The 42,633-nt window shown below is 48.2% G+C and carries 35 protein-coding genes, 2 tRNA genes and 1 pseudogene; 17 read left to right on the top strand and 21 right to left on the bottom strand.

All coding sequences use genetic code 11. The features are described 5' to 3' along the window. Positions 1–101: 101 nt before the first annotated feature. From DW947_RS19440 to DW947_RS19430, 3 genes and pseudogenes are all read right to left on the bottom strand, one after another. Positions 102–224: pseudogene (locus DW947_RS19440) on the bottom strand (Arm DNA-binding domain-containing protein); the annotation flags it as partial. Positions 225–360: 136 nt separating this feature from the next. Beyond that, positions 361–434: transfer RNA gene (locus tag DW947_RS19435), tRNA-Pro, on the bottom strand. Positions 435–617: 183 nt separating this feature from the next. Further along, complete coding sequence (locus tag DW947_RS19430) at positions 618–1,367, bottom strand: NigD-like protein (protein WP_165859479.1); 750 nt, start codon at positions 1,365–1,367, stop codon at positions 618–620. Between the two features lie 373 nt (positions 1,368–1,740). On the opposite strand from DW947_RS19430, the gene DW947_RS19425 reads away from it, so the two are divergent. Then, positions 1,741–2,271, top strand: coding sequence for an HU family DNA-binding protein (locus tag DW947_RS19425; RefSeq protein WP_008665685.1), 531 nt, complete (start codon positions 1,741–1,743; stop codon positions 2,269–2,271). Between the two features lie 3 nt (positions 2,272–2,274). Next, positions 2,275–2,658 carry an MmcQ/YjbR family DNA-binding protein gene (locus tag DW947_RS19420; protein WP_005824086.1) on the top strand — a complete coding sequence of 128 codons (384 nt, stop codon included), beginning with the start codon at positions 2,275–2,277 and terminating at the stop codon, positions 2,656–2,658. Here DW947_RS19420 and aroB read toward each other — a convergent pair. Then, positions 2,634–3,695: a 3-dehydroquinate synthase gene (gene aroB, locus DW947_RS19415; protein WP_117963704.1), complete on the bottom strand. Its 1,062-nt coding sequence runs from the start codon at positions 3,693–3,695 to the stop codon at positions 2,634–2,636. The genes DW947_RS19420 and aroB overlap by 25 nt on opposite strands. Before the next feature lie 207 nt (positions 3,696–3,902). On the opposite strand from aroB, the gene DW947_RS19410 reads away from it, so the two are divergent. From DW947_RS19410 to cls, 3 genes are all read left to right on the top strand, one after another. Further along, positions 3,903–4,316, top strand: a complete 414-nt coding sequence (locus DW947_RS19410) for a hypothetical protein (RefSeq protein WP_005824079.1) — start codon at positions 3,903–3,905, stop codon at positions 4,314–4,316. A 100-nt stretch (positions 4,317–4,416) separates the two neighbouring features. Beyond that, positions 4,417–7,344, top strand: coding sequence for an outer membrane beta-barrel protein (locus tag DW947_RS19405; protein ID WP_117963705.1), 2,928 nt, complete (start codon positions 4,417–4,419; stop codon positions 7,342–7,344). A 270-nt stretch (positions 7,345–7,614) separates the two neighbouring features. Further along, entirely contained in the window at positions 7,615–9,054 is a 1,440-nt protein-coding gene (gene cls / locus DW947_RS19400; protein WP_005824073.1) for a cardiolipin synthase, read from the top strand. Between the two features lie 60 nt (positions 9,055–9,114). Here the strand turns inward: cls and rsmD are convergent, their stop codons facing one another. From rsmD to DW947_RS19385, 3 genes are read right to left on the bottom strand one after another with little or no spacing between them, the layout of a single operon-like run. Then, positions 9,115–9,648 carry a 16S rRNA (guanine(966)-N(2))-methyltransferase RsmD gene (gene rsmD, locus DW947_RS19395; protein WP_005824070.1) on the bottom strand — a complete coding sequence of 178 codons (534 nt, stop codon included), beginning with the start codon at positions 9,646–9,648 and terminating at the stop codon, positions 9,115–9,117. Further along, positions 9,639–10,418 (bottom strand): DUF3822 family protein, encoded by a 780-nt coding sequence (locus DW947_RS19390; protein WP_117963706.1) that lies wholly within the window; start codon positions 10,416–10,418, stop codon positions 9,639–9,641. Before DW947_RS19390 ends, rsmD begins: the two co-directional genes overlap by 10 nt. An 18-nt stretch (positions 10,419–10,436) precedes the next feature. Beyond that, the gene (locus DW947_RS19385) at positions 10,437–11,123 is read right to left on the bottom strand and encodes a hypothetical protein (protein ID WP_005824067.1); all 687 of its coding nucleotides are present in this window, start codon (positions 11,121–11,123) and stop codon (positions 10,437–10,439) included. A 95-nt stretch (positions 11,124–11,218) separates the two neighbouring features. Between DW947_RS19385 and DW947_RS19380 the strand changes: the two genes are divergently transcribed. From DW947_RS19380 to DW947_RS19375, 3 genes are all read left to right on the top strand, one after another. Then, positions 11,219–12,637 (top strand): ATP-dependent RecD-like DNA helicase, encoded by a 1,419-nt coding sequence (locus DW947_RS19380; RefSeq protein ID WP_117963707.1) that lies wholly within the window; start codon positions 11,219–11,221, stop codon positions 12,635–12,637. Positions 12,638–12,715: 78 nt separating this feature from the next. Further along, a complete protein-coding gene (locus DW947_RS21945; RefSeq protein ID WP_243635107.1) occupies positions 12,716–12,934 on the top strand; it encodes a hypothetical protein in 219 nt (72 codons plus the stop codon). Further along, positions 12,895–13,542 carry a hypothetical protein gene (locus tag DW947_RS19375; RefSeq protein WP_243635106.1) on the top strand — a complete coding sequence of 216 codons (648 nt, stop codon included), beginning with the start codon at positions 12,895–12,897 and terminating at the stop codon, positions 13,540–13,542. The genes DW947_RS21945 and DW947_RS19375 overlap by 40 nt, the downstream gene beginning before the upstream one ends. Before the next feature lie 456 nt (positions 13,543–13,998). On the opposite strand, the gene alaS is transcribed toward DW947_RS19375, so the two are convergent. Continuing rightward, positions 13,999–16,617: an alanine--tRNA ligase gene (gene alaS, locus DW947_RS19370; protein WP_117963708.1), complete on the bottom strand. Its 2,619-nt coding sequence runs from the start codon at positions 16,615–16,617 to the stop codon at positions 13,999–14,001. 171 nt (positions 16,618–16,788) lie between these two features. On the opposite strand from alaS, the gene DW947_RS19365 reads away from it, so the two are divergent. Together DW947_RS19365 and DW947_RS19360 are read left to right on the top strand one after the other, a co-directional pair. Beyond that, complete coding sequence (locus tag DW947_RS19365; RefSeq protein ID WP_005824061.1) at positions 16,789–17,757, top strand: M23 family metallopeptidase; 969 nt, start codon at positions 16,789–16,791, stop codon at positions 17,755–17,757. A 29-nt stretch (positions 17,758–17,786) separates the two neighbouring features. After that, the gene (locus tag DW947_RS19360; RefSeq protein ID WP_005824060.1) at positions 17,787–18,176 is read left to right on the top strand and encodes a MerR family transcriptional regulator; all 390 of its coding nucleotides are present in this window, start codon (positions 17,787–17,789) and stop codon (positions 18,174–18,176) included. Between the two features lie 17 nt (positions 18,177–18,193). On the opposite strand, the gene DW947_RS19355 is transcribed toward DW947_RS19360, so the two are convergent. The 7 genes from DW947_RS19355 to DW947_RS19325 all read right to left on the bottom strand — a co-directional run bounded on the left by DW947_RS19355 (position 18,194) and on the right by DW947_RS19325 (position 26,796). After that, positions 18,194–20,452, bottom strand: coding sequence for a RelA/SpoT family protein (locus DW947_RS19355; RefSeq protein WP_005824059.1), 2,259 nt, complete (start codon positions 20,450–20,452; stop codon positions 18,194–18,196). Between the two features lie 76 nt (positions 20,453–20,528). Beyond that, entirely contained in the window at positions 20,529–21,824 is a 1,296-nt protein-coding gene (locus tag DW947_RS19350; RefSeq protein WP_200998832.1) for a lytic transglycosylase domain-containing protein, read from the bottom strand. 52 nt (positions 21,825–21,876) lie between these two features. After that, a complete protein-coding gene (locus tag DW947_RS19345) occupies positions 21,877–22,656 on the bottom strand; it encodes a DUF5683 domain-containing protein (RefSeq protein WP_005824056.1) in 780 nt (259 codons plus the stop codon). Beyond that, positions 22,657–23,541 carry a ParB/RepB/Spo0J family partition protein gene (locus DW947_RS19340; RefSeq protein WP_005824054.1) on the bottom strand — a complete coding sequence of 295 codons (885 nt, stop codon included), beginning with the start codon at positions 23,539–23,541 and terminating at the stop codon, positions 22,657–22,659. Positions 23,542–23,648: 107 nt separating this feature from the next. Continuing rightward, positions 23,649–24,419, bottom strand: coding sequence for a ParA family protein (locus DW947_RS19335; protein ID WP_008665665.1), 771 nt, complete (start codon positions 24,417–24,419; stop codon positions 23,649–23,651). A gap of 421 nt (positions 24,420–24,840) precedes the next feature. After that, complete coding sequence (locus DW947_RS19330) at positions 24,841–25,314, bottom strand: DUF456 domain-containing protein (protein WP_035450190.1); 474 nt, start codon at positions 25,312–25,314, stop codon at positions 24,841–24,843. Positions 25,315–25,359: 45 nt separating this feature from the next. Further along, on the bottom strand, positions 25,360–26,796 hold the full coding sequence (locus tag DW947_RS19325) for a DUF1080 domain-containing protein (protein ID WP_044467423.1): 1,437 nt from the start codon (positions 26,794–26,796) through the stop codon (positions 25,360–25,362). A 157-nt stretch (positions 26,797–26,953) separates the two neighbouring features. Here DW947_RS19325 and surE point away from each other — a divergent pair, with 157 nt between their 5' ends. The 3 genes from surE (at position 26,954) to DW947_RS19310 (ending at position 29,739) form a co-directional block, all read left to right on the top strand. After that, positions 26,954–27,718, top strand: a complete 765-nt coding sequence (gene surE / locus DW947_RS19320; RefSeq protein WP_117963709.1) for a 5'/3'-nucleotidase SurE — start codon at positions 26,954–26,956, stop codon at positions 27,716–27,718. 24 nt (positions 27,719–27,742) lie between these two features. Beyond that, entirely contained in the window at positions 27,743–28,891 is a 1,149-nt protein-coding gene (gene lpxB / locus DW947_RS19315) for a lipid-A-disaccharide synthase (RefSeq protein WP_016274136.1), read from the top strand. Between the two features lie 98 nt (positions 28,892–28,989). Beyond that, on the top strand, positions 28,990–29,739 hold the full coding sequence (locus DW947_RS19310; RefSeq protein ID WP_034529009.1) for a NigD-like protein: 750 nt from the start codon (positions 28,990–28,992) through the stop codon (positions 29,737–29,739). Between the two features lie 117 nt (positions 29,740–29,856). On the opposite strand, the gene DW947_RS19305 is transcribed toward DW947_RS19310, so the two are convergent. Genes DW947_RS19305 through rsfS form a run of 3 tightly spaced genes read right to left on the bottom strand, consistent with a single transcriptional unit; the run spans position 29,857 to position 33,073 of the window. Next, positions 29,857–30,699, bottom strand: a complete 843-nt coding sequence (locus DW947_RS19305; protein WP_009037172.1) for a phosphatidate cytidylyltransferase — start codon at positions 30,697–30,699, stop codon at positions 29,857–29,859. Further along, positions 30,689–32,704: an ATP-dependent zinc metalloprotease FtsH gene (gene ftsH, locus DW947_RS19300; protein ID WP_016274133.1), complete on the bottom strand. Its 2,016-nt coding sequence runs from the start codon at positions 32,702–32,704 to the stop codon at positions 30,689–30,691. Before ftsH ends, DW947_RS19305 begins: the two co-directional genes overlap by 11 nt. Before the next feature lie 9 nt (positions 32,705–32,713). Next, the gene (gene rsfS / locus DW947_RS19295) at positions 32,714–33,073 is read right to left on the bottom strand and encodes a ribosome silencing factor (protein ID WP_005824036.1); all 360 of its coding nucleotides are present in this window, start codon (positions 33,071–33,073) and stop codon (positions 32,714–32,716) included. A gap of 217 nt (positions 33,074–33,290) precedes the next feature. On the opposite strand from rsfS, the gene DW947_RS19290 reads away from it, so the two are divergent. Both DW947_RS19290 and DW947_RS19285 read left to right on the top strand, forming a co-directional pair. Then, positions 33,291–33,361: transfer RNA gene (locus tag DW947_RS19290), tRNA-Gln, on the top strand. Between the two features lie 182 nt (positions 33,362–33,543). Then, the gene (locus DW947_RS19285) at positions 33,544–34,722 is read left to right on the top strand and encodes a phosphoribosylaminoimidazolecarboxamide formyltransferase (RefSeq protein ID WP_005824030.1); all 1,179 of its coding nucleotides are present in this window, start codon (positions 33,544–33,546) and stop codon (positions 34,720–34,722) included. An 84-nt stretch (positions 34,723–34,806) separates the two neighbouring features. On the opposite strand, the gene DW947_RS19280 is transcribed toward DW947_RS19285, so the two are convergent. From DW947_RS19280 to rsmA, 3 genes are all read right to left on the bottom strand, one after another. Then, a complete protein-coding gene (locus DW947_RS19280) occupies positions 34,807–36,660 on the bottom strand; it encodes a DUF349 domain-containing protein (RefSeq protein ID WP_005835188.1) in 1,854 nt (617 codons plus the stop codon). A 117-nt stretch (positions 36,661–36,777) separates the two neighbouring features. Next, positions 36,778–38,124: a magnesium transporter gene (gene mgtE / locus DW947_RS19275; RefSeq protein ID WP_005824027.1), complete on the bottom strand. Its 1,347-nt coding sequence runs from the start codon at positions 38,122–38,124 to the stop codon at positions 36,778–36,780. A gap of 26 nt (positions 38,125–38,150) precedes the next feature. Further along, complete coding sequence (rsmA, locus tag DW947_RS19270) at positions 38,151–38,945, bottom strand: 16S rRNA (adenine(1518)-N(6)/adenine(1519)-N(6))-dimethyltransferase RsmA (protein ID WP_005824025.1); 795 nt, start codon at positions 38,943–38,945, stop codon at positions 38,151–38,153. Positions 38,946–39,080: 135 nt separating this feature from the next. On the opposite strand from rsmA, the gene DW947_RS19265 reads away from it, so the two are divergent. Next, entirely contained in the window at positions 39,081–40,067 is a 987-nt protein-coding gene (locus DW947_RS19265; protein ID WP_005824021.1) for a lysylphosphatidylglycerol synthase transmembrane domain-containing protein, read from the top strand. A gap of 370 nt (positions 40,068–40,437) precedes the next feature. After that, complete coding sequence (locus DW947_RS19260; protein ID WP_005835191.1) at positions 40,438–41,895, top strand: aminoacyl-histidine dipeptidase; 1,458 nt, start codon at positions 40,438–40,440, stop codon at positions 41,893–41,895. Positions 41,896–42,633 lie beyond the last annotated feature (738 nt).

Raw genomic sequence — 42,633 nt, 5'->3', positions numbered from 1 at the left:
ATTGGTTTTTATGAATATACCAATTTTGTTCGGTTAAACATACCCATGGGTGGTACACGTTTCAAATGCTACCCGGGTCCCTTTTCAAGTGTTAGCTACATTACGGATATTCCCAAACTTTTCATTACTCTTTTTTTGCTCTCTGTAATACGTAACATGAGAGGGTGCTCTCCGTTTGATAACACTTTACTCTTAAAACAAATCACTGAAACCTTGATACTCATTGCTTTAAAGGTTGTGCAGCGGTTTACACTATGGTTTACACTAACCTTGATTTTGTCCCATTTCTACTGCTAAAATCAGGAAATGTATAAAAAGAAAAAGTGCCGATAATCATTGGATTACCAGCACTTTACTCAGTCGGGATGACAAGATTCGAACTTGCGACCACACGCCCCCCAGACGCGTACTCTACCGGGCTGAGCTACATCCCGAATTGCGGGTGCAAATGTACGGCTTTATTTTAAAATAGCAAATATTTATAGTGCTTTTTTTATTGAATGAACTTATAATTTGCAGTTTCAAGGCTTTCGGCCAACGTGCCCTGCTCTCTTTTTACTTGTATGCCTGCTTCGCAAGGCAATGGCTTTGAGCGGGCAGGCATACTTTGAATGAAGTTATTGCAGGTTTAGGCTGTTTCTTACGGAAGTGATAGCCGGACTTTCGGGCGTTACGGATTTCCGGGTACAATAATCGAATTCCGCAGATTTTTCGCCGCTAAATGATTTCCACTTCAGTTTCAATTTAACGGTCTTGCCTTCTGTATCAGGCAGGGCATCCAACTTGAAAGCAACCAGTCCGTCCGCATACCTGCCGTAAATGTCGCCCTTGGCATTGTGGCGGAATTCTACTTCATACGGGTTTTCCGGATTCTCGCTCAGCAGCAGATTGACAAAGTGCTTTGTTTGATAGTCTCCTTGCTGAGTTCTAAAGCGAAGGGTCAGATAACCGTCTTCTGCGATGGTTACCCAATCGTTCACTATTTCCACCGGGTCGGTGCCGTATACGGTATCGTTCTCTTCACCCAAATCCGGGGCGATGGGTTTGGTAAGGATACCGTCTATCCAGTTTATATGTACAGCTTGGGTGTAGATATCGCTGGGCTCGTCCACTTCCTTGTAGTTTACCAAAGCGCGGACTTCCTTCTCGCCGTAGGGAGATTTCGTCATGTTGGTAGGCAGCAGAGTGGTCTTGTCATCCAATTGCAGAAAGACTGTCTGGTCTGCATCGGTCTTTACCGTTACCAGGGCATTGGGGAATCTCATGGCATAATTATCATCGTCGTCCAGGCACGATTGGAGGCTTAAGGAGCTGATGGTTGCAATAGCGATTAAAATTTTCTTGTTAAAGATTGACTTCATTTTCATAGTGTACTCTTTTAAATTAAACATTTGGAATAGGTCTTGCTTTTATAGAAATAGCATATTTGCGAAAACCCTGCATGCAGCATTGTTAATTAATGATAAGAGCCGGAGTAAGCTGGTGCGGAATATTATTCCCCGATACATGAAAGATATTTGTATATCAGGTGGAATATGATTACCTTTGCTGTATGAGATGCACATCTCGCGTGTGTTGAGATGTATGTCTCGAACTGCATGAGATGTGCATCTCGTGCATGTTGGGGAATAGCTGTCCGGCCGTATGGAAACTGGCTTTCTGTTTAGGGGAAGTAAACTTCGGGCGGGTTGCAGACAGTCTGGTTGCAGTAAGAAACATTATGTTCATTGTGAAAAGAGTATGAGTATAGTCTATTTGGTTCGAAAGAAGGTTTTCCGCACGGCGGAAGGGGTGAAGCAACTCTATTATGCTGTGCAGCGTGTGTTACAGCGGCGTGGAGGTGTGACGGCAGAGTTGCTGGCGCAGCGTATGGCATCCAGAAAAGGGATGAGTTCGGGAGACGTGCAGAGTGTATTGATAGATTTGCCGAAGTTTATAGAGGAAGCGCTGATGGAGGGAGAGTCGGTGACCATTAAGGGGCTGGGTTCCTTCCATGTGGCGGTGACGAGTGACGGGTTTGAGCATCCCGACGATGTGATGCCGGGCAAGGTACGCTTATCCCGTGTCTATTTTCGTCCGGATAAGTCGCTGGTGGCGAGGCTGAACAGCGGGATGGATTTCTACCGTTATCCGCTTAGCCGATATTTCCCTCACGATATGTTGCGACCGGAAACGCTGCGAAAGGAGCGGGCCGAGGGAAAGACGGGAATTCCGGATGAAGACCCGGTTGGGATGGAAAATGATACGGAGGACTTTTCGGGGGAGGAGTGAGCGATGAATGTGGAAGAATTCAGAGAATACTGTCTCTCCTTGCCGGGAGTGAGCGAGAAGATGCCTTTTCCTAATGTGGCCGACAGATACAGCCGCGATGTGCTTTGCTTTTATGTGGGCGACAAGTGGTTCTGCTTTGTCAATATCGAAGTGTTCGACTTCTGCTGCATCAAGTGCCGCCCGGAGGAATCAACGGAGCTGCGGGCAAGGTACGAGGGGGTGAAGCCGGGGTGGCACATGAACAAGAAGTATTGGAACAGTGTGTATTTTAATCAGGATGTACCGGACAGCATTATCCGAGAACTGGTGGCACGCTCCTATCGGCTGGTTGTGGAGAGCCTGCCGAAGAGGGAGCGGGAGCGTTATACCCCCATGCACTCCCTATAAAAGTCGAACATTTCGAAGATAGTCTCCTTGTCTGCCGTCTGGTTGAGACAGATGTTACCCACTTCTTTCAATAGGGTGAAGTTGATGACTCCGGCGGTATTCTTCTTGTCATGCTTCATCAGTTCGTACAGCTGGTCGTACTGTTTGCAGTTGAAGGTGAAGCTGCCATAATTCTCTTTGACGAATTGGATGGTCTGGCGCATCTTGTCCTTCGGGAATCCGGTCTTTATATAAGAAAGGTAGAGTTCGCAGACCAGCCCCCATGCCACTGCATAGCCGTGCAGCACCGGACGCCTTTCGGCAAGGGCGAGGCTTTCGAAGGCGTGTCCCACGGTGTGCCCCAGGTTCAAGGCTTTGCGGATGCCATGTTCCAGTGGGTCCTCTTCTACGATGCGTTCCTTTACCTGCACGGAACGTCCTACCATGGACTTCAGCAAGGCATAATCTATCTTCTCCGTATCGAAGGCCAGCAGTTCCGCCAGATGTTCCGGGGTACTGATGAGGCCGTGCTTCAGCATCTCCGCATAGCCGGAGAAGAAGTTATGGGCATCGAGGCTGCGCAGGAACTCGGTTTCCAGCAGCACGCAGGCGGCAGGAGCAAAGACGCCGATTTCATTCTTCAGACCGTTGAAGTTGATGCCCGTCTTGCCTCCCACGGAAGCGTCGACCATGGCGAGCAGCGTAGTGGGAACGTTGATGTAGGCGATGCCCCGCTTGAAGGTGGAAGCGGCAAAACCGCCAAGGTCGGTCACCATGCCACCGCCCAGATTGATGAGCAGGGAGTGGCGGCTGGCCCCTTTCTCACTCAGGGCTTGCCATACGGCAGCCAGCGTTTCCATATTCTTGTGCACATCTTCTGCCCCGATAATAATCTCTTCCGCTTCTTCCAGGGCGGGGATACCGTCCAGATGCGGGCGGCAGAGGCGGTGGGTATGCTCGTCGGTAAGGATGAAAAGCTTGTCATGGGGACACTTCTCTATGGCATGCGTCAGGCTGTTTGCCAGTCCTTCGCAAAGGATTACTTCTTGTTTACTCATCTTGTTAATTACAAATTACGAATTACCAATTACTGATGTTACGGATTATGAAGGAAAGGGGGCCTTCTTCATTATATTGTGGCACAAAGATAGCTCTTTTGGCAATAAAACGTTATCTTTGTCCCGTGAAATTCTATGGGTGGCAAGGTGTTTCCGTCATCTGCCTCCCGCTATTTGTAATTAGTAATTTGTAATTGATTGATAGAAATGAGAGCATTACTTCCCGTTTATTGCCGTCCGCTGGGTTATTTCATCATAGCTTTGGCGTTGTTCCTCCCTTTCATATTCCTATTGTGGGGAAAAGTGACAGATGCCAACCTGCTGTTTTACAAGGAATGCTCCAAACTCCTGATGATGATGGGGGCACTGATGATAATCTTTGCCTTGACGAAGAACGAGAATAAGGAGATAGAGCAGGTGCGCAACAAGTCCACGCGCAATGCCATCTTTCTGACCGTTCTTTTTATCTTCGGCGGTATGCTCTACCGGGTGGCGCAGGGTGACCTCCTTTCGGTCGATTCTTCTTCTTTTCTCATATTTCTTATATTGAATGTGCTTTGCTTGGAATTTGGTATAAAGAAAGCGACCGTTGATAGATTATTTAAGCGGAATAGTCGATAAACGGAGCAAATCGTCATGTGGGGCATTAAACCTTTTGCCCGGAAGTCTGTCAAATGAAACAGTGAATAAAAAGGCATTGTTCATTTAAAAGAATAGACACATGAAGAAGATTATCACGGGGATGGCGTTGCTGTTGACAACAACGCTGTCTGCATTCTCACAGACCAAAAACATTACGGTATCGGGCCGTGTCGTGGAGGACACCAAGGAGCCTGCGATACAAGCCACCGTGCAGTTGCTCACCTTGCCCGACAGCGCGCAGGCGGCGGGCACGGCCACCACGGCACAAGGCTATTTCACCCTTCCCAAAGTCAGCGCGGGCAAGTACGTGCTGAAAGTTTCCTACATCGGATTCAAGAACCAATATCTGCCCATGCATCTCTATGCCACGACGGCTACCAAGAACGTGGGCACCCTGACGCTGGAGACAGACGCCGTGATGCTGGCCGAGGCTGTGGTCACGGCCGAAGCGCCGCAGGTGCAGGTGGTGGAAGACACGCTGGTCTATAACTCCTCTGCCTATCGCACCCCCGATGGAGCCATGCTCGAAGAGCTGGTGAAGAAACTACCGGGTGCTGAGATTGACGATGAAGGTAATGTGAAAATAAACGGCAAGGACTTGAAAAAGATTATGGTTGACGGCAAGGAGTTCTTTGGCGGAGACGTAAAGACCGGTTTAAAGAACCTGCCGGTGGACATGGTTGATAAACTAAAAACCTATGATAAGAAGTCCGACCTTGCCCGCATCACCGGTATTGACGACGGTGAGGAGGAAACCGTGCTCGACCTGACTGTAAAGAAGGGCATGAACCAAGGTTGGTTTGGTAATGCCGACGTGGCCGGAGGTACGGAAGACCGCTACATGGGCCGCTTCATGCTGAACCGCTTCGTGGACAAGACACAAGTCTCGCTTGTCGGCTCTGCCAATAACGTGAACGACCAGGGCTTCTCCGGCGGTGGCGGCGGTCCGCGCTGGCGCAGAAACAACGGACTTACAGCGACGAAGATGTTGGGTGTGAACTTCGCCACCCAGACGAACAAGCTGGAACTGGGCGGTAGTGCACGCTACAACTATCAGGATGGAGATATCGCAAGCATCGGTTCTACCGAGGACTTCCTGCCCAACGGCAATTCCTACTCCAACTCGAACAGCAGGCAACGTAACAAAGCCAAGAATTTCAATGCCGATTTCCGCCTGGAGTGGAAGCCGGACTCGATGACGAACATCATCTTCCGTCCTAACTTTTCATACGGTAAAACGGACAATCTTTCTGGTTCGGAGAGCGGTACGTTCGATTCCGACCCTTACAGTCTGGTGACCGACCCCAATAACTGGCTCAATCTGGAGAAGATTCTCAATCCTGATGATGACCCGTTGAGAAGTATCCGTATAAACGCCATCAACAGCGGTTCGCTGAGTGACAACAAGAGTGTGTCTACGGATGCAACCTTGCAGTTGAACAGAAAGCTGAATGACAAAGGGCGCAATGTCACGTTCCGTGGCAGGTTCGGTTATACCAATAATGACAACAACCAGTATACGGAGTCGGAAACACACTACTTCAAGCTGCTGAACTACCTGCAGACGGGAGATTCCGTACTGATTCGTAACCAATACATCGCTACCCCGACCAAGAACTACAATTACAGTGCACAGCTGACTTACAGCGAACCGATAGCCCGTGCCACTTTCCTGCAATTCAGCTATCAGTTCCAGTACAAGTATAGCGAGAGCGACAAGACAACGTACGATTTGCAGGGCTTTCCGGATTGGGGATTGTCAACCCAGCTTCCTGTGGGGTATGAAGAGCATGCGGTGGACAGTCTGGGCAAATATGCGGAATACCGCTACTACAACCACGATGCATCCGTGTCTTTGCGCTTTATCCGCGAGAAGTATCAGTTGAGCGCAGGTATGTCGTTCCAGCCGCAGCATTCTGTATTGTCCTATAAGCGCGGCGACTATATGATTGATACCACCCGCAATGTGTTCAACTTCGCTCCGAACCTGGACTTGCGCATCCGTTTCTCCAAGGTGAGCCAGCTGCGTATGACATACCGCGGGCGTAGCAGCCAACCGAGTATGGAGAATCTGTTGCCGATTGTGGACAACTCCAATCCGCAGAATGTGCGTATCGGTAATCCGGGCTTGAAGCCTTCCTTCACGCACAACATGCGATTCTTCTATAATACGTATAATGCCGAAAAGCAGCGCGGTATTATGTCGCACGTCAACTTCTCGGCAACGCAGAATAGCATCAGCAATAGCCGTGTGTACAATTCGGAGACTGGTGGATGGACTACAACTCCGAAAAATATCAACGGTAATTGGAATGCGTTCGGCATGTTTGGCTTCAATACGGCACTGCCCAATAAGAAGTATACCATCAACTCCTTCTCCAATGCCAACTATCAGAACAATGTGGCTTATCTGACGTCCGGTAAGGGAGCAGATGCCGTGGAACGGAAGAATACAACCACCAACCTGACGCTGGGCGAACGTCTGAATGCCGCCTATCGTAATGACTGGTTTGAATTCGGCTTGAACGGAAGCATCTCCTATTCAATAGAGAAGGATAAACTGACGCCTGACAATAATCAGGAGCCCTATACCTTCTCCTACGGTGCCAATACGCAGATTTCCATACTGTGGAACATGACGCTCTCTACCAACATTGCCAACCAGAGCCGTCGAGGATATACGGACAGCAGTATGAACCGTAACGAGCTTATCTGGAATGCACAGTTGTCGCAGACTTTCCTGAAAGGGAATGCCACCGTCAGCTTCGAGATGTACGACATTCTGAAGAAGCAGAGTAACATCAGCCGTTCGCTGACTGCAAGCGGCCGCTCGGTGTACGAATATAACGGCGTGAACAGCTATTGCATGCTTCACTTCATCTATCGTCTGAATATTTTCGGCAGCAAGGCCGCCCGCGATAAGATGCAGGGCAGACGCGGCTTCGGCGGTCCGGGCTTCGGTCCGGGTCATGGTCCTGGCGGTTTCGGAGGACGCAGGCCGTTCTAAAGCGGAGGGGATCACCCCCCTAATCAGCTTGTCATTCTGATACACTCTCAATTCTGTGGCAGGTTTCTTTTTGATTATTTTTCAGACGCGGATGACGCAAATAAGAATATTAAAAATCTGCGTCATCTGCGTCATCCGCGTCAAAGCGATAGCAAGTATAAGTTTTCAGACAAGTTGGGGGAAGAGGGACTTTTATGTTAATCTCTGTAATCTTCGGTGAAAGTTTCTGTGTTTTTCCTACATTTGTTTCACACTTAATTGTCTGTGAACATGCTTGATTGGAACTTCATTGCCAGCCAGATTGCTACGATAGCCTTCGACATTGTTTATTTCGGTGCCATCATCGGAACGATTGTCGTCATTATCCTCGACAACCGCAATCCGGTGAAAACCATGGCATGGATACTGATACTGATGTTCCTTCCCATCGTGGGGCTGGTGTTTTACTTCTTCTTCGGGCGTAGTCAGCGCCGTGTGCGCATGATAGGGAAGAAGAGTTACAGCCGCTTGTTGAAGAAACCTATGGCGGAATATCTGGCGCAGGACTCATGTGCGCTTCCCATCAATTACAGTCGTCTCATATCCTTGTTCCGTAATACCAACCAGGCTTTCCCCTTCGATGGAAACCGGGTGGAAGCCTATACCCTGGGGCTCTCCATGCTGCAATCCCTGCTGCGCGAACTGGGGAAAGCAACGAAGCATATCCACATGGAATTCTATATCTTTGAGGACGATGCCATTGGGCGCTTGGTGCGTGATGTCCTGATGGAAAAGGCGCGTGCCGGGGTAGAGGTACGTGTGATTTATGATGATGTGGGTTGCTGGCATGTTCCCAACCGTTTTTTTGAAGAGATGCGCGAGGCCGGTATCGAGGTACGCAGCTTTCTGAAGGTACGTTTTCCGCTTTTCACCAGTAAGGTGAACTATCGTAATCATCGGAAAATAGTTGTCATTGACGGGCGCATCGGCTTTGTGGGGGGTATGAATCTTGCCGAACGCTATATGCGCGGATTCTCATGGGGCATCTGGCGGGACACACATCTGCTGCTGGAGGGCAAGGCTGTTCACGGATTGCAGACCGCCTTCCTACTCGATTGGTACTTTGTGGACCGTACACTGATTACGTCTACCCGCTATTTCCCGAAAATAGAAAACTGCGGTACTTCCTTGGCGCAGATTGTAACGAGTGAGCCCGTAGGCCCATGGAAAGACATTATGCAGGGACTTGTCATATCCATTTCCAGCGCAAAGAAATATTTCTATATCCAGACTCCCTACTTCCTGCCCACCGAAGCCGTACTTGTTGCTATGCAGACAGCCGCCTTGTCAGGTGTCGATGTGCGTCTGATGTTGCCCATGCGTGCTGATAACCGCTTGACGCATCTGGGTTCCTGCTCTTATCTGGCAGATGTGCTCTATTCGGGAGTCAAGGTCTATTTCTATAAGAAAGGCTTCTTGCACTCCAAACTGATGGTTTCGGATGATGAGTTGTCCACGGTAGGCTCTACGAATGTGGATTTCCGCAGTTTTGAACATAACTTTGAGGTGAATGCCTTCATCTATGACACAGAAACAGCGCTTCAGATGCGCGAAATCTTCCTTCAAGACCAGCGCGACTGCGTACAAGTATTCCTGAAGAACTGGGTGAAGCGCCCCTGGTATCGTAAGGCTGCAGAGAGTGTGGTGCGGCTGATGGCGCCGCTGTTATAATGAAGAATGATGAATGAAGAATTTCTTGAAGTGTATTCATATCGTACCATTCTTCATTCATCATTTAAATATCGTGAAGTTCACGCTCCCGTATACCCTTCTCTCCACAAAGTGCGGATGTTCCTCGAAACTGTTTTTCTTCCCGTGTTCCAAGACGAAGAGTCCGTCTTCTTTCAGCAAGTTGTTCTCGAAGATGAGATCGGGCAAGGTTTCCAGCCCGGCAAGCTCGTAGGGAGGGTCAGCAAAGATAAAGTCGAACTGCTCGCGTCCGCTTTTGAGGTATTTGAATACGTCACCGCGTATGGGTAGGCACTTGTCCGTCTTTAATTCCTGCATAATTTTGCAGATGAAGGCATAGTGGTCGCGGTCTTTTTCCACGCTGATTACTTGGTCGCAGCCTCTGGACACAAGCTCGATGCTGATGCTGCCCGTACCGGCAAATAGGTCGAGGGCACGGATGCCGTCCTCAAAGTCCATGTAGTTGGAGAGCACATTGAACAGATTCTCTTTGGCAAAGTCTGTGGTGGGGCGTGCCTTGAAGGAGTGGGGCACGTCGAAACGTCTTCTTTTGTATATTCCGCTGATTACTCGCATAGGGTTATGGCTTGCAGGTCAAGATTAGTGGCGGGATTCATGATGAATACCTGCCGGATGAATTTTCGCAGTTCGGGCAGTAGCAGTTCTTTGTCGTTTAGGTCACCGGTCAGGTGCAGCTCATCGCGTTCCTGCTCGAAGCCGAGTTGTTTCCATATATATAATAGGTAGTAGACACGGTCGGGTGTGCTTCTGCATTCAAAGGAATTGGCAAGAAGGAGGCGTCCGCGCTCGTAGCCGTATACGTCTACGGCATCTTTTCGCAAGTGTGCATACATCTTCCGGTTGTTGCCCAAGCGGCTCTTTGAGGAGAAGAACTCAATGAAGGGGCTGGCTTGGGAATAGAACTTGACATCGGGATACTGTTCGCGAAGGAAGGAGCAGACACTCTTATCCATGCCGAACAGTACGACAGTGCTGTTCTTATGCAGTATGTTGTATTGTACGGTTTCGTTTTCCCGTTTAGGATGGTTGTGATAGAAAATGATTTCCGTTTGTTCGTCCTCGAAGAACTCCAGGGGAATGAACGTGAAGCGTTTGTCTGCCATGAGCACATTGACACGGCGGAAGGGGCGTTCCAGCCATGCCAGTTCGCGGAAGGTCTGTTTCAGATTGGCAGTGAGGGAGAGGGACTCGTCCACTGCACGGTCGTAGTAAGAGAACTCACCGTCGCCCAGAGGGTTGAACACAGAAAAAGAAAATCCATCCGTACTGAGACGGATGGATAATGTATACTGTTCCGATTTATTAAAATCAGTCGTTTCTATCATACGTTTGTCGGGGTGAGATTATTCCCAGTTACCGGCGTTGTTGTTAGCTGTTTCCAAGCTACCAATCATCAGACCGCAGTACTTGCCAAGTTTGGTTTGTACGTCCTTGATGTTGGCAATTTCTTGTGCATCCAGACCGTTCAAATAAACTTCGTACGGAGTCTTCACTTCGAGCAGACAGAAAGGAGCACCGGATTTAGCTGTATCGTTCTTGATGGCCATTTCGAACTGTGCACCGTTTCCGAAGGGAACATATCTCATAGAATCGGGGTTGAAGCCTTTCGGGAAGATAGTATCCAATACGGCTACCCACATAGTGTCACGCTTGAAGTTTTCCAATCCCCATTTCTTGACGTCAGCATAGTTACCTGTCTTCTTTGCCTTATTGATGATGTTGATGGCTTTCTTTTCAGTCAGACCGTCTTCCAGCTGCTTATCGTTCAGTTCTCCTTGCTTGAAGATGAACGGAAGTTTCTGGTTTTTAACAAAGTCAATCAGAGAGTCGAAGCTTGCAGTATATTGCTGGTCATGTAAAGTACGATATTCCAATTGTGCTTTACGGATGTCAATCAGACGTGCAATGACGGCTGCGTCTCTGTGCTTCTTTGCTTTTTCAAAGTTGATAGGACCCATAATGCTGGTGTAACAAATATAAATTAGCACCAAAGCACATAAGCCTAAAATGACATTAAATACTGTTTTCATGATAAATATGTTTTTTAGTTGTTATATTCGCACCGCAAAAATAAAAGAAATTAATTTAAAAACGATAGTTCCCTTTACTTTTTTCTGTTACAAAAATGATAAATAACTATTTAGAAAGGCAAATTAAGGAAAATTTTCCTTACCAACCAACTCCTGAGCAAGAAATTGCTGTAAAATCTTTATCGGAGTTCCTTCTGTCACCCCGTAGCGAGGTGGTTTTTATGCTTCGTGGTTATGCGGGGACGGGTAAAACATCGTTGGTCGGTGCCTTGGTGCGGACGTTGGATAAGTTGCAACAAAAGTCGGTATTGCTGGCACCGACCGGACGGGCGGCAAAAGTTTTCTCGGCGTATGCGGGGCATCCGGCGTTTACAATTCATAAAAAAATTTATAGACAGCAATCTTTCTCCAATGAGCTGAGCAATTTTTCTGTGAACGATAATTTGACAACTCACACTTTATATATAGTGGATGAGGCCTCAATGATTTCCAATGAGGGACTGTCCGGTTCCATGTTCGGCACGGGCAGATTGCTGGACGACCTGGTGCAGTTTGTCTATTCCGGCCAGGGATGCCGCCTGCTGCTGATGGGCGATACGGCACAGCTGCCGCCAGTGGGGGAGGAGCAGAGCCCTGCCCTCTTTGCCGATGCCTTGAAAGGCTACGGGCTGGAAGTGGTGGAGGTGGACTTGACGCAGGTGGTGCGTCAGGAGCAACAGTCGGGCATTTTGTGGAATGCCACCCGCCTGAGGCAGTTGATAGCGGAAGACGATTGCTACAGCCTGCCAAAGATAAAGGTTTCGGGGTTTGCCGACATTAAAGTTCTGCCCGGAAATGAGCTGATAGAAACGCTGAGCTCTTGCTACGACCATGACGGGCTGGATGAAACTATCGTGGTGTGCCGCTCCAACAAGAGGGCGAACATCTACAACAAAGGCATCCGTGCGCAGATTCTCTGGCGTGAGGATGAATTAAACACCGGTGATTTGTTGATGGTGGCGAAAAATAACTACTTCTGGACGGAAAAGGAGAAGGAGATGGATTTCATTGCCAACGGTGAGACTGCCGTGGTGCGCCGCGTGCGCCGTACGCGAGAGCTGTATGGCTTCCGCTTTGCAGACGTGACGCTGGTCTTTCCCGACTATAACGACTTTGAACTGGAAGTGAACATGCTGCTCGATACGCTGCATACCGACTCGCCTGCGCTGCCCAAGGCAGAGAACGACCGGCTTTTCTACTCCGTCCTCGAAGATTATGCCGACATCACCGTGAAGCGCGAGCGGATGAAGAAGATGAAAGCGGACCCTTACTACAATGCCCTGCAGGTGAAGTATGCCTACGCCGTGACTTGCCACAAGGCTCAGGGCGGACAGTGGAAGAATGTATTCCTCGACCAGGGCTATATGACGGACGAGTATTTGACGCCCGATTACTTCCGTTGGCTCTACACGGCCTTTACCCGTGCCACGGGAACGCTCTACCTGGTGAACTATCCGAAAGAACAAATAGTTTGAAAAAGAGAGGGATAACGATGCAGTATTCCGGTATTTTGTGTATTTTTGTAGGTAGAACAACGATAACTGAACAATATTATGAAGAAGCTATACTCTCTCTTTGCCTTGATAGCGCTGCTGTTCGCCACTTCCGGTTGCGAGGACGATTACCGGAGCATGGTACTTTTCGAAGGCGTGGAGCCTATTTATCAGATTGGGACATGTGACAATCTGGTGTCTTTCCTTTCATTCTATCTTTCGGAAACAGAAGGGGAACGGTGCTGGGTATCGACGGCGGCGACGGTTCCTATCGTGTAATCAATGAACATGAGTCGGTGGCTTCCGTGACTTTTACCGATGATGTCAACGGTTATCAGCGTATCAAGATTCATCCGTTGGCAGAGGGGGAGACGATTGTGAAGGTGATGGATGGTTCCGGTGAGAGCACCCAGCTGCGCATTACGGTGAGAAGCCGCCGGCAATATACAATGACAAAGATGGGCTTTGAGTATGGAATCAGCGACGGTGCGCCTACGGAACTGCTGGGCGAGGTGTCTGAGGAGCTTTCCAATCGTCCCTGGTTGGAGAATACCGGATATTATGTATTGGTGCCGGATAAGGAATGCTCCAATTTTTTGGAGAAAGGTGTATTGGAAATCTACCGGACGGGGAAAGAGGACAAGCCTCTTGTGGGACGTTATGACACGGTTCCGGTGGAAGATGAGGACGGAGATACATACGCATTGTGGCAGTTTACCTGTAATGGAGAGCAGAGGCTCTTTACACGGACTGTCACGGGGAATGAAGGTAGCAGTGTGGTTAAATGTGTACTTGCAGAAAATGTGACGCCTTTCTGCTCTTCCGGTTTGTTGCCCGAGGGGGTACTGGTTATTTACCGCGAGAAGTTTACGGTTCGGATGGAGTGATGGCGTTTTAGTGTAAATCTTGTCAAGAGCAGATTTACGAAAGATTAACGGACGGGAGGCTTAGGCTTCCCGTTTTTGTTTCTGTTGCGCATCATCTGTTTGTTCTGTATGCATCATTCGTTTGCTTCGAATGCATTGTCTGTTTGTTCTGGACTAATCATCCGTTCCCTCCACTTCACTGTCCCAAACCTTAGGGCTTTTCACGGAAACCCCAGGGCTTTGGAGGGTAAATGCCAGCCATTTCACTTGCTAAGGTGTGGCATTTAGGATGGTAAGGTGTGGAGTTTGGGGAGCCGGCATGTGGCATTTCAAATGGAATGCCGTGGAGGGTAAAAAGAAAAGGAGAAGCAATGCTTCTCCTTTTCCGGTAGTTTAAATTTGAAATATCTAAAAAATGACATTACAAATATACAACATCGCAGAGGCGATGTCAAGTGTTTCGCCGATTATTTTCGATTACAGTCCAGCCAACTCCAAAACTTTGTCAATGGCAGCGTTCAGTCCGTCAGCATTCTTGCCGCCGGCAGTTGCAAAGTGGGGCTGGCCACCGCCACCGCCTTGGATAAGCTTGGCGGCCTCTTTCACCAGGTTTCCGGCTTTCAGTCCGCCTGCCACGAGGTTGTCGCTCAGCATGACGGTCAGCATAGGCTTGCCTTCGGCTTCAGTTCCTGCCACGAAGAACAGGTTTTCCGTAATCTGGCCACGCAGCTGGAAGGCGATGTTCTTCACTGTTTCTGCCGGCAGGGGAGCACAGAACTTGATGACTTTGACGCCATTGACTTCCTGCACGTTCTTCAGCAGTCTTTCCTTCAGCTGTGCTTCTTTCTCTTTCATGAAGTCCTCTACCTGCTTCTTCAGTCCGGTGTTTTCGTCAATATACTTACGGATGGTTCCGGCAAGGTCGGGTGCGTTGTTGAAGAGTGCCTTCAAGTCGCGCAGCGTGTCTTCGATGGTGTTCATCAGTTCCTCCACGCGTGCACCCGTGTAGGCTTCGATACGGCGCACACCGGCAGCCACGGAACTTTCGGAGATAATCTTCACCATACCGATGTTTCCGGTAGCGGCCACGTGCGTACCTCCACAGAACTCTACGGAAGAACCGAACTGGATAACGCGTACATGGTCGCCGTACTTCTCGCCGAACAGAGCGATGGCGCCCAGTTCCTTGGCTTCTTCGATAGGAATGTTGCGGTATTCCTTCAAAGGTATGTTGGCGCGAATCTTTGCATTAACGATGTGTTCCACCTGGCGGATTTCCTCGTCCGTCACCTTCTGGAAGTGTGAGAAGTCGAAACGCAGGGAGTCGGGCGTAACCAAAGAACCCTTCTGCTCTACGTGCTCGCCCAATACTTCGCGCAGCGCGGCATCCAGCAAGTGGGTGGCAGAGTGGTTGGCGGCGCAAGCGGCGCGCTTGTCGGTATCCACGCACGCCATCATCGGAGCTTCCAGATGCTGGGGCAACTTCTTGGTGATGTGGATGGGCAGATTGTTCTCCTTCTTGGTATCCACCACTTCGATGGTTTCGAACTCGTTCACCAATACACCGGTGTCGCCTACCTGACCGCCGCTTTCGGCGTAGAACGGAGTCTTGTCCAGTACAATCTGATACAAGGTCTGGTTCTTCTGCTTCACTTGGCGGTAGCGCAGCACGGATGTCTCGTATTCCGTATAGTCATATCCCACGAATTCGGTAGTACCTTCTTTCAGTGTAATCCAGTCACCGGTCTCCACGGCGGCGGCATTACGGGCGCGCTGTTTCTGCTGTTGCATTTCGGCATCGAACTCCTTGATGTCGGCAGTCATGCCGTTTTCGCGGAGAATCAGTTCCGTCAGGTCGAGTGGGAAACCGAAGGTGTCATATAAGGTAAAGGCATCCTTTCCGCTGATTTCGTTCTTGCCGGTGGCTTTGGCATCTGCCATGGTCTTTTCCAGCAGGCGGATACCCGTCTCCAGGGTGCGGAGGAAGGAGTCTTCTTCTTCTTTGATAACTTTGGCAATCAAGTCCTTCTGCGCATTCAGCTCGGGGTAAGCGCCGCCCATATTCTCGATGAGCACGGGGAGCAGCTTGTACATGAATGCCTGCTTCTGTCCGAGGAACGTGTAACCGTAGCGCACGGCACGGCGCAGGATGCGGCGGATGACGTAACCTGCCTTGGCATTGCTCGGCAGCTGTCCGTCGGTGATGGAGAAGGCGATGGTACGGATGTGGTCGGCAATTACACGCATGGCGATGTCCGACTTCTCATCTTCGCCATACTTCTTGCCTGCCATGTCTCCGATGGCTTTCAGTATCGGTTGGAATACGTCGGTGTCGTAGTTGGAGGTCTTTCCTTGCAGTGTGCGCACCAGTCGCTCGAAGCCCATGCCGGTGTCGATAACCTTGGCGGGAAGTCCTTCCAGACTGCCGTCCGCCTTGCGGTTGAACTGCATGAACACGAGGTTCCAGATTTCAATCACCTGCGGGTGGTCTCTGTTCACTAGCTGGCTGCCGGGTACTTTGGCTTTCTCTTCTTCCGAACGGGAGTCCACATGGATTTCCGAACACGGGCCGCACGGTCCCGTATCACCCATTTCCCAGAAGTTATCGTGTTTGTTGCCATTCAGAATGTGGTCTTTCGGCAAGAACTGCTCCCAATAGGAAGCGGCTTCGTTGTCGCGTTCCAGTCCTTCTTCGGCGCTGCCCTCGAATACGGTGGCGTAGAGGTCTTTGGGGTTGAGTTTCAGTACATCCACCAGATACTCCCATGCCCAGGAGATGGCTTCCTTCTTGAAGTAGTCGCCGAATGACCAGTTGCCCAGCATCTCGAACATGGTGTGGTGGTAGGTATCGTGACCCACTTCCTCCAGGTCGTTGTGCTTTCCGCTTACGCGAAGGCATTTCTGCGAGTCAGCAACTCTTTTGTATTTCGCCGGGTGGTTGCCCAAAATGATATCTTTAAACTGGTTCATTCCCGCATTGGTGAACATCAACGTGGGGTCATCCTTAATCACCATCGGGGCCGAAGGCACTATCTGGTGACCTTTACTTTCGAAGAAACTCTTGAAAGAGTCTCTGATTTCGTTTGCAGTCAACATACTCTCTATTGATTTATCTGATTCTAATTTGATTTACCTTCTCTTGTCGTTTTTTGCCCGTTTCTTACTACTAACTACTTGCTACTTAGTCTTAATATTCTTGAAAAAACTGTGCAAAGATAGCTTGTTTTTATTACTTTTGTCGCATTGACAAGCGAAATATTTCCTAAGATGCGCAAAGTTTACTACATTTATAATCCCCAGACGCAGACGTACGACCGTATTTATCCTACCGTGAGGCAGCGGGCGCTGAGCATTCTCCGCCGTTTGTTCATCGGTATGGGGCTGGGTGCGGGCAGTTTCATCGTATTGCTGCTTATCTTCGGCTCTCCGTCGGAGAAGGAGTTGCGAAAGGAGAACAGCAAACTGCAGGCGCAGTACAACGTCCTCTCCCGCCGGCTGGACGAGGCTATGGGAGTGCTGCAAGACATACAGCAGCGTGATGACAATCTGTACCGGGTGATTTTCATGGCCGACCCTATTCCTTCTGCCATCCGTCAGGCTGGATACGGCGGTACCAACCGCTATGAGCATCTGATGGATATGGCTAACTCCGACTTGGTTATCAATACCACGCAGAAAATGGATATGATTAGCAAGCAACTCTATATCCAGTCCCGCTCCTTTGACGATGTGGTGGAGATGTGCAAGAATCATGATGAAATGCTGCGCTGCATTCCTGCCATACAGCCGGTTTCCAATAAAGACCTCCGTAAGACCGCTTCGGGTTACGGTACGCGTATCGACCCCATTTATGGTACCAGCAAGTTCCATGAGGGTATGGACTTTTCGGCTCCCCAGGGCACGGATGTCTATGCCACGGGAGATGGCACCGTGGTGCAGATGGGCTGGCAATCGGGCTATGGCAACAGAATTGTGATAGACCACGGCTTCGGTTATCAGACGGTGTATGCACACTTGCGCGATTTCCGGACGAAGTTGGGCAAGAAAGTGGTACGTGGTGAGGTCATTGGCGGGGTAGGCAGTACGGGCAAGAGTACTGGTCCGCACTTGCACTACGAAGTACACGTTAAGGGAAAAGTTGTGAATCCCGTCAACTACTACTTCATGGATCTCAGTGCCGAGGATTATGACCGCATGATACAGATTGCGGCGAACCATGGTAAGGTGCTTGATTGACGGATGATTTATAGAGAAAGGATTACATCATGCTGAATACAGATAAGAATTTAAAGTTATATTACTCCATCAGCGAGGTGGCTGCCATGTTCGATGTCAACGAATCACTGCTCCGTTTCTGGGAAAAGGAGTTTCCGCAACTCAATCCGAAGAAGGGGGGGCGGGGAATACGCCAGTACCGTAAGGAGGACATTGAGACAGTGAAACTTATCTATCATCTGGTGAAGGAGCGCGGAATGACCTTGCCCGGCGCCCGCCAACGGATGAAAGACAATAAAGAAGCTACGATACGTAACTTTGAAATCGTAGATCGCCTGAGAGCTATCCGCGAAGAACTGGTAGGCATGAAACTGGCATTGGATGAGTTTACTTACGAGGATGTGGAGAGCTTGAAGGAAAATATTCAAGGACTGAAGTAGAATAAATACCACTCCGTTTATTCCTCTACTCTCGTCACTTGTTTTATATTCTGTATCTGCTTCAGGTTATTGCAGATAGTGCGCACGTCGTCCACATCGTGTACATAGAGTTGTATCTTTCCTTCGAAGATACCATCGTTGGTTTCGATGGTCAGTTTACGGATATTCACGTTGAGCTGGCGGGAGATGACTTGAGTTACTTCGTTCAGCAATCCCATGCTGTCTATACCTTTTATATATATGGTGACGAGGAACGACAAATCCTTGTGAGTGTCCCACTCGGTGGCGATGATACGGTTTCCGTAGCTACTCTTAAGGCGGGTGGCAACGGGGCATTGGCGCTTGTGGATGACAACACGGTTTTGCTCGTCGATGTATCCCAGTACGTCGTCACCCGGAATGGGATGGCAACAGTCGGCCATAATATAGTTCTTTGAGATGGTCTCTTCCGTCAGCTTCAGAATCTGCTTAGTGTTGATTTTCTCTTGCGGTGTTTTCTCTTCCGGTTGTTCTTTGGCATCCTTGTTGTCCTTGTTACCGAAGGAGAAGGTCAGGAACTTCTTCCAGTTGCTGTTCTGCTTTTCCTTGAACACGTTCTTGTCGGCATCGCCCAGCACAACCCGTTTGTTGCCGATGGCAACGAGCAGCTCGTCGCGGGTGTGGAAGCCGTGCAGCCTGGTCAGCTTGTCCAGAGCAGCATCATCCATACGTATATCCTCGTTTTTGAAGAATTCGTTCAGTATGGTTTCACCTTCTTTCTGATAGGCTTTCGCCTCTTTGCGCAGGATGGCGGCAATCTTGGCGCGGGCGCGGGCAGTGGTGGCATACACTTCCCACTCCGGCTGTACGCGTTGCGATTTGGAGGTCAATATCTCTACCTGGTCACCGCTTTGCAGTTTGTGGCTTAGGGGAACCAGTTTGTGGTTTACCTTGGCGCCGATGCAGTGGCTGCCGATGTCGGTATGCAAGGAGAAGGCAAAGTCCAGTGCCGTAGAGTTCTGCGGCATGGTCTTGAGGTCGCCTTTCGGGGTGAAGACGAAAATTTCCGATGCGAACAAGTTCAGTTTGATGGTATCGAGAAAATCGATGGCGTCCGGTTGTGGGTCGTCCAGAATTTCCTTGATGGTACGCAACCATTTCTCCAGTTCGCCTTCATCTTCGCTGCCTCCGCCTTCTTTGTATTTCCAGTGGGCGGCAAAGCCTTGTTCGGCAACGTCATTCATGCGTTCACTGCGGATTTGTACTTCAATCCATTGCCCGTTGTTACCCATAAGGGTGACGTGCAGGGCTTGGTAGCCGTTGGCTTTGGGATGGCTCACCCAGTCGCGCAGGCGGTCAGGGTGGGGCTTGTATATCTTGGATATGGAGACGTAAATGTCGAAGCAGTCGTTTAGCTCTTCCTCTATATTGCGGGGCTCGAAGATGATGCGGACAGCAAGCAAATCATAGATTTCCTCGAAGGGGACATGCTTGGTCTGCATTTTGTTCCAGATGGAGTAGATGGACTTTACACGGGCAAGGATACGGTATTTCAGTCCCATTTTGTCCAGTTGCGCCCGTATCGGAGCGGTGAACTCATTGAATACCTTGTCGCGCTCCACGGCGGTGGCTTCCAGTTTCTCTTCTATCTCGTGGTACTCTTCCGGATGTTCGTACTTGAAGCTCAGGTTTTCCAGTTCTGTCTTGATTTTGTACAAGCCGAGGCGGTTGGCGAGCGGGGCATAAATATAGAGTGTTTCGCCTGCAATCTTGAACTGCTTGTTGGGCAGCATGGAGCCGAGTGTACGCATGTTATGCAGACGGTCGGCTATCTTGATGAGGATAACCCGGATATCGTCGGACATGGTGAGCAGCAGCTTCTTGAAGTTCTCTGCCTGCGCCGAGGCACGGTCGCCGAAGATACCGCCGGAAATCTTTGTCAGCCCGTCTACAATCTGGGCGATTTTGGGACCGAAGATGTTTTCAATATCCTCTACGGTGTAGTCGGTGTCCTCCACCACATCATGCAGCAATGCCGAGCATATGGAAGTAGACCCCAGTCCTATCTCATTACAGACAATCTTTGCCACAGCAATGGGGTGCATGATGTAGGGCTCGCCGGAACGACGCTTGATGCCCTTATGCGCCTGGTTGGCAAAGTTGAATGCTTTGGTTATTATTTCGACGCGCTTGCGGTGCTTGGTGGCCAAATAGTCGTTCAACAGTTCTTGGAATGCCTGTTCGATCATTTCCTCTTCGGCTTTTTCCTTTTCCTTCTGACTTATATTTTCTTCCATATACTGCTTTCTCCTTTCTTCACTTCACTTTTTGCAAAAATAAGCAATTTTCAACACCGGGCAAGCGTTTATGTCTTTATTTATAAATCTTCAAGCGCTTTCCTGCGGAGATTCTGGTACTGCGCAATCCATTCCAACTTTTTAACTGATTGACAGTGACACCGTATTTCCGTGCAATGCTGCCGAGATTCTCGCCACTGCGTATCTTGTGGTAGGTGACATTCCCCGTAGCGGTACTGCCTTTGCTGCTACGTGCCGTCGAGCGTGTATTGGAAACGGCCACGACTCTGCGGTTCTTGAACAGCTCGTTACTGCGGTGGGCATAGATGGTGTCTTGCTTGTCAATGAAGGCACTGATGTAGTTGATGGGGAGGCGTAGCGTCTGCGGCTTGCTCTCTCCGGGGATGATGCTTTTCTTGAATTGGGGATTCAGGCTCTTTATCTGGTCCAGGCTGATGCCGCATAGGTCGGAAATCTGCTCGAAATGAAGGTTACGGCTTACTTGCACCGTATCGGTTGCTTCCGGAATGTCGGTTTCCATGGGGCAGATGTTGTGCTTGCAGTAGTAGGTCATTACGTAGTTGGCGGCAATGAAGGCGGGCACGTAGCCGCGTGTCTCTTTGGGCAAATAGTTGTAGATTTCCCAATAATCGGTTTTCCCTCCCGAGCGGCGGATGGCTTTGTTGATGGTGCCCGGACCGCAGTTGTAGGCGGCAATCACCAGGTTCCAGTCTTTGTAAATGTCATACATGTCCTTCAGGTAGCGTGCTGCCGCCCAGGTCGCCTTTATCGGGTCACGGCGTTCGTCTACGAGGCTGTTGCTTTCCAGTCCGTATATCTTTCCGGTGGCGAGCATAAACTGCCATAGTCCGCAGGCTCCCGCGCGGGATACGGCAGAAGGGTTGAGAGCGGATTCTATGATGGGCAGGTATTTCAGCTCGAGCGGCAGGCCGTAGGCATCCAGCGCTTCTTCGAAGATGGGCATATAGAAGTTGCAGGCGCTCAGCATGAAGGCAACCTGGTTGCGCAGACGTCCGGCATACATGTCGATGAACTTGCGCACAATCTCGTTGTATGGCATTTCCATGACGGTCGGCATGCGCGACAACCGGTCTATGTATACAGAGTCACTGAACATCGGGTTTACGGTAGAGGTGCTGCAGTCTTTTCCCAAGTCTATGTAATTCTTGGCTTTCCAGTCATTGAGCAGGCTGTCCAGCGGATAGGTCATGCTTTTGGGCAGCTCGATGGATTCCTGGCGTTCCGTGCCGTTTTCGCGGATAAGCACTTCCACGCTTTCTTGCGCATGCATGGCCGGAGCGGTGAAGAGGGCGCAAAACAGAAGCGAGGAACCGAGAATAATTCTTTTCATATATATGGCCTTGTGTGTCATTAGGTAATAATTTATGCTTTAATTTTCGTTTTTAGAATCGGAAACTGCATTGCACGCCGACGTTCTTATTAGAGGAACCAGTCATCTGGCTGTTGATTATGGCAGGTTCCACTTTCATGCTGAGGTCGGGGGTGATGTCAAAGTTGGACAGCTCTGCGTCTACGTATGCGTCGACAACGGACAGCAGGTATACACCGATAAAGGCGAAGATGCTCAAGTCGCGGTATCGTCGGAAGGTATCCTTACGCTTCCGTAGTGTCTCCGTCAGCTGGCTTTCGGTATAGTTATAGTTGGGAGGCAGCAAGTCGGTAATGGTACTGGAGTTGAAATTACCATTTACGGCATCTTTGTAGGCGGCCGAATAGTCCTTGTACATCTTGCTGTTCCATGTAAGGGCATAGGCACAACCGGCAAATCCTCCATAGAAGATGGGCAGTTTCCAATACTTGCGGTTGTAAATTTGTCCACCGCCGGGAATGACGAGGGCAAGCCAGGTGGCTTTTGTGGGATTAGGTACCCACCTTTTGGGGTCGATGGCCTTTTGCAGACTGTCTGTAGGCACGGGCTGTTCCTTCAGGTCGGGGCTGGCAGTCATTTCCAGCATCTTCCGCTTGTTTTCGGCTGCAAGACTGTCGGCAACAGTGAGGCTGTCCCGGTTCACCACGGTGTTGAGTGTATCGGTCTGATGCCGCTGCGCACGCTTGGAAGCGGCACGTGGACGGTCTTGACCATACATAGCAATCCCTGCCATCTGTAAAAAACAGAGCAGCAGGGCAATGGCTAACTGATATATTCTTCCTTTTTTCCTCATTTATTTCTTCAGCGTATCAAGAATGCCGATGATACGTTCCAATTCTTCTTCGTTATTGAACGGGATACTGATTTTACCTTTTCCTTTCTCCGAGCAGGTTAGCTGCACCTTGGTACTGAAAAAGCCCGAGAGCTGTTGTTTCAGCATATTGAATTCTTCGGGCAGTTTGGCGCGCTTGGGGGCAATCTTACGACCACCGCTCTTCACGCTTTCGCCTTCACTCAGTGACTTTACGATTTCTTCCACTTTGCGTACGGAATACCCGTGCTCCAGGATTTCTTCGAAAATCTTCACTTGCAGTTTGGGATCGCCAAGCGTTACCAAAGCGCGGGCATGTCCCATGTCTATCTGCTTGTTCTGCAGTCCCATCTGGACGGGGGCGGGCAGTTTGAGCAGGCGCAGGTAGTTGGCAATGGTGGTACGCTTCTTACCTACGCGTTCGCTGAGGCGTTCCTGCGTCAGTCCGTATTGTTCCAACAGATGCTGGTAAGCGAGGGCTATTTCTACGGAGTTCAAGTCTTCGCGCTGTATGTTTTCGATGAGCGCCATTTCCATGACGTTCTCGTCATCTGCAGTGCGGATATAGGCAGGGATGCTTGTCAGTCCGGCAAGCTGCGAAGCACGGAAACGACGCTCGCCGGCGATAATCTGGTATTCGTCGTCGCTAAGCTTGCGCAGGGTGATGGGCTGTATGATGCCGATTTCGGAGATGGAATCGGCTAACTCCTGCAACGCAACCGGGTCGAATTCATGACGGGGCTGGTTGGGATTGACCGTAATCTTCGACAGCTCTATCTCATTGATAGAGGAGGAGCCTTCGGTCTTTACTTCATCCATGGAGAAGAGGGCGTCTAGCCCGCGTCCTAATGCATTTCTTTGTGCCATCTGTTTATTTACTATTTGACGATTTACAATTTAACCATACGGGATGATTTGTTTGTGCATTGTAAATATGGTATTTATCACTAATCATTAATCACTAACCACTATAATCACTTCTTTTCGTTTCTGCTTATCAATTCCTTGGCAAGTGCCATGTGGTTTTTGGCTCCGGTTGAGTCTGCGTCATAGAGAATGGTGGGCAGGCCGTAGCTGGGAGCTTCGCTCAGTTTCACATTGCGCTGGATGACGGTGTTGAATACCAATTCCTGGAAGTGGCGTTTCACTTCATCGTAAATCTGGTTGGCCTGGCGCAGACGCGAGTCGTACATCGTCAGCAGGAAGCCTTCGATTTCGAGGGCAGGGTTCAGCTTGGACTTGATGATTTTAATGGTATTCAGCAATTTGCTGATGCCTTCCAGTGCAAAATATTCCGCTTGTACGGGGATGATTACCGAATCGGCGGCAGTCAGTGCGTTGACCGTAATCAGACCCAAAGACGGGGAACAGTCTATCAAGATATAATCAAACTCATTCTTCAGCGGAGCGAGTACTTCTTTCAGTATCTTTTCGCGGTTTTTCAGATTGAGCATCTCTATTTCGGCACCTACCAGATTGATGTGGGAGGAGATTACCTTCAGTGTGTCTATCTCCGTGTCATGAAGGGCCTCGCGTACGTCTGCACGGTCAATAATGCACTCGTAGATAGTACATTCCGACTGCTTGATGTCCACACCCAATCCTGAGGAGGCATTGGCCTGCGGGTCGGCATCTACAACGAGCACTTTCTTTTCAAGCGTGGCGAGTGAGGCTGCGAGGTTGATTGTCGTCGTAGTCTTGCCTACACCACCCTTTTGGTTAGCCATAGCAATTATTTTTCCCATAATCTCAATATTTATTGGCAGCGAAATAAGTGATAATTCCGGATAGCGCCTACAAATTTGGAGAAAGATTGCAAAAACGGTTGATAAGTCGGCTGTTTTGTTAATAACTCACAGACGTTTACCGCTGTTTTTCTTCTTGTAAATTGCGCGTAAAGCGTTCTTTCTCTGTTTAGTGGGCAAATATACGTATTTATCTTGAAATGAAGCTGATTTTTTGTCTCGCTTGCAGAAGATTAAGATTTGTAAACCAATGGAAGACATTGGCTTGGACTATTCTCTCTACTTGCATGAGATGTACATCTCGTGTTGTTTGAAACGTGCATCTCATGTTGCTCGAGATGTACATCTCATGCAGATGGACTACCGTGTGGAAGATGGTCGGGGGATAAGTTGTTCCCGGGCAGAAGGAGAGGAGCTGGTGTCAGACCAAGGCTTTGACGAACTCCCAGCAGAAGTACGCACTCATCACACATTTCACTACTGTGCCCAGCAAGAATCCAAGCAGCGAGCCCAGCCCCGATTTCAAGGCCTGGTCTGTCTTGCTGCCTCCCATCAGTTCGCCGGCAAAGGCTCCGAGAAAGGGGCCGAGGATGATGCCCCAAGGCATGAAGAACAACCCTACGATGGTGCCTATGAGGCAGCCGCGCGTTCCCCACCGACTGCCTCCGCTGTATTTGCTGCCCAGCATCGGGACGAAATAATCCAGTATCTGTACAAGGACGACTGCTGCCAGCCATAAAAGTAACTGCGTGGTGGAAAACTGCGCCTTGTCCGTGAAATGTAGAAGCAACAAGCCTGCATAGGCTACGGGCGGTCCCGGAATCATAGGCAGGATGCAGCCTGCCAATCCGACAATCAGGCAGAGGATGCCCAAGATGATGAGAAGAATGTCCATAGGTGTATCGTTTCTGTTGGTGAAGATGACAGCGGTTGTTCCCTGCTACTCGAATCGGTTGTATATGACAATGGGGCGGGAGCGGCGTGTGCTCATCGACGGGAACCATATATCGTCGGCTGTGAGGCCACATTGCTTGATGGCTTCGGCGCAGTATTCCAGTCGTCCGAAGTCGGCATCGACATTGTTTGTACCGAATGTGAATTTGATTCCACGTGCTTTGGCGCGACGGATAATCTCGAAACTGGGAATCCGGTAGCGTGCATTGATTTCCAGAGCGATTCCATGTTGTTGCAATACATCCAATACGCGTTCAATGCGTCCGTCCGTCCAGTACTTGTCGTAATCATGCGCCATAGTATCGGGCAAGAAGGTAGGGTTGGCATAAATGTCGGCAGGCTCGTTGGTCAGAATAAGGACTGTTTGGTCGACAAGGTGGTCCATATACTGTTCAAGCGTAATGTCATCAAAGAGTGCTTCTTCGGCCCGGTAGATGCGCGAATTACGTCCCTTGTGGTCTATGATGGTCATGGCGTCGGTAAACAGGTAATCGAAAATCCCCAAGGCTTCCTGCGAGAAAGTTGCCGTCCATTTGCGTCCCTCACCTTGTACACCGCACAGGAATGGCATCCCTTTTACTTCATTAAAATAGTCGTACACTTCTTTGTCATCGGCCAGCATACGTCCTACGCCTCCTTCTCCAGCATTGGGGGCGACACCATAGTTGATACCGTAATTCATGGACATGGCGTGTGCCATTTCCTTCGTCAGCCCTCCTTTCAAGTGAACGTGATAGTCTATAACTGGGAAATCGTGCTGCTGTAGCCTGATTATCTCATCCGTGCGCTCGTCTACCGGAGCAAGCGTGTCGGCTTCGTTGCGTGCCTCCTTGGCAAGCTGTTCGATGGCGAGATTCCGGAATGACACTTCGCCGTGTATGCCTTGCAGGGCAATGGAACCTTGACTCAGCAGTTGCCGGGCGTGCTCCTCTGTGCGATATGGGTGTCCGGGTTCGGTATAACAAACAACTTCGGTCCCGTTAATGCAGACAATGATGTTTTGTCCGCGTACGGTTATCTCGAAGTCAAACCATTCTCCATCTTTTGCGAGTGAGCGATAGAGGTTGCGCACCGAGGCGAGTGAGCCGCTCTTGCGTGTGCCGTCGATGTCTCCGTTACGGAATATCACTTCATAACCGGACTCGCCGTCCGTATGAAAGAGGAGGCCTGCTTCGGAGCCGGGTTGTGTGAGGGCTTCTCCGGTGAGTCGGAAATTTTGGTATTCTTTGTCGTTGAAGAGCTTCCGGCCTTCTGCAATGACCGGGTCTGCCGTGTGAAGCGTAGATGTCCCGTCATTCCATTGGTCAAGTGGCTCGGGAGAACTGCTCCTGCCACAGCTTGTCAGGGTTGTTAGAAACAGAATAATTGCGGCAGCTGCCGTCTCGATGCGTGCAGCAATGGTAGAATGGCAAAAAGTGTTCATTATAGCATGGATTTTATGAATGATTATATTCCAACTATTGTCGGTACAAAGTTAGCCTTTTCTGAAAATATCTTTGAATACAAAAGAATTATTATCTTTGTAGTATTCTGTTTAAAGCCTTTTTAGCTACTTTTGCACGATAATAAAAAAGAAAGTTATGGAAAATCAGAGACCTTTGATATTGATTTCCAATGATGACGGCATCATTGCGAAAGGTATTAGCGAGTTAATCAAATTCCTCCGTCCGCTGGGCGAGATTGTGGTAATGGCGCCGGATGCACCCCGCTCTGGAAGTGCGTGTGCGCTGACTGTAACGGAACCTATCCACTACCAGTTGGTCCGTAAGGATGTTGGGCTGACGGTATACAAGTGTTCCGGTACGCCGACCGATTGTGTGAAGCTGGCTTTTCATACGGTGCTCGACCGCAAGCCCGACTTGGTGGTAGGCGGCATCAACCACGGCGACAATTCTTCTGTAAACCTGCATTATTCCGGTACGATGGGCGTTGTGATAGAGGGATGCCTGAAAGGAGTGCCTTCCATCGGATTCTCCCTTTGCAACCATGAGCCGAACGCTGATTTTGAGCCCGCAGGTCCTTACATCCGCGAGATAGCCCGGCTGGTATTGGAGAAAGGACTCCCTCCGTTGACATGCCTCAATGTCAACTTCCCCGATACCAAAGAATTGAAGGGTGTGAAGATTTGCGAACAAACCAAGGGGCAATGGAGTAATGAATGGGAAAACTTTGCCCATAGAGGAGATGCCCATTACTACTGGCTGACCGGCGAGTTTGAGAACAACGATGCCGAAAATGAGAAGAATGACCATTGGGCGCTTGATAACGGTTATGTGGCAATCACCCCGACCACGGTGGATGCAACGGCATACGGCTTGATTGATGAACTGAAAGCATGGTTCTGAATTAATTGACAATTATCAATTGATATGAAGTATTACTTGATTGTCGGTGAAGCTTCCGGCGACCTGCATGCCTCCCATCTGATGGCTGCATTGAAGGAGGAGGACTCGCAAGCGGAGTTCCGTTTCTTCGGAGGTGACCTCATGGCTGCAGTGGGCGGTGTGATGGTGAAGCATTACAAAGAGTTGGCGTATATGGGGTTCATTCCCGTATTGCTGCATCTGCGCACCATCTTTGCCAATATGAAGCGCTGCAAGGAGGATATTGTTGCGTGGCAGCCGGATGTGCTGATTTTGGTGGACTATCCGGGCTTTAATCTGGATATAGCCAAGTTTGTCCATGCCAACACAAGGATTCCTGTCTTTTATTATATTTCTCCCAAGATTTGGGCATGGAAGGAATACCGCATCAAGAATATTAAACGGGATGTGGATGAGCTGTTCTCCATCCTACCGTTCGAGGTGGAGTTTTTTGAAGGGAAGCACGGGTATCCGATACATTATGTCGGCAATCCGACAGTGGATGAAGTGACGGCTTTTCTTGCTTCCAGCTCAGAGACATTCGACGACTTTGTCCGGGCAAACGGACTTTCGGCCAAACCCGTTATTGCTCTGCTGGCTGGTAGCCGCAAGCAGGAAATCAAGGACAATCTGCCCGACATGCTTCGTGCGGCAGCTTCTTTTCCCGATTATCAACTGGTGCTGGCCGGTGCTCCGGGTATTTCCCCCGAGTATTACAAACGTTATGTGGGTGGGGTGGACGTGAAGATTATCTTCAACAAGACATTCCCTTTGTTGAGGCAGGCAGAGGCTGCACTGGTCACTTCGGGGACGGCAACGCTGGAAACAGCTCTGTTTCGTGTGCCGCAAGCGGTATGTTACCATACTCCGATAGGGAAGGTTATCGCTTTCCTGAAACGGCATATACTGAAAGTGAAGTACATTTCCCTGGTCAATCTCATAGCCAACCGGGAGGTGGTGAAAGAGCTGGTTGCAGATACCATGACGGTAGAGCAGGTACGCTCGGAGCTGAACCGCATTTTGTACGATAAGGAATACCGCCGTCAGATGCTCGAGGGATATGAGTATATGGCATCCCGTCTGGGAGAGGCAGGGGCACCCAAACATGCTGCCCGCAAGATGGTGGCATTGTTGAGGAGGAGCAGGGAGGAATAGTCGAAAAATTAAGAATTTGTTAAAATGGGGAAAGCCGGTGCAGTAAATGCCCGGCTTTTGTATTTTCTATACAGAAACAAATGAAAAGAACTTTGATTATGAAAAAGCTACATTGGTTATTTATGGCAATATGTTTGGCAGTGATGCCCGCTTTGCAATCATGTGATGATAACGACGGATATTCTTTGGGTAATTTTACCCCGCCTTTGTGGGCTACTGTGCGTGTTACGGGAAATGCCTTTTATTTAAACTGCGATGTCTGGGGGACACTCTGGCCGGTAAATACGGACATTGGGTGGTATGATGCTGTGGATGGGCAGCGTGTGATTACCGTGTTCAATCCTTTGTGGGACAACTATGCAGGATATGACCATGCTGTGAAGCTGCTGCGTCTGCAGAACGTCTTGACGAAAGAGGTGGAGATGCTGATTCCCGAAACCGAAGAGGAATTCGGTAATGACCCCGTGCTTATATATAAAGGTGATATTACCATCAGTGGTGGCTATATGAACATTTTTTTCATGCAGAACCTGCCATCTTCGACTGATAATAAACACCGCATCAGCCTGGTGCGTCCGCAAGAAGATGATGCTTTGTATGGCGAAGATGGATATGTCCATTTGGAACTCCGCTATAACGACTATGATGACTTGACGGGACGTCGTAGTCCTGGTGCTGTCTCCTATAACTTGAACAGTCTGGACATCCCTTCTGAAACCAAAGGCATCAAGTTGAAACTCAATTCAGAAGAGAATGGAGAGGTGGAAGTAACCTTTGATTTGAAAACTGCGGGGAGTAATGAAAAGCTGACTACTAATGTGGATTTGTCCAATATGCAGTTGAAGTAAGAAAGAGTTTGCGAGAGTATATAGTTAGAAAGAGCACCCGGGATTTTGATGTTATTCATCTTGCCCGGGTGCTCTTTTTATATTTGTTTTATGTAAGTTTGGTCATGTGAGTCGTCGTTAGAACATCGTCAAGGCATATAGATAAACAACTGCTGCAGGAATTGCCATCAGTGCACTGTCGAAACGGTCGAGCATCCCTCCATGCCCCGGCAGAATGTTACCGGAATCCTTGATGCCCAATTGGCGTTTCATGAGTGATTCGGTCAGATCGCCCCAAGTGCCGAAAATGACGACAACGATTGCCAGACCTACCCATTGCCATCCTGGCATAAAAGGAAAGAAATGTGCAAAGCCAAGAGAGGAAGCGATGGAGAATATTCCGCCGCCGATGCTGCCCTCCCAGGATTTTTTAGGTGAGATGCGTTCGAACAGACGGTGTTTGCCTATCAGCGAACCTACGCAATAGGCACCTGTATCGCTCAACCAGATAAATACGAAAATGGAAAGCGGTAGAATAGGGTTGTAGGTCACACTGCCCGTTTCCGGGGAATTCTGAAAAGCAAGTACGTTCAGCAGGGCAAAGGGGAGTGCCACGTACAATTGGCTTAGCATGGAGTAGGCCCAGTTACCCGTCGGATTCTTTTTCTTGAGGTAAAGTTCCGTAATCATCATGTAGAGCAATAGTCCCAAATAAGGAAGGAATACCCGTGCTCCTACAGACTGCTGGGTACAGAAACTCATCAATGCAAGGAAAAGGTAGGCTCCCCCCAATGCAGTGATGGTCTTGTTTATGCTTACTTCGCCGCTCTTGCTGACTAATTGGGCAAACTCATGTACGCTCAGTGCGCTGATAATGGTGAACAGTATACCGAACGAAAGGGGGCTGTAAAGAATACAGCCCACCAATACTATGACGAATAACACGCCGGTAACGGCACGTTGGATAAAGTTATTTTTCATGCTTTTCTTCTTCTTCCTTAACTTCCTTTTCTGCTTCTATGGCTTTTTGCTCTTCTTCTTGCTCCGCTTTTTTCAGCTCGGCAGCAGTCTTGTTTGCACTGATTTCTTCCGAACGGGAAGCCCATGGACGTTTCCCAAAGATGTGTTCAACGTCTTCGGCAAAGATTACTTCTTTGTCAATCAGCAGTTGTGCCAGCCGGTTGTGCCCTTCTTGGTTTTCGGACAATATTTTCTTGGCACGTTCGTACTGTTCGTTGACCATCTGCTTCACTTCTTCGTCAATCAGTTCCGCAGTCTTTTCGCTATACGGGCGGTTGAAGGAATATTCCTCATTATTATAGTAACAGAGGTTGGGGAGTTTTTCGCTCATACCCAGATAGGCAATCATACCGTACGCCTGCTTGGTCACGCGTTCCAAGTCATTCATGGCTCCGGTGGATATTCTACCTAAGAATAGGTCTTCGGCAGCACGTCCTCCCAAGGTGGCACACATCTCATCGAGCATCTGTTCCTTAGTGGTGATTTGCCGTTCTTCCGGCAGATACCAAGCCGCGCCCAAAGCGCGTCCACGGGGTACAATGGTTACTTTAATCAGTGGATTGGCGTATTCCAGTAACCAGGAGATACTGGCATGGCCGGCTTCGTGTATGGCAATGGAACGGCGTTCGGCCTCGGTAGTGATTTTGGTTTTCTTTTCCAACCCACCCACAATGCGGTCTACAGCGTCCAGGAAGTCTTGCTTTCCGACAAACTTTTTGCCGTGGCGGGCGGCTATCAAAGCTGCTTCGTTACATACATTGGCAATGTCTGCCCCCGAGAATCCGGGAGTCTGGCGTGCCAGAAGGTCTACATCCACACTATTGTCTATCTTGATGGGGCGCAGGTGTACACCGAATACTTCCTTACGCTCATTAAGGTCGGGTAGGTCTACATGTATCTGGCGGTCAAAACGTCCGGCGCGCAGCAATGCCTTATCCAAAACGTCCACGCGGTTGGTGGCGGCCAAGATGATAACACCACTATTGGAGCCGAAACCGTCCATCTCGGTCAGTAACTGGTTCAATGTGTTCTCGCGCTCGTCGTTGCCACCCATAGCGGCTGCTTTGGCACGGGCACGCCCTACAGCGTCAATCTCGTCGATGAACACGATACAAGGCGCTTTTTCCTTTGCTTGGCGGAACAAATCGCGGACACGGGAAGCTCCCACGCCGACAAACATTTCCACAAAGTCGGAACCTGCCAAAGAGAAGAAAGGTACGTTGGCTTCTCCGGCCACGGCCTTTGCAAGCAGGGTCTTTCCGGTTCCCGGAGGGCCTACCAGCAAGGCGCCCTTGGGTATCTTACCTCCCAAATCGGTATATTTCTGGGGCTCTTTCAAGAACTCGACAATTTCTTCTACCTCTTGCTTGGCTTCAGCAAGTCCTGCCACATCCTTGAATGTAATCTTGATGGGGGAACCTTTTTCAAACAATTGGGCCTTGGACTTTCCTACGCTGAAGATGCCTCCACCTCCGCCCATGCCTCCACCACCGCTCATGCGGCGGGACATGAAAATCCAGAAACCGATAAGGAATGCAAAGGGGAGAATCTGCCACAAAATGGCACCGAAGTAGTTCCGCTTTTTTTCGTAGTTAATGGAGCCGTCAAAGTGGGCGTCGTCTCTTTCCTTTTGCAGGAAATTACCTAGGCTCTCGCGTGAGGGGGCCTCGGTCGTAATAAGCGGATTCTTGCCTACGCGGCTGGAGTCCTGACGAAATACGTTTCCTACGTGCTGGGGTTTGACGTATGCTTCGACGGAATTGTCGTCGTAGCCGATGACTTTGCTTATATAACCGTCTCGTACATATTGCTGGAATTCATCATAAGAGATGTTTTTAGTTGCCGTACCACTTTCATTGGTCAGGTACAACCCCAGCAACATCATCGCTATAATCATATACAGCCAGTTCAGGTTGAACTTGGGCATATTCACTTTATTGGGTTTCTTGTTGGTATTATTGTCCATACGTTTTGATTAATCGAGGTCAGGAATTTGAGTTAATTTGGCGTCTGCCCATAGGTGCTCCAGATTGTAGAATTCCCTTGTTTCAGGCAGGAAGACATGCACCAATATGTCCGAGTAGTCCATAGCTACCCATTCGGCATTGCGCAGCCCGTCTACGGCAAAGGGCTTGGTATCGGCACCCTTGCGTGTGAAGTCCCTGATGGATTCTACAATGGCTGTCACTTGGCTGGGAGAGTTTCCTTGGCAGATGACGAAATAATTGCATATTGTATCGTCGATTTTTGTCAGATCTGCGATGACGATTTTTTTTCCTTTTTTATCTTGAATACCTTCTGTTATCTGTTGAATCAGTTTCTTCGTTTCGTTCATTATACATTATTATATTAAAACAGTTGACAAATATACGTTGATTTCTCATATCAAACACGCAAAAGAGGAAAACTCTTTCAATTTTTGATTTTTTTTAGTTATATAATCCTTTGGATTACGGTATCTTATCAGTTTTTTGCGAAAAAAATACTTGTTTTTGTTTTGATTTATAGAAATCTTTGTATCTTTGCAACCGCAAAACGGAAATAATAACAATTGGGCTATGGTGTAATGGTAACACTACAGATTCTGGTCCTGTCATTCCTGGTTCGAATCCAGGTAGCCCAACGAACTTACCTTATTTAAGTCAAAAAACCACTAAAATCGCAAGTTTTAGTGGTTTTTTGTTGCTTTTCGACCATGTACGAAAATTTCAGTGTAGGCATTCGGTGGCAAATTCAGTGACAAGGCTTCTGTAAGCCGGAAATATTCTGTAAATTTGTAGCATTTCAACATTAAAGCAGAATTTTATGGCAAAAGAATTAGCACTGAAGTACGGCTGTAACCCTAACCAGAAGCCGGCTCGCATTTTCATGCAGGAGGGGGAGTTACCTATTGAGGTTTTGAATGGACGTCCGGGGTATATTAATTTTATGGATGCCTTGAATGGATGGCAGTTGGTAAAGGAACTGAAAGAGGCGACCGGTATGCCTGCTGCAACTTCATTCAAACACGTCAGTCCGGCGGGTGCCGCCATCGGCTTGGAACTCAACGAGACAATGAAGAAGATTTATTTTGTGGATAATCTTCCGCTCTCTCCGCTTGCTTGCGCATATGTGCGTGCCCGCGGTGCCGACCGTATGTCTTCCTATGGTGACTTTATCGCTTTGAGTGATGTGTGCGACGAGGCTACTGCACGTTTTATTAACCGCGAGGTCTCGGATGGCGTTATTGCTCCGGGGTATACGGACGAAGCACTGGCTATCTTGAGGGAAAAGCGTAAAGGAACTTACAATGTGATTCAGATAAGTCCCGGCTATAAGCCTGCCCCGATTGAACATAAGGATGTCTTTGGTATCACGTTTGAGCAGGGACGTAATGAGATAAAGCTGAATGGAGATGAACTCTTTGCGAATATTCCTACTCGGAATAAGAATTTCCCGGAAGCAGCGAAACGTGATTTGATGATAGCCCTTATCACTTTGAAATATACGCAGTCGAATTCTGTATGCTATGTGAAGGACGGTCAGGCTATCGGTATTGGTGCCGGCCAGCAGAGCCGTATCCACTGTACTCGCTTGGCGGGCAACAAGGCCGACATTTGGTATTTACGCCAGCATCCGAAGGTGTTGAATTTGCCATGGGTAGAGAAAATCCGCCGTGCCGACCGTGATAATACGATTGATGTCTATATCAGTGAAGACCATGACGATGTGCTGGCTAACGGTGTTTGGCAGCAGTTCTTTACGGAGAAACCTGAAGTGCTGACCCGTGAAGAAAAACGGGCTTGGTTGGATACATTGAAAGGTGTTTCTTTGGGTTCGGATGCATTCTTCCCTTTTGGAGACAATATTGAGCGTGCCCATAAGAGTGGAGTAGATTACATTGCCCAAGCGGGTGGTTCTGTACGCGATGACCATGTGATTGAAACTTGCGATAAATATGGCATTGCCATGTCGTTCACGGGTATCCGTCTGTTCCATCATTGATAAGGGGTATAAAAGTAGGCCCGCCCCCACGGCTGCATAGCTGTAGGGGCGGGTTCCTTTTTTATTAAGTCTTATCTTGTTACGTTATCCTTGGTTTTTGATGTTCTCGTCCACCACTTTTATCTTTTCTTTCACAAGCTCGATGTCTGCTTTCAGCTTTTCCACCTTGCGGTTGATTTCTGTCAGCAGACTATTTCCCTTCTTGGAAGAAGTGGTCAGGAAGCCGAGATTGTTTTCATATGTCTGGAGCTCGTTCTTCATATTGTCGAAGGCACGTACCAGCTTCTCACGTTCCCGGTAAAGGGCTTGTGGACTACCTTCCTGAATGGAGCTGATAGTCGACTTGAAATTGCTTAGCTTCTTGTTGGAGGCACTGATGTTGAAGCGTTCAAACAATTTGTCTATCTGACTATGGTATTGCTTATAGATTCGGTCTTTCTCTTTGAAAGGTACATGTCCTACGCCGTTCCATTCTTTCATGAGGTCGCGTACCAGTTGGGTAGCTTCCTCCGTATCCATTTGGTCATCGATAGCATTCAGTTTCTCGATGATGTTTTTTTTCTTTTCCAGATTTTCCTGCTCTACGCTGCGCTGTGAAGAAGTGGCTTTGTTCTTTTGTTCGAAGAAGTAGTCACAAGCGGAGATGAAACGTTTCCATACGGCATCCGAATATTTCTTTGCTACCGGACCGATGGTTTTCCATTCTTTCTGAAGTTTGGTCAGTTCATCGGCAGTTACTTTCCAGTCGGTACTGTCCTTAAGAGCTTCTGCTTTTTCGCACAAGGCACGCTTCTTTTCCAGGTTTTCGTTCATACCTTCCTTCAGGGTCTTGAAGAACTCTCCCTTTTTACGGAAGAACTCGTCGCACGCTTTGCGGAAACGTTCGAAAATCTTCACGTTCATTTTTTGCGGAGCGAAACCGATGGTCTTCCATTTGTTTTGAAGTGCGATGACTTCTTGCGTTTTGCTCTCCCAAGAAGCAAAGTTTGTCAGTTCTTTGTAGTCGATGGCTTCTATGATTTCGCAAATTACGGTCTTTTGGTCAAGATTGTGTTGTTCCACTTCCTTCAACGCTTCGAAATGTTGCTGGTGACGTCGATTTACGGTTGTAGAGGCAGCTTTGAAACGTGCCCAGATTTCGTCGCGTAGTTCCTTGGCTACCGGCCCTGTATCACGAAATTCTTGATGTAGCTTCTGTAACTGATGGAAAGCTGAAACTACATCCGCTTCATCCGCCAGCTTTTCGGCAGCTTCACAGAGATGTGTCTTGATTTCCAAATTCTTCTTGAAATCGTATTCGCGGAATTCATTGTTCAGTTTCAGAAGGTCATAGAATTTCTCAACATACAATTGGTAGTTTTTCCAAAGCTCGTTGACCTTAGCTTGCGGAACGAGTTTAACTTCGTTCCATTGCTGCTGTAGTTTCTTGAACTCCGTATAGCTCTTGTTGGCGTCATCTGGAGATTCAACCAGCTCCTTCAGCTCTTCGATGATGGAAAGCTTTACCTGCAGGTTCATTTCCTTCTGCTTCTCCAGTTCGGCTGTGAGTGCGCTTCTTTTTTCTTTGATGACGGACATGATATTCTTGAACTCTTCTTCCACACTGTCTGTTTGTGGAACAAAGTTCTCCGCGGCGCCTCCGTTTTCAATGAACAGTTTTCTGGCCGCTTCCTGCTCAGCATTGTGCAGCTTGTAGAAAGATTGCTTCAAACCGTCTATTTCAGGTTTTGCCACGTTCTCCACGTCTGCAACCACCTCTTTGAGTTTGGCAAGTATTTCCTCTTTCGTGAGCTTCTGAACTGGCTCTACCGGCTTTTCCGAAACGATTTCTTCAGCGGGAGTTTCTGTTGTTGCCGGTTCAGAAACCTCTGCTGCCTTCTTTTCTTCTTCTAATTCCACCGGCTTTTCGGGGAGATTAGTGTCATGAGTGTCCGTCATTGTATTTACTTTTTTAGAAACGGGTTCCTCCCGTTCGGGTTACATTAGGCTACAAATTAATGAAATAAAATGATTACTTCATACAATTTGCCTTGATTTTTTTCTATTTTCTTGTTTTTATGACAGTAAGACAGTGATACCCATGTACAGCATCATGCCTATAATGTCATTGGTAATGGAGATAAACGGGCCGGTGGCAATGGCCGGGTCAACCTTCAGTTTCTCTAAAGTCATGGGGACTAGCGTTCCGAAGATGGAGGCGAACATGACGACTGCAAAGAGGCTGATGGAGACGGAATAAGTGACCGTAGCCGTAGCTCCGAACCGGATAAAATTATAGATGTATACCAGCAGGGAGATGATGGTGGCATTGATGACCGCCACTACTGCTTCCTTGGCTACCTGCTTGAAGGTGTCTTTGGCATCCAGTGAGCTGTTGGCAAGGCCTTGCACGATGATGGCAGACGACTGGGTTCCCACGTTTCCCCCCGTACCACCAATCAACGGAATATAAAGGGCCATTTCCGGATGGGCGGCGAAAGTCGTGTCGAAGTTACCCAATATCATGGAGTTGCCTATACCACCTAACATACCGATAAGTAACCATGGAAGGCGGGCAGAAGTCTGGCGCATGACATTATCGTCCGTTTCTACATCTTGGGACAAACCGGATGCCAACTGGTAATCACGTTCCGACTGTTCGCGGACTTCGTCCATGACGTCGTCTACGGTAATCTGGCCTACCAGACGCCCGATACTGTCTACAACAGGAGCTGCCACCAAGTCATACTTTTCGATGATTTGTACCACTTCGTCAATGGGGGTATCTACATGGACGGAGATAGGATCTTTCCGCATCACATGCTTTACCTTGGAGACAGAAGGGGAAGTTATCATTTTCTTCAATGGGAATACCCCTTGCAGACGGTCTTCGTCGTCGATGACGTATACGTAGTAAATTTCATCCAGCTTTTCAGCTTGCAGGCGCATTTCCTTCAGGCACTCCGGCATACTCCAGTTTTCATTGACAGTCACCATTTCCGTACCCATCAAACCACCGGCAGTGTCTTCATCATATTTCAGCAGGTCAACGATGTCACCGGCTTGTTCTATATCTTCGATGTGCGAAAGTACTTCCTCCTGCTTGTCTTCATCAAGTTCGCGCATCAGGTCTACGGCATCGTCCGTGTCCATATAATCCACGAAACGCTTGGCAATGGTCTCCGAAGGAAGAAGTTCCAGGAATTCTTTCCGGATGTCTTCGTCCATTTCAACCAGTACGTCCGCTGCCGTTTCGTTGTCAAGGAGGCGGTAAACGAAGCGGGCTTCCTCCAAGCCGAGGTCATTGCACAGTTCTGCAATATCCGCCGGGTGAAGATCGGTCAAAAGTGTTTTGACGTTTTCCGCGTCTTTCTGTTCTATCAGGCTTTTGACTTTGTCTATGTATTCTTCGTCTATTTCCATGATTGTTCGTGTTTAATCACTAGCCATTAATCATTAATCGTTCTCAATGCCTGTTCCACTTGGTTGGTCAGCTGAATAAATTCCTGTACGGACAGTTGTTCCGGGCGTTTATTAAATAATACGTCCTCCGTCAGTGGACAGTCTTTGCCGAGTATCGGTTTTATGGAGTTCCGCAGAGTCTTGCGTCGTTGGTTGAACGTGGTTTTCACTACTTGCTTGAACAATTTCTCGTCGCAGCCTAAATCGTGCGTTTCATTGCGCATCATGCAGATGACGGCACTTTTAACTTTTGGGGGCGGGTTGAAGACATGTTCGTGTACCGTAAACAAGTACTCCACTTTGTACCATGCTTGTATCAGTACACTTAGGATTCCGTATGTCTTGCTGCCCGGCCCGGCGGCTATGCGCTCGGCTACTTCCTTTTGTATCATACCCGTACAGCAGGGAATCAGATCCTTATATTCCAGCATTTTGAAGAATATCTGGCTGGAGATATTATAAGGATAGTTTCCCGTCAGCACAAAAGGTTGCCCGCCAAACAACCGTTGCAGGTTCATTTTGAGGAAGTCGTCCTCAATAATGTTGTCTTCCAGTTGCGGATAGGCTTCCCGTAGGTAGGCCACTGACTCGTAGTCCAGTTCTACTACTTTGACGTTGCGTTCTTTGGGCAGAAGAAACTGGGTCAGTACTCCCATTCCCGGACCAACTTCGAGGATGGGAATTTCGGGACAGACATCTACCGTGTCGGCAATGTCTTGTGCCACTTTCAGGTCTTTCAGGAAGTGTTGCCCGAGAAACTTTTTAGGTTTAACTACTCTCATGTATCAACTAAATCATTACTTTTGCTCCGTAAACGTAGGCTGTAGTGTGAACAACAACCTATCTTTACACGGAGCAAAGGTAGTTCTTTTCAATGAAGAATGAAGAATGAAGAATGAAGAATTTGGGAATATCGTATGAATAAGCTGCTAAAAAAGACGTTGAAAATCATCTTACCCATTTTATTGGGTGGTTTTATCCTCTATTGGGTATATCGTGATTTTGACTTTTCAAAGGCAGAAGAAGTTCTCCTTCATCAGACGAACTGGTGGTGGATGTTGTTGTCCTTGTTCTTCGGTGTGATGAGCCATGTGTTACGAGGCTGGCGTTGGAAGCAGACTTTGGAGCCGCTGGATGCTCATCCCAAAACAAGCGATTGCGTTGATGCCATTTTTGTATCTTATGCCACCAATCTGGTACTGCCCCGTGTGGGAGAGGTTTCGCGTTGTGGAGTACTTGCCAAATATGATAATGTTTCCTTTGCAAAGTCCCTGGGGACGGTGGTGACGGAGCGGTTGGTAGATACGCTTTGCATTCTGCTGATTACGGGGATTACTTTTTTGGCGCAGATGCCTGTCTTTTTCCGTTTTTTCGAGGAGACGGGCACCAAGATTCCTTCGCTGGTGCATCTTGTGACTTCCCCTTGGTTTTATGTGGCTCTTTTTTCTATTATTGGTGTTTTGGTACTTCTCTATTTTCTGTTGCGTATGCTTTCTTTTTTTGAAAAGGTAAAGGGAGTAGTCTTGAATATATGGGAAGGTGTGATGTCGCTTAAGAATGTGAAGAATGTGCCTTTGTTTGTTCTTTACACTTTACTTATTTGGCTATGCTATTTCTATCATTTCTATATAACTTTCTATTGCTTCCAGTTTACGGAGCACCTTAGTTTCCTTGCCGGGCTGGTGATGTTTGTCGGCGGAACGTTTGCAGTCATTGTTCCCACGCCCAACGGGGCAGGACCCTGGCACTTTGCTGTCATCACTATGATGATGCTTTATGGGGTAAATGCTACGGATGCGGGTATATTTGCTCTGATAGTGCATGGCATACAGACGTTGCTGGTGATAGTGTTAGGCATCTACGGGTCGTTGCACCTGGCATTGGCGAATAGGGCAAAGAAATAGACGTTTCTTGTGGTGGGTTCCTATATTGTCACTTCTTGTGTTAGAGGACAGAGACAGTACTTATAGAGAGTACTCCTTTAAAAGTACTGTAATACTTCTTTGCAAGTACTTCAGTACTTCCTTATAAGTACTGAAGCCTAAAGGTTGTTGGAAGATTGGTTTCTTTAAACGATATTGTTGCTTGGATATAGAAGTGGGAGAAATTCCTAAATATGGTAGCTATATTAGGTGCAGATGTTCTATCGCAATATGTGAAGATGTAAAAGCCATGTTTAAGATAGCTGATGATTTAGTACTTTAGAAAAATCCCGGTTTATTGTACTTTCCGGGAATAAACCGTTATATTTGCGAAAACTAACTTTTTAGAATTATGAGTACAATCTTACAGTTAGCTCCACAGAATGTATGGAAGCACTTTTATTCACTGACCCAGATTCCCCGTCCGTCAGGACATATGGAGAAGATTACCAAATTCCTTATTGATTTTGGAAAAGGCTTGGGGTTGGAATCATTTGTCGACGAGGTCGGCAATGTTATTATTCGTAAGCCTGCCACTCCGGGTATGGAAAATCGCAAAGGCATCATCCTTCAGGCGCATATGGACATGGTGCCTCAGAAGAACAACGATACTATTCACGATTTTACAACAGATCCCATTGAAACCTATGTTGAGGGTGATTGGGTGAAAGCCAAAGGAACCACGCTGGGAGCAGATAATGGTTTGGGAGTAGCTGCCATTATGGCGGTGCTCGAAGATAATAACTTGAAGCATGGCCCATTGGAAGCTCTGATAACCAAGGATGAAGAAACGGGAATGTATGGTGCATTCGGTTTGAAACCCGGAACTATGCAAGGGGAAATTCTGCTGAACCTTGATTCTGAGGACGAAGGCGAACTCTATATCGGCTGTGCCGGTGGTCTTGATATTACTGCTACTTTGGAATATAAGGAGGAGACGCCTATGGCCGATTTCGTTGCTCGTAAGATTACGCTGAAAGGTTTGCGTGGCGGTCACTCCGGTTTGGAAATCAATGAAGGGCGCGGTAATGCCAATAAATTGCTGGCACGCATCGTACATGATTTGCTGATTGAGTTTGACTCCCAGCTGGCAAGTTTTGAAGGTGGTAATATGCGTAATGCTATCCCTCGCGAAGCACATGCAGTATTGGTGTTCAATCTTGAGGATATGGACGGTTTGGAAGATTATATGAAGGAATACGAGGCACAACTGAATGACGAATATGCTCCGATTGAAAGTGGTATTACCCTGAGTATAGAAGAGGTAACTCTACCCACTGCCGTTGTTCCTTCAGAAATCCAGGATAATATGATTAACGTGTTGATGGCTTGCCAGAATGGTGTGATGCGTATGATTCCTACTGTTCCCGATACTGTAGAAACTTCCTCCAATTTGGCTATCGTAATCATTGCAGACGGTAAGGCCGAAGTTCGTATTTTGGCGCGTAGTTCTTGCGATACGATGAAGGATTTCCTGGCAGACAGCCTGACAGCTTGTTTCGCTATGGCAGGTATGAAGGTGGAATTGAGTGGTGGCTATTCCGGATGGCAGCCTAATGTGGATTCTCCTATACTGCATGCCATGAAGCTGTCCTATAAGCAGCAGTTTGGTGTGGAACCTGCCGTGAAGGTTATTCACGCAGGTCTGGAATGCGGTATTATTGGTGCCAATTGTCCAGGACTCGATATGATTTCTTTCGGTCCCACTTTGCGTTCTCCGCATTCACCGGACGAGCGTGCGTTAATTCCTACTGTTTCCAAGTTCTATGATTTCTTGGTGGCTACATTGGAGCAGACTCCTGAAAAGTAGAGAATACTTTATGTAATGAATAGGGGCAGGGTGCTTTATTAAGTATCCTGCCTTTTTTGTCTGTGACAGTTTGTCCCCTTTCTGCCAGAATGTCCCAGACTTATTACAATGGTATGTCAATATCCTTGCACTTTCTCCCTAAAAATTGACCTAAGTCAAGAAATGTGTTATAAAACATGTTTTCTATCCGTTTTTTGCTTGTTATCTTGAACAAAGGCTCTATTTTTGTGTTGTAAAACATGAAAACAATAGAAAACTAGTAGATTTTTTAAGGATAACAAGATTGATTTTAGGAGGATAACAAAATGAAAATGTTAAAGAGTTTTTTTAAGCATGTCGGCGAAGCCGATAAGAACATTTGGGGTTACGTAATGCTTTAAGCATTCCCCCCCTTTCGTGAAGTATTGAATTTTAGTTTTCAGGTATTAGTTTAATTTTTTAAGATTATGAAAAAGAAGATTGCAAATTCATTTAAGCACATTCTTACCGCAGCTGGTAAGAATTGGATGGAGGCAATGAGATATTATAGCCTCCAAATGTGAGTACACTAGCATTTAAGTATAGCACAAGGGATATGTTTGCAAACATATCCCTTGTTTTTTTGTAGGAGTAGAATAAGATTTTTTATGTCCAAAAGTACATTTGTTTGAACTTTATTCACTTCCTTTGTTATTAATACAAAGACTCACTAGTGTCCACTAAAAATTTTTTGGTCACTAGTCGGTTAAAAATTAAATA

It is taken from the genome of Bacteroides sp. AM44-19 (assembly GCF_003603395.1).
GTDB classification, from domain to species: Bacteria; Bacteroidota; Bacteroidia; order Bacteroidales; family Bacteroidaceae; genus Bacteroides; species Bacteroides uniformis.
Note: the sequence above shows the minus strand (reverse complement) of the source record. Positions and strands in the feature narration are given on the sequence as shown.

Excerpts from the sequence above, each read along its gene's own strand:
- DW947_RS19430 (WP_165859479.1), bottom strand. The coding sequence starts at position 1,367 with ATGAAAATGAAGTCAATCTTTAACAAGAAAATTTTAATCGCTATTGCA.
- DW947_RS19425 (WP_008665685.1), top strand. The coding sequence starts at position 1,741 with ATGAGTATAGTCTATTTGGTTCGAAAGAAGGTTTTCCGCACGGCGGAA.
- DW947_RS19420 (WP_005824086.1), top strand. The coding sequence starts at position 2,275 with ATGAATGTGGAAGAATTCAGAGAATACTGTCTCTCCTTGCCGGGAGTG.
- aroB (WP_117963704.1), bottom strand. The coding sequence starts at position 3,695 with ATGAGTAAACAAGAAGTAATCCTTTGCGAAGGACTGGCAAACAGCCTG.
- DW947_RS19410 (WP_005824079.1), top strand. The coding sequence starts at position 3,903 with ATGAGAGCATTACTTCCCGTTTATTGCCGTCCGCTGGGTTATTTCATC.
- DW947_RS19405 (WP_117963705.1), top strand. The coding sequence starts at position 4,417 with ATGAAGAAGATTATCACGGGGATGGCGTTGCTGTTGACAACAACGCTG.
- cls (WP_005824073.1), top strand. The coding sequence starts at position 7,615 with ATGCTTGATTGGAACTTCATTGCCAGCCAGATTGCTACGATAGCCTTC.
- rsmD (WP_005824070.1), bottom strand. The coding sequence starts at position 9,648 with ATGCGAGTAATCAGCGGAATATACAAAAGAAGACGTTTCGACGTGCCC.
- DW947_RS19390 (WP_117963706.1), bottom strand. The coding sequence starts at position 10,418 with ATGATAGAAACGACTGATTTTAATAAATCGGAACAGTATACATTATCC.
- DW947_RS19385 (WP_005824067.1), bottom strand. The coding sequence starts at position 11,123 with ATGAAAACAGTATTTAATGTCATTTTAGGCTTATGTGCTTTGGTGCTA.
- DW947_RS19380 (WP_117963707.1), top strand. The coding sequence starts at position 11,219 with ATGATAAATAACTATTTAGAAAGGCAAATTAAGGAAAATTTTCCTTAC.
- DW947_RS21945 (WP_243635107.1), top strand. The coding sequence starts at position 12,716 with ATGAAGAAGCTATACTCTCTCTTTGCCTTGATAGCGCTGCTGTTCGCC.
- alaS (WP_117963708.1), bottom strand. The coding sequence starts at position 16,617 with ATGTTGACTGCAAACGAAATCAGAGACTCTTTCAAGAGTTTCTTCGAA.
- DW947_RS19365 (WP_005824061.1), top strand. The coding sequence starts at position 16,789 with ATGCGCAAAGTTTACTACATTTATAATCCCCAGACGCAGACGTACGAC.
- DW947_RS19360 (WP_005824060.1), top strand. The coding sequence starts at position 17,787 with ATGCTGAATACAGATAAGAATTTAAAGTTATATTACTCCATCAGCGAG.
- DW947_RS19355 (WP_005824059.1), bottom strand. The coding sequence starts at position 20,452 with ATGGAAGAAAATATAAGTCAGAAGGAAAAGGAAAAAGCCGAAGAGGAA.
- DW947_RS19350 (WP_200998832.1), bottom strand. The coding sequence starts at position 21,824 with ATGAAAAGAATTATTCTCGGTTCCTCGCTTCTGTTTTGCGCCCTCTTC.
- DW947_RS19345 (WP_005824056.1), bottom strand. The coding sequence starts at position 22,656 with ATGAGGAAAAAAGGAAGAATATATCAGTTAGCCATTGCCCTGCTGCTC.
- DW947_RS19340 (WP_005824054.1), bottom strand. The coding sequence starts at position 23,541 with ATGGCACAAAGAAATGCATTAGGACGCGGGCTAGACGCCCTCTTCTCC.
- DW947_RS19335 (WP_008665665.1), bottom strand. The coding sequence starts at position 24,419 with ATGGGAAAAATAATTGCTATGGCTAACCAAAAGGGTGGTGTAGGCAAG.
- DW947_RS19330 (WP_035450190.1), bottom strand. The coding sequence starts at position 25,314 with ATGGACATTCTTCTCATCATCTTGGGCATCCTCTGCCTGATTGTCGGA.
- DW947_RS19325 (WP_044467423.1), bottom strand. The coding sequence starts at position 26,796 with ATGAACACTTTTTGCCATTCTACCATTGCTGCACGCATCGAGACGGCA.
- surE (WP_117963709.1), top strand. The coding sequence starts at position 26,954 with ATGGAAAATCAGAGACCTTTGATATTGATTTCCAATGATGACGGCATC.
- lpxB (WP_016274136.1), top strand. The coding sequence starts at position 27,743 with ATGAAGTATTACTTGATTGTCGGTGAAGCTTCCGGCGACCTGCATGCC.
- DW947_RS19310 (WP_034529009.1), top strand. The coding sequence starts at position 28,990 with ATGAAAAAGCTACATTGGTTATTTATGGCAATATGTTTGGCAGTGATG.
- DW947_RS19305 (WP_009037172.1), bottom strand. The coding sequence starts at position 30,699 with ATGAAAAATAACTTTATCCAACGTGCCGTTACCGGCGTGTTATTCGTC.
- ftsH (WP_016274133.1), bottom strand. The coding sequence starts at position 32,704 with ATGGACAATAATACCAACAAGAAACCCAATAAAGTGAATATGCCCAAG.
- rsfS (WP_005824036.1), bottom strand. The coding sequence starts at position 33,073 with ATGAACGAAACGAAGAAACTGATTCAACAGATAACAGAAGGTATTCAA.
- DW947_RS19285 (WP_005824030.1), top strand. The coding sequence starts at position 33,544 with ATGGCAAAAGAATTAGCACTGAAGTACGGCTGTAACCCTAACCAGAAG.
- DW947_RS19280 (WP_005835188.1), bottom strand. The coding sequence starts at position 36,660 with ATGACGGACACTCATGACACTAATCTCCCCGAAAAGCCGGTGGAATTA.
- mgtE (WP_005824027.1), bottom strand. The coding sequence starts at position 38,124 with ATGGAAATAGACGAAGAATACATAGACAAAGTCAAAAGCCTGATAGAA.
- rsmA (WP_005824025.1), bottom strand. The coding sequence starts at position 38,945 with ATGAGAGTAGTTAAACCTAAAAAGTTTCTCGGGCAACACTTCCTGAAA.
- DW947_RS19265 (WP_005824021.1), top strand. The coding sequence starts at position 39,081 with ATGAATAAGCTGCTAAAAAAGACGTTGAAAATCATCTTACCCATTTTA.
- DW947_RS19260 (WP_005835191.1), top strand. The coding sequence starts at position 40,438 with ATGAGTACAATCTTACAGTTAGCTCCACAGAATGTATGGAAGCACTTT.